Genomic DNA, 55,735 nt, shown 5'->3' with positions numbered 1-55,735 from the left:
TGTTGGTGGTGAAGTCGCTGACGGCATCGGTGAGCGAGTAGGGAGACCCGGTGCGGGCAAGCGGGATGGTGTCGGCGGGGCGCAGACTGCCGGTTCCCGCCGGTTCCAAGGTCATCATCCGGGCGCCGAGGACAGTGCCCGTCCTGATGTGGGCAGTGGTCTGTGTGCCCAGAGTGACCGTGCCATCGAGAGTGAACGTCACCAGGGCTTTTCCCCGACTGAGGGTGATGGCGCTTACTGTGCCCTTGGTGACTCCAGAGACCTTGACGTCGTTTCCGGGGGACAGTCCGCCGGCGTCGGCGAACACCGCGTGGTACCTGATCGATGTGGCCCACGACCATAGTTTCTGCGGCTGCAGGCCGATAGCGATGATGAGGATGATCAGCACCAAACCGATGAATCCGGTGCGCATCAGTTGCGATCCGCGGTATTTCAGCATCAGGGCTCCCCGCAACGTCCGGTGTTCTGCATGATCCAGGGGAAGTACGCGGTGCGGCCCTGCAGATCCGTCACGCGGACATTCAAGCCGCACAGGTACTGGTTGATGAAGCTGCCGTAAGCGCCGAGGCGGACCAGTTTGCGGTAGTTGGCGGGCGCCTTCTGCAGCGCGAGATCCATACGGGCCTTGTCTTTGTCATTGTCGAGCAGTGTCGCCACGCGGTTGAGCTGGTTCACCGTTCCGGCGAGAGGCGGGCGGGCCTGCGTCATGAGTTCCGAGAGGGAACCCGTTCCGTTGTTCAGCGCGGTGATCGCATCGCCGATCGGGTCGCGTTGCTGCGACAGGCCGGTGATCAGCTGTTGCAGGCGGGTGACGGCGCCAGAGAATTTGTCGCCGTCCTTGGCGACGGTCGCCACGACAGCGTTCAGATTGTCGATCAACTGCTGAACGGTCTGCCCGTTGTCGGACAGTGCGGTGGTGAATGAAGTCGTTTGAGCCATCAGCGATTCCATGGTTCCGCCCTGGCCCTGCAGAATCTGGATCAGCGAGTTGGTCAGCGCGTTGACGTTCTGGGCGTTGAGTCCCTGGATGACGGGTTTGAGGCCGCCCAGTAGCAGGTCGAGGTCCAGCGCGGGCTCCGTACGGTCAGCTGGGATCTGGGTGCCCGCCTGCTGAATTTTTGTCGACCCAGGGCTGTCCACCAGCTCCAGGTATCGGTTGCCCACAAGATCGAGGTAACGCACAACGACTTTGGTGCCGGTGGTCAGCACGACGTCGCGGTCGGCATCGAAACCTACGACCACGGTGTTGTCAGATCGCAGTGCGATGTCGTTGACCGTACCGACGCGGATACCCGCGACTCGTACAGAATCACCGGTTTTCAGGCTGGACGCGTCGGTGAACACGGCTGAGTAGCTGTTTGTCGAGCCGGTTCGGTATTGCCCGAGGATTGCGAAAAGCGCTGCGGTCACCAGGAGCATCGTGATACCGAACGCACCGAACTTGAGGGCGGTCGAGTTGTGACGTGTCATCCTGGTTGCCCTGTCTGAGCAGTGTTGCGCGGCGGTCCGTCGAGCGGGCCGAACAGGGCTTGTTTGAGGGCATCGGAGTTCAACAGGATCCCTTGATTTCCGTACTGTGCGGGGTTGGCGTTGATGTCGGTGACCACGAACGGCGGCCGCTGCCCGAACCCCACGTTGGGTAGGTCCATGCACTGGGGACCGCCCGATGCGGCGACCTTCGGCAGGTTACCCGGATAGCGGTAGCGCTCTGTGCCGAGCAGGAACGAGTCCAGCAGCATGATGCCGGGCAACGGTTGCGGCGGTCCCATGGCAAGCGGCTCCATGCCCTTGAGCGCGCAGGTGAGCGCTTCGTTGTATTGATTGGTCAGATTGGTTGTGGGCACCAATACGTGCATTGCCTCGATGATCGCGTTGCTGTTGGTGCTGACTACGTCATTGCCGATGTCTGCCAATCCGATGGCGCTCAGCAGTACCTTGTCGAGGTCCTGTTGGCGTTCGACGATGGTGTCGCTGAGCTGCGATGCGTTGCGTGCGGCACTCATCAGATCGGGACCGGCGTCCGCATATGCGGTGAGTACCTTTGGGGCCGTGGCGATTTCCTGGCTCATCGCGCGAAGGCTGGGATCGATCTTGGTGAGCATGGCGTCGAAATCGACCATCGTCTGACCCAGCTTGTCGCCGCGGCCGCCCAGGGCCTGCGCCATGGCCCCGAGTGCTTCGTTGAGCTTTTCGGGTTGGACCTGGGACAGCACGTCGACCAAATGCTCGAACACCGTGTTGATCTCGACGGTGACGTGGCTGGCGTCGAGAACCTGTCCCGCGTGCAGCGGCTGGGCAGATGGTTCCGCCGGTGGGACGAGGTCGACGTACTTGGCGCCGAACACAGTGCTCGACACGATCTGTACTCCGGTGTTGGCCGGAATCAGCTGCAGGTAGCCAGGATTCATCGCCAGATGGATAGCGGCGCTGCCGTCCGGTAGGTCTTCGATGGCGGCTACCTTGCCTACTTGGGCGCCATGCAGTTTCACCTTGGCGTCGGGGTTCATGATCAGTCCCACGCGCGAAGACAGCACTGTGACTGGTGCGGTGGCGGTTGCGCCACCGCGGAACAACACCACGGCGCCGACCACGAGCGCGGCGGTAACGCCCATCGCAGCAACGCCGGTGAGCAAACGTAATGAGTCGCGTGACATTCGATGCCTGCTTAGCCTGAGAGGTTGAAGTTGCCGTTGGACCCGTAGATGGCCAGTGAGATGAGCAACGTGATGGAGACGACCACGATCAGCGAGGTGCGGACGGCGTTGCCGACCGCTACGCCGACACCGGCCGGCCCTCCGCCGGCGAAGAAGCCGTAGTAGGTGTGCAACAGCAGGATCGCCAGGGCCATCAGGACGGCCTCGAGAAATGACCAGAGCAGGTCGATGGGGTTGAGGAAAGTGTCGAAGTAGTGGTTGTAGAGGCCGCCGGACTGCCCCAGCAGCACCACGGTGGTGAACTGGCTCGCGAGGAAGGACAAGATCACGGCAATGGCGTACAGCGGGGTGATCGCCAGCATTCCGGCCGCGATGCGCGTGCTCACGAGGTATTCGACGGATCGGATCCCCATGGACTCCAGCGCATCGATCTCTTCGTTGATCCGCATCGCGCCCAACTGGGCGGTGACACCGGCGCCGAAGGTGGCCGCGAGGCCGATGCCGGCGACGATCGGCGCCGAGATCCGGACGTTGATGAATGCGGCCAGGAATCCGGTGAGCGCTTCGATGCCGATGTTGCCCAGCGAGCTGTATCCCTGGATCGCCAGGACTCCGCCCGTGGCCAGGGTCAGAAATCCGACGATGACGACGGTGCCACCGATCATCGCCAAGGTGCCTGCGCCCATGCTGATTTCAGCGATGAGGCGGATTACTTCCCGGCGGTAGTGCGCCGCGGCGTACGGCACGGCCGCAATTGCTCGACCGTAGAACAAAATGTGGTCGCCGATGTCGGCGCTGATCTTCGCGGGCGTCTGCACGGCGCGGGTCAGCCGCGGGTAGGTGGACCGGAGCGGTGCTGTGGTTCGCGTCATCGGGTGGTCATCTGGATTCCGATGGCGGTGACCACCACGTTGACCACGAACAACGACATGAACGCATATACGACGGTCTCGTTGACGGCGTTGCCGACTGCTTTGGCTCCGCCGCCGGAGATGGTGAGTCCGCGGTAACAGGCCACAACGCCAGCGATGAGGCCGAACAGTGTCGCCTTGACGCAGGAGATGATGACCTCGGGAACGCCGGTGAGCAGCGTGATGCCGGCGGCAAAAGCACCGGGGTTCACATCCTGGACGAATACCGAGAACAGGTATCCGCCGAGAATGCCGATGACGACCACAAGACTGTTGAGGAGCAGTGCTACAAGTCCGGAGGCCAGCATGCGGGGAGTTACCAGTCGCTGGACCGGATTGATGCCGAGCACCTCCATGGCGTCGATCTCTTCCCGGATGGTGCGCGATCCCAGGTCTGCACACATTGCGGTGGCGCCGGCGCCGGCCACGATCAGCACCGTCACCATGGGGCCGACCTGTGTGACTGCACCGAACGCGGCGCCGGCTCCAGAGAGATCGGCCGCTCCCAGTTCGCGGAGCAAGATGTTGAGAGTAAAGGACACCAACACGGTGAACGGGATCGCGACGAGAAGTGTGGGTGCCAGAGACACCCGCGCGACAAACCATGACTGGTCAAGGAATTCGCGCCACTGGACGGGCCGCCGGAACGCGAATTTGGTTGCGTCGGCCGTCATGGCGAACAACCCTCCGACCGCTTGCAACGGACCGGCGAACGATCGCTGCGGCATGACGTACTCCGTTTCTCTACCGGGACATGCGAGTCGATGTGACCCGGGACACGTCCCACCGAGGAAGACTGGCAGGCGAGCTTCGGGCCCCGCCATCGCGATTCCCTCCCACCGGGATTTCGGCGGTGGTCGGCCGCCTCGTTCGGTGAGCGGGAAAAGGTACAACCTGAGGGCGCGGGCGCCGAGCACTCCGCGAGGTAGTTCAAGTCACGCGACGGCGTCCTCGCCAGAGTCCGGCCGTGCAGCGCCGGGATCTACCTCGTTCGCGTTGTCCCACAGCGCGTTGACCACCAAGCTGAGGCGATGCATCACGTCGTCAAGGGTCGCGCGCTGTTGGCTGACGGCCACGACGTTGGTGACCCAAATGTCGGTGAGTACCTCAGCAACGCTCCGGTGCAGCTGCGACGGTCGTCTGTCGTGCAAGGCTGTGCAAAAGATTTCGATCAGCTGCTGGCGCACGATGTCGGCCAGGGCAGAGGCCTCTCCGTGTGCGTACAGGTACGGCCGGATTACCGCTTCGGTGAACCGAGGGGATGCGCACAAAGAAACGGTGAGCATCCTGGCAACCTCTAAATTTCCGCGGTGGAAGTCGGAGCCGTCGATACTCGCGTCCATGGAGGCGGAGAAGTCGCTGACCCATCGGTGAAGGCATGCCAAGAGCAAATCGTCTTTGGACGTGAAGTACCGATATACAGTGCTCGGCGCTATACCGGCAGCGGTCGCGACTGAACGTATTTGACATTCTCCGTCGCCGAGGACTGCCAGTGTTGTCGCGGCCGACACGATCCGCTCGCGGAGTTCTTCTCGCCGGGACGGGTCCCTCAAGAACTGCTTGGTCGGCGCGGTACTCCGAGGGCCGGTCTGTGGCATCGTCGGCTCCTTCGATACGCGGTTGCAGGGCGAATGGCATCCTTCGCGCCAGGCCGACGCACCTTCCGAGCGCGCGAAATGCTCGGCCCGCAACGCGAAAGTTGCTTTTTCGCAGGCTGTTCGACTCCTCTATCTCCGCAGATTCCGGAGTCACGACGACAGCGAGTTGTCCGGTGACCGGAACGCAAATCACGGAGCAGGGCCGGTACCAGTGAAGACCGGAGGGCGCTGCTCTCGGAACGCAGTCAGTGCTTCGCGCATGTCCGTGGTGCGAGCGGCCGGAACCTCGCCCCGTCACTCACCATCGGAGATGACTACGCTCTGCTCCAGGTGATTTCGTGTCGTGACAGCCGGGCGCGGCTCAGGGCCGGCGCCGTCGTTCCGTCTGGCGCGCGACCGGCTGAACCCAAAGCCGTCATCGACGTCACCTCCCATTCGGCCGGGACTTCGAATTCACGCGCAACGGCGTCACGATCGAATGCCCTGAACTGATGCGCACCGAGTCCCATGACCAAACCCTGAATCGTCATGTGGGCGACTGCCTGGCCTAGGTCGTACCGCGCGAACTCGGAGTACTCCCAGTCCGTGTCTTCGACGAGGAGATGAGCCAGATTCACCACCAGCAGCGCGGCATCGAGAGCCCACCGAGCCGAGCTGGGCGCCAGGTGGCCCGCGATCCGCCGGTGGATCGGGTCGTCACGGCGCCCCACGATGAACATCCACGGCTGGGAGTTGCCCGCCGACGGAGTCAACCGGGCAGCGTCGAGTAGCACGTCGACCTCAGCGTTACTCAGGGCCGCATTCCGATCGAACCACACGGGGCTGAACCGCTCCGCCAATAGTGGGTGGACTCCACTCGGCGTGGCTTGATCGCACTCGGTCACATCAGCATGATGAGCTGAAATCTCCGATTTCACAACCAATGTGGTGTCGTTGCGCGATTGGCTCCCCGATGTGAGGGAATGTCAGGGTCGGCCGTCTGCTACTGCTCGGCGAGCAGCTTGAGGTTCAGCAATTGCCGCCGCGCCATCACCAGGTCCCCCAGCGACAGCAGTGGTGCGACCAGTCGTAACGACTGCGGCGCTGCGACTTTCAGTACCAGCCGCGTTCTGTCATTGTCGATCGGGGTGAGCCGATAAGACATGTAGGCACCGATGATCTGCGCAGTCAACTGCACCTGATGGTCGACGCCGACAATTCTGCCCAGCGGGCGGCCGGCGCTGGCGCTGAACGGATCGCCGGACTCAGGGTCGGTGAGGTTGTGCAGCTCGCGCGGCGATCGACGCCCGAGGTTGTCGATCCAGTCGTACGAGTACGGCGCCAGACGAACCTGAAGGAGCCAAAGCCACAAGCGTTCTCGTGTCGCGTTTACCGTGACACCACGCCACGCTTCGACCGACGGGTTGGTGACGTAGCGGTCACAGTCGTATTCGGCCCGAGTTTCAGCATCGGTGACGCCCCAACGATCGCCGATCACCGGATGCTCACCTCCCAGCGGCTCACCGCAAGAACTGACCGGCGTGGTTGGCCAGATCCAGCACCGGCTGCGGGACCGCGCCGAGTGCCAGCGTCACGAACGCCGTCAGCCCGATCATCGCGGTGCTGAGGCTGCCCGACTGGATTTCCGGTGCGTCGTCGACCGGATCGGTGAAGAACATCAGGACGATCACCCGGACGTAGAAGTACGCGGCGACGGCACTGACGATGACACCGATGACCACCAATGACGCGGCGCCACCTTCGGCCGCGGCCTTGAAGACCGCGAACTTGCTGACGAACCCACTGGTCAGCGGAATGCCGGCGAAGGCAAGCAGAAACAGTGCGAACACCACACCGAAGAACGGATTCCGCCGTCCCAGCCCGGCCCAGCGGCGCAGGTCGCCTTCTTCATCGCCGTCGGTGCGGCGGACCACACTCACCACCGCGAACGCACCGAGCGTGCTGAACCCGTAGGCGAACAGATAGAACAACGACGCCGACAATCCGCTGCCGTTGAGTGCGATCACGCCGGTGAGGATGAAACCGGTATGTGCCACCGAGGAATACGCCAGCATGCGCTTGACGTCATCCTGCGCGATGGCGATCACCGTGCCCACCGCCATGGACAGCACCGCGATGATCGACAGCACCGGCCGCCAGTGGTCGGCGAGGGCCGGCAGCGCGACGTAGCAGACCCGCAGCAGCGCACCGAACGCGGCGATCTTGGTGGCCGACGCCATGAAGGCCGTCACGGGTGTGGGTGCGCCTTGATACACGTCGGGCACCCACGAATGAAACGGCACCGCACCGACTTTGAACAACAGGCCCACGCAGAGGAGCGCGATGCCGATGAGTCCGAGGGAAGCCGGTCCGCGGCCGGCGGCGACGCCCGACAGGCTCAGACTGCCCGAGTAGCCGTAGAGCATCGCGACGCCGAAGAGAAAGAACGCCGACGAAAATGCGCCCAGCAGAAAATATTTCAGCGACGCTTCCTGCGACAGCAGCCGATTCCGCCGAGCCAGGCCGCACATCAGGTACAGCGGCAGAGACAGCACCTCGAGCGCTACGAACATCGTCAGCAGATCATCCGAGGCGGCGAACAGCATCATGCCGCCGAGCGCGAACATCGCAAGGGGGAACACCTCGGTCTGCACCACACCCGCTTTGAGCGCGACCTGTTCGGCGGCGCTGTCGGGCACCGTCGAGGCCTGCGGGGTGAACGCGGCCAGCCCGCTGCCGTCGGAAACCCGTTGGGCCATCAGCAGGGTCGCCAGCACGCCGACACCGAGCAAGGTGCCCTGCAGGAACAATGCCGGCCGGTCGATGGCGATGGCACCGAGGACCGCGGGCCGGCCGATCGCTGAACCCAGGTGCAGCGCTTGGGAAACCACCGCGATCAACGCCGCCACCTGGCCGCCGATGCTCAAGATGACCTGGGCGCGGTAGCGTGCCGAGCGCGGCGCGAAGGCCTCCACGAGGACGCCGGCCAGGGCGACCCCGAAGACGACCAGCATCGGCGACAGCAGGCCGTATTCGACGGACGGCGCGGGGATAGGTGTCACCGGGCGACCCCCTGGGCAGTGCTCGACGAGGTATGGCCGACAGCGGGATTGATGATGTCGAGCGCCGGCTTCGGGTAGACGCCCAGCACGACCAAAAGGGCGACCAGCGGTACTACCACGGCCAGCTCGCGAGGCACCAGGTCGCGCAGCTTGTCGTTGCCGTCGGCGACGGGGCCGGTCATCATGCGCTGGTACATCCACAGGATGTAGAGGGCGGAGAGCACCAGCGCGGTGGCCGCGACGGCCGTGACGGCCGGGTAGCGGATGAACGTGCCGACCAGGACCAGGAATTCGCTGATGAACGGTGCCAGGCCCGGTAACGACAGGGTGGCGAGCCCGGCGACCAGGAATGTGCCGGCCAGGACCGGCGCGACGGTCTGCACACCCCCGTAGTCGGCAATGGCCCGAGATCCCCGGCGGGACACCAGGAACCCGGCGATCAGGAACAGCGCGGCCGTCGAGAGGCCGTGGTTGACCATGTACAGCGCGGCGCCGGACTGCGCCTGCTCGGTCATGGCGAAGATGCCCAGGATGATGAAGCCGAAGTGTGAGATCGAGGTGTAGGAGATCAGGCGCATGACGTCGGTCTGACCGATGGCCACGATGGCCCCGTAGACGATACCGATGACCGCCAGCGCAATGATCAACGGCCGGAATATCGCCGCGGACTGGGGGAACAGCTGTAGGCAGTACCGGAGCATGCCGAAGGTGCCGACCTTGTCGACGACGGCCATCATCAGGACGGCGGTGGCCGGGGTGGAGTGCACTGCCGCGTCGGGCAGCCACCGGTGCAGCGGCCACAGGGGTGCCTTGACCGCGAACGCAAACATGAATCCGCCGAAGAGTGCGTTGGCCAAACCCGGGCTGACGTTCAGGGTGCCGCCCCGCGCGGCGTCCGCGACGGCACGGAAATCAAACGTGCCGTGCGCGAAGAGCGGGCTGTTGGCGGTGGCCACGTACAGCCCGATGACTGCGGCCAGCATGATCAAGCCACCGAACAGGTTGTACAGCAGGAACTTCACCGCGGCCTTCGACGCCGCGGGACGGTCCGCGCCGAAACCGCCGATGAGGAAGTACATCGGGATCAGCATGGCCTCGAAGAACACGTAGAACAGCAGGATGTCCAGCGACACCAGGGAAATCAGCACCATCGACTCGACGGCGAGGATCAATGCGAAGTAGGCATGTGTCGACTTGGCCTGCGCGCCCGCGTCGTTCGCGTCACCGTCATGCCAGCCGGCGATGATCAGCAGCGGCACCAGGACCGCCGTCAGCGCGACCAACACGAGGGCCACACCGTCGACCCCGAGGATGTATCCGGTGCCGAACGACGGGATCCACGGATGGTTCTCGACAAACTGGTAGCGCGCCCCGGCCGGATCGAACCGCAGCGTGAGCATCAGCGCGATGGCGAACACGACCAGCGACACCGCAAATGCCGCCCAGCGCGCGAAAGCACGTGCCGCGGCAGGCAAGAGGATTACTGCCGCACCGCCGGCCATCGGGACGGCCCACAACGCCGTCAGCCACCACATTCCGGTCACCACACCCTCACCGCGAGAATGGCGGCCGCAAGCAATGCCGCTCCGGCCAACATGGACAACGCATACGACCGGGCGAACCCGTTCTGCCAGCGCCGAAGGTCCTGCGACCCGCTGCGCACCAGCCCCGCGAGCTCCCGGGTGACGCCGTCGACCGCGACGTCGTCGAAGTCGACCAGGTCATCGGTCAGTCGCCGGCCCGGCACCATCAGCACCCGCTCGTTGAACACGTCGCCATACAGATCATTGCGGGCAGCGACAGTCAGCCCGGAGACGTTGACCGGCGCACTCACCGGGATGGGTTGCCGCGCATACATCCGATACGCGATCGCGACGCCGACACCGACCACCGCGAGAGTGACGACGGTGAGCAGCCAAGCCGGAACGGTGTGCTCGAGTTCCTGGTAACCGACGATGGGCTCGAGCCAGTGTTCCAACGCTCCGCCGACCGCGAGCAGCGCGCCCGCACCGATGGACCCGGCGGCCAGCAACACCATGGGCCAGGCCATGACCGACGGCGATTCATGGGGATGCGCCTCGGCGCGCCAACGCTTTTCCCCGAAGAACGTCATCAGCATGACGCGGGTCATATAGAACGCGGTGATGCCCGCGCCCAGCAGCGCGGCGCCACCGAACAGCAGGCCTCTGGTGCCGCCGACAGCGAATGCGGTCTCGATGATCGGATCTTTCGAGAAGAACCCGGACAGTGGCGGCACCCCGATGATCGCGAGATACCCCATGCCGAACGTGGCGAACGTGACGGGCATGGCGGTGCGAAGCCCGCCGTAGCGGCGCATGTCGGTCTCGTCGTCCATGGCGTGCATCACCGACCCGGCGCCGAGGAACAGGCCGGCCTTGAAGAAGCCGTGGGCCAGCAGATGCAGGATCGCGAGCGCGTAGCCGGCCGGACCGAGCCCCGCCGCCAGCATCATGTAGCCGATCTGGCTCATGGTCGACGCGGCAAGGGCCTTCTTGATGTCGTCCTTGGCGCAGCCGATCGCCGCGCCGAACAACAGCGTGACCGCTCCCACGATCGCGACCGCCAGCCGGGCGTCGGCGGACTGGTTGAAGATCGGTGCCGACCGCACCACGAGGTACACGCCCGCGGTGACCATGGTGGCCGCGTGGATGAGCGCTGACACCGGCGTGGGACCCTCCATGGCGTCCCCGAGCCACGACTGCAGCGGCACCTGAGCCGACTTGCCGCACGCGGCCAGCAGCAACAGCAGACCGATGAGCGTGGTGGTCGCTGCGGCGAGATGCGGCGCGTTGGCGAAAACACCCGCGTAGGAGAGTGTTCCGGTGTGGGCGAACATGGCCGCCAGGGCCAGCGCCAGCCCGATGTCACCGACCCGGTTGACGACGAATGCCTTCTTCGCGGCCGTCGCCGCCGACGGCTTGTGCGACCAGAACCCGATCAGCAGGTACGACGCCAGGCCGACGCCTTCCCACCCGACGTACAGGCCCAGGTAGTTGTCGGCCAGGACGAGCAGCAGCATCGCCGCGACGAACAGGTTGAGATAGGCGAAAAAGCGGCGCCGGGCCGGGTCATGCGCCATGTAGCCGATCGAATAGATGTGGATCAGCGCCCCGACACCGGTGATCAGCAGGACGAAGCAGACGGACAGCTGGTCCAGCCGCAGCCCGAAGTCGACCTGGAGTTGGGCGACCGGAACCCAGGAGAACAGCGTCTCGTGCACCATCCGGAAGTCGTTGCCGCGACCGGACATTGCCACGAACTGGGTGGCACCGACTCCGAAGGCGCCGACCACCGTGGCGCAACCGAGCAGGTGGCCCCACGCGTCGGTGGCCTTCCCGCCGAGCAGCAATATTGCCGCGCCCGCCAGGGGCAGCGCGATCAGCAACCACACCGAGGTCGTCATGGTCACTGCTTCAGCAGGCTCGCGGCGTCCACCGACGCCGATCGCCGGGTCCGGAATATGGTCATGATGATCGCCAGTCCCACCACCACCTCACACGCAGCCACCACCATGGTGAAGAACGCCACCACCTGACCGTCGAGCCCGCCGTGCATGCGGGAAAACGTGACGAACGCCAGATTGGCGGCGTTGAGCATCAATTCGATGCACATGAACATGACGATGGCGTTGCGGCGCACCAGCACACCAGCCGCGCCGATGGTGAACAGCAGTGCGGCAAGATAGAGGTAATTGGTGGGATTCATGAGCCTCCCTGCTCCTCGCGTGCGCTGACGGCATTCCCATCGTCGGTCGAGATGCTGCGCCGAGGTAGGACGGCGCTGACGGACATGTCGGCGTCCGCACCGTCGGGAAGCTTGGCCAGGATGTCGACGGCGTTGTGCCGTGCGTACACCCCAGGGTTCGGCCGGGGCGTCGGATGTCCGCCCGCGGCAAACCGCTCAATTGACAGCTCGCGCTGGGTCTTTCGGTGCTCGAACCGTTCGCGGTGGGTCAGCACCATGGCACCCAGTGCGGCGGTGATGAGTAGCGCGCTGGTGGTCTCGAACGCCCACAGGTAGCGGGTGAAGATCAGCACCGCCAGACCCTGGACGTTGCCGGCTCGGTTCGCGTGCTCCAAACCGACATACGACGTGCCGAGGCTGCCGATGCCGGCCATCACCGCGATGCCGAAGCCGACGCCGGCCACGACGGTGGCAATGCGTTGTCCCCGAATGGTTTCGACCAGCGAATCAGCCGAATCGACGCCGATCAGCATGAGAACGAACAGGAACAGCATCATGACGGCGCCGGTGTAGACCACCACCTGCACGACGCCGAGAAACACCGCGTCCTGGGCAATGTACAGGACGGCGAGGCTAATCATGGTGCTGGCCAAGAACATTGCCGAGTACACCGCTTTGGGTGCGGCCACCATGGCGATGGCGCCGAGCACCGACGCGGTGCCGAGCACCCAGAATGTCACGGCCTCTCCGGTCACTTGGCCGCCTCTCGCCGAGCTCGTTCGTCGGCGGCGGGCCGCGAAACACCTGAGGCGGTGACGTTGCCGCGGTAGTAGTCCTCGTCGGTGCTGCCCTCGGCCATCGCGTGTGGTGGTGCGGTCATACCGGGCTCGAGAGGCGCCAACAGCTTGTCCTTGCCGTAGATCAGGTCGGACCTGTTGTCGTCGGCCATCTCGTAGTCGTTGGTCATGGTCAGCGCACGGGTGGGGCAGGCCTCGATACACAGCCCGCAGCCGATGCACCGCAGGTAGTTGATCTGATACACCCGGCCGTACCGCTCGCCGGGCGAAAAGCGTTGTGACTGTGTTATTTCCCCCGTCGCTTCGCTCGTCCCGTCCGTGTTGTCCGCGCCCTCGACGAAGATGGCGTCCGCCGGGCAGGCCCAGGCGCACAATTCGCAGCCGATGCACTTCTCGAGGCCGTCGTCATAGCGGTTGAGTTGATGCCGGCCGTGATAGCGGGGCGCGACCGGACCGGGTTTCTCGGGATACTGCTCGGTGACCGGCTTTTTGAACATGGTCCCGAAGGTGACGCCGAAGCCGGCGATGGCCTCGATGAATTTGGGCCTACTGGGCATGGTGTACCTCTTTGGCCGGGATGGGCGGTACCGGGAACGCGCCGGGCGGCGGTTCGGCGGCTGGGGCAGCCGGGTGAGCGGTCCTGCGCCGCATGGTGTTCCACAGCGCACCGGCGATGGCGACCACGGCGATGGCGGCGGCGAACGCCAGCACGACGGGCCAGCTGTCGTAGCCCTGCAGACGCAGGGTGCGCACGATACTGACGATCATGATCCATGCCAGGGAGATCGGGATGAGCACCTTCCAGCCCAACGCCATGAACTGGTCGTAGCGCAGCCGGGGGAGCGTGGCGCGCAGCCACATGAACAGGAACAGGAAAGCCCATACCTTGCCGATGAACCACAGCAGCGGCCACCATCCGGTGTTGGCTCCGGGGATGAGGCTCAAAGGCCATGGGGCCTGCCAGCCGCCGAGGAACAGGGTGGTGGCCAATGCGGACACCGTCGTCATATTGACGTACTCCGCGAGCATGAACATCGCGAACTTCAGTGACGAGTACTCGGTGTGGAAACCGCCGACCAACTCGCCCTCGGCTTCGGGCAGGTCGAAAGGCGCCCGGTTGGTTTCGCCGACCATGGAGACGACGTAGATCAGGAACGACGGCAGCAGCAGGAAGACGTACCAGCGGCCCTGCTGCGCGGCGACGATCTGGGACGTCGACATGGTGCCGGCGTACAGGAACACCGCGGCGAACGACAGCGCCATCGCGATCTCGTACGAGATCACCTGTGCGCTGGACCGCAGCCCGCCGAGCAGGGGATAGGTGGAGCCGGACGCCCAGCCCGCCAATACGATTCCGTACACCCCGATCGAGGTCACCGCGAGGACGTACAACACCGCGACCGGCAGGTCGGTCAATTGCAGCGGGGTCTCGTGTCCGAAGACGCGGACCAGTGGCCCCATCGGGATGACGGCGAATGCCATGATCGCCGGGATCACCGAGATGATCGGCGCCAGAAGGTAAATCGGCTTGTCCACCCCGGCCGGGACCAGCCCTTCCTTCAGGGCGAGCTTGATGCCGTCGGCCAGGCTCTGGAGCAACCCGAACGGACCCACCCGGTTGGGCCCGATGCGCATCTGCATCCAGCTCAGTACCCGGCGTTCGAGCAAGATCGCGACCAGCACCGTCAGGAGCAGGAACACGAAAACGCCGAGTGCTTTGGCGAGGACAAGCCACCACGGGTCGAGACCGAAGGACGAGAGGTCGGGATAGTTCATGAGGCCGCTCCGCTGATCGAGACGACCACGCCCGGGGCGACGCGCAGTGTCGGGTGCACGGTCGATCCGGGCGAGTTCAGCGGGAGCCACACCACACCGGCCGGCATATCGGTGATCTCGAGCGGCAGGGTGATACTGCCGTGCTCTGTACTCACCATGAGCGTGTCCCCGGCTCCGACGCTCGCGGCGGTGTCAGGCGACAGTCGGGCGACCGCCGGACGTGCGGTGGCGGCCAGGTGTGGCTCGCCGTCCTGCATCCGGCCGGCGTCGAGCAACATCCGCCAGCCCGCGAGAACGGCCTGGCCGGGTCCTGGCACCGGGTTCGGCGGAGCAGTGAATTCCGGTGCGGCAGGCCGTGGTCCGGTCCAGCACCCGAGTCGGTTCATCTCGTCGCGGACCGTCGCGACGTCGCGCAGACCCAGATCGATGCAGTGCTCGTCGGCCAGCGCGGCCAGCACTCCCATGTCCGCACGGGTAGCGGCTGGCAGTGCGGCACCGAACGACCGGCGCCGCCCTTCCCAGTTGACGAAACTGCCGGCCTTCTCGACCACCGGTGCGACCGGGAACACGACGTCCGCTAGGTCGGTGACGGCGCTGCGGCGCACCTCCATGCTCACCACGAACTTCGCAGCGGTGAGTGACCGCTGAGCCAGTTCCGGGTCGGGCAGGTCGGCCAGCTCGACGCCGGCGACCAAGACGGCTTCCAGGTCGCCGTCGGCTGCGGCGGCCAGGATCGCGGTGGTGTCGCGGCCCGGTGCGTCCGGGAGTTCGTCCACATTCCAGGCGACGGTCACCTCGGTTCGAGACGGCAGATCGGTCACCAAACGCCCGCCGGGCAACAGATTCGGGGCTGCACCGGCTTCCAGCGCACTGCGCTCGCCGGCCCGCCGCGGCACCCAACCGACGCCTGCGCCTGTCCGCTCGGCCAACCGGGCCAGCGCGGAGAATCCGCCCGGGACACCGGCCAGCCGCTCGCCGGTGAGGATGACCGAACCGGGCGGCAACACCTCGATGGCGTCGAGAGCACGGGGTTCGCGGCCGGGTGCGGCGGAGATCAGGGTGCCACCCATCTTCTCCAGGCCCCGGCTGGCGAACGGCGCCACCGCAACCACTTTGAGGCCGTGCTTGCGGAATGCCTTGCGCAGCCGCAGGTACACGATCGGCGATTCGTCTTCCGGCTCGAACCCGACGAGCAGCACGACGGGCGCCTTTTCCAGGTCGGCGTACGTCACCTGCATCGGCCAGCCCGCGACGTTGGCCGCCAGGAACTGGGCTTCCTCGTCGCTGTGTACCCGGTTGCGGAAGTCGATGTCGTTGGTGCCCAGCACTATCCGCGCGTACTTGGCGTATGCGTACGCATCTTCGGTGGTGAGTCGTCCGCCGACGAGCACGCCGGTCCGGGCGCCGGCCGCCGCCAGCCCGCGCACGGCGACGGCGACGGCTTCGGGCCACGATGCCTGGCGCTGGGTGCCGTCGGCTTCGCGGATCAGCGGCGTGGTGATCCGGTCGCCCTGGGTGGTGTAGGTGAACGCCCAGCGGCCCTTGTCGCAGTTCCACTCCTCGTTGACCTCCGGATCGTCACCGGCCAAGCGGCGCAACACCGTTCCGCGCCGGTGGTCTGTGCGTTGCGCGCATCCAGATGCGCAGTGCTCGCACACGCTGGGGGACGAGACCAGATCGAATGGTCGGGCCCGGAACCGGTACGCGGTGCCCGTCAGCGCACCGACGGGGCAGATTTGCACGGTGTTGCCGGAGAAGTACGAGTCGAATGGTTCGGCTTCCCCTCCCGCGCCGATCCCCACCTGCTGCAGCGCGCCGCGTTCCAGCAGTTCGATGAACGGATCGCCGGCAATCTGATTCGAGAACCGGGTGCAGCGCGCGCACAGCACACAGCGCTCCCGGTCGAGCAAGACTTGCGCCGACAGGTTGATGGGTTTGGGAAAGGTGCGCTTGACGTCCTCGAAGCGAGAATCGGCGCGGCCGTTGGACATCGCCTGGTTCTGCAGGGGGCATTCGCCGCCCTTGTCGCAGACCGGACAATCCAGCGGATGGTTGATCAGCAGCAGTTCCATCACGCCGTGCTGTGCCTTGTCGGCGGCTTCTGACGTGAGCTGGGTGCGCACGACCATGTCCGGGGTGACCGTGGTGGTGCATGACGCCAATGGTTTCCGCTGACCCTCGACCTCGACGAGGCATTGCCGGCAGGCACCCACGGGGTCCAGCAGCGGGTGGTCACAGAACCGGGGAATCTGGATCCCGATGAGCTCGGCCGCACGAATCACCAACGTGCCCTTGGGCACACGGATCTGCTGGTCGTCGATGGTCAACGACACCATCTCGACGGCTGTCGCGTCCTTCGCCGGCTCAGTCACCGTCATGCGCCCGCTCCTTCCGTGGCGAAGACCGTGGCGGCGTGCGGATCGAAGGGGCAGCCGCCGCTCAGGTGGGCGACGTACTCGTCGCGGAAGTACCTGAGCGAGGACATGATCGGGCTAGCGGCTCCGTCGCCCAGCGCACAGAACGACTTGCCGAGGATGGCATCGGAGATGTCGAGCAGCTTGTCCAGATCAGCAGCCTCGGCCTGCCCGCTCTCCAGCCGGGCGTAGATCTGGGCCAGCCAGTACGTGCCCTCCCGGCAGGGGGTGCACTTGCCGCAGGATTCGTGCGCGTAGAACTGGGTCCAGCGCCGCACCGCGCGCACCACGCAGGTGGTCTCGTCGAAAATCTGCAGCGCCTTGGTGCCCAGCATCGAACCGACCCCGGCCATGCCCTCGTAATCCAGCGGCACATCCAGATGTTCGGGTGTGAGCATCGGTGTCGACGATCCGCCGGGGGTCCAGAACTTCAACTGATGGCCGGCCCGGACCCCGCCCGCGTACTCCAGGAGCTCACGCAGCGAAATTCCCAGGGGTGCTTCGTATTGTCCCGGCCGCGCGACATGGCCGGACAACGAGTACAGCGTGAAGCCGGGCGACTTCTCCGATCCCATCGACCGGAACCAGTCGACACCGTGGCGGATCACGGATGGGACGCTGGCGATCGACTCGACGTTGTTGACCACCGTCGGGCAGGCGTACAGCCCGGCGACCGCGGGAAACGGTGGGCGCAAACGGGGTTGGCCGCGCCGGCCCTCCAGTGAGTCGAGCAATGCGGTCTCCTCGCCGCAGATGTAGGCGCCCGCGCCGGCGTGGACCACCAGGTCCAGGTCGAAGCCGGTGCCGGCGATATTGGTGCCGAGATAGCCGTTGGCGTAGGCCTCGGCCACGGCGCCCTGCAGCCGGCGCAGGACGGGAACCACCTCACCGCGCAGGTAGATGAAGGCGTGCCGGGCGCCGATGGCGTACGACGCGATGATGGCGCCTTCCACCAGCGCGTGTGGCGAGGCCAGCATCAGCGGGATGTCCTTGCACGTCCCGGGTTCGGATTCGTCGGCGTTGACCACCAGATAATGCGGGCGGCCGTCGTCGGGGGAGATGAACGACCATTTCGTCCCTGTCGGGAAGCCCGCGCCGCCGCGGCCCCGGAGGCCCGAATCCTTCACGAGCGCAATGACTTCGGCGGGCTGCTTCCGGAGCACGGCGCGCAGGGCCTGGTAGCCGCCCTGCCGAACGTAACTCTGCAGCGTCCATGACTGGGGCTGATCCCAATGCCGACTCAGTACCGGCGTCAGTCCCGTCGAGGTCATTGGGGCGCCTCCATCCCGCGCTCCTCGGCGATCCGCAACCCGGCCAGGGTGGCCGCGCCCGGTTCGAAGTCGTTGCTGCCGGGCCGCTCGTCGGGGAACCCGGCGAGGATCCGCGCGGTCTCCTTGAACGTGCAGAGGGTTGCGCCGCGGGTGGGCATCACCGGACCGCCGGCCCGCAGTGCGTCCACGAGTTCGCGGGCGGAACCGGGGGTTTGGTTGTCGAAGAACTCCCAGTTGACCATGACGACCGGGGCGTAGTCGCAGGCGGCGTTGCATTCGATGTGTTCCAGCGTGACCCGGCCGTCGGCGGTGGTCTCGCCGGCGCCGAGGCCGAGGTGTTCTTCGAGTGTCTCCAGGATGGCGTCACCGCCCATGATGGCGCACAACGTGTTGGTGCAGACCCCGACGAGATATTCACCGGTGGGGGTTCGCCGGTACATCGAGTAGAAGGTGGCGACAGCGGTGACTTCAGCCGTGCTGAGGTCCAATTGCGCAGCGCAGAAAGAGATTCCGGCCGGCGTCAGATAGCCGTCCTGCGACTGGACGAGGTGTAGCAGCGGCAACAATGCCGAGCGCGCGCTGGGGTAGCGGGCGATGATCGCGGCCGCATCGGCGGCCAGCCTCGTGCTCACCTCTGTCGAATAGGACTGCGGCCCTTGACCGATGGGCGGGCCGGGCTCGTCCGGACGTGGCCCGAGACGGAGTTCGATGGCGGTCATCTGTCCACGCCTCCCATGACCGGGTCGATCGACGCCACCGCGGCGATGGCGTCGGCGACCATGGACCCCTCGCACATCACCGACACCGCCTGCAAATTCGTGAATGACGGATCGCGGTAGTGCACCCGGTACGGCCGGGTGCCGCCGTCGGAGACCATGTGCACGCCGAGCTCGCCGCGAGGCGATTCGACCGCGACGTACACCTGCCCGGCCGGTACCCGGATACCTTCGGTGACCAACTTGAAGTGGTGGATCAGGGCCTCCATGGATGAGCCCATGATCTTCGCGATGTGCTCCTTCGAGTTACCCAGGCCGTCGGGGCCGACCTTCAGGTCCGCCGGCCAGGCCAGCTTCTTGTCGGTGATCATCACGGGTCCGGGGCCAGTCTTGCTCAATCGCTCTACGCACTGCTCGACGATCTTGATGGACTCGTGCATCTCGCGGACCCGAATGATGTAGCGACCGTAGGCATCACACTGGTCATCGGTGATGACGTCGAAGTCATACGACTCGTATCCGCAGTAGGGCTGCGACTTGCGCAGGTCATGCGGGAGGCCTGTCGACCGCAACACCGGTCCGGTGATGCCCAGCGCCATGCAGCCGGTAAGGTCCAGGTACCCGACCCCTTGGGTGCGGGCCTTCCAGATGTAGTTCTCGTTGAGCAGGTTTTCCATGTCGCGCAACCGTTTCGGCAACAGCTGCAGCAGTTCCCGCAGCTGTGGCAGCGCCTCGTCGGGCAGGTCGGCGGCCAGCCCGCCCGGGCGAATGTACGCGTGGTTCATCCGGAGTCCGGTGATGGTCTCGAAGACAGACAACACCAGTTCGCGTTCCCGGAACCCGAAGAACATTGCCGACATGGAGCCCAGTTCCATGCCGCCGGTGGCGAGTGCGACCAGGTGCGACGAGATTCGGTTGAGCTCCATGAGCATGACCCGAATGACGTTGGCACGCTCGGGAATATCGTCGGTCACGCCGAGCAGCTTCTCGACGCCCAGGCAGTACGCGGTTTCGTTGAAGAAGGGTGACAGATAATCCATCCGCGTCACGAACGTGACGCCCTGCGTCCAGGTGCGGTATTCGAGGTTCTTCTCGATTCCGGTGTGCAGGTAGCCGATTCCGCACCTGGCCTCGGTGATGGTCTCGCCGTCGATCTCCAGGATCAGCCGCAGCACGCCATGGGTGGACGGATGTTGCGGTCCCATGTTGACCACGATGCGTTCGCCGGCGACGGCGCTCTCGCGCGCCGCGGCGACGACGTCGGCCCAGTCTTGACCGCCGACGGTGACCACGCGCTCGCGGCCATCGGGTTCGTTGTCCAGAGTCATCAGTTGTAGGCCCGCCGTTCGTCCGGCGGCGGAATCTTCGCGCCGTGGTACTCGACGGGTATGCCGCCGAGTGGGTAGTCCTTACGCTGCGGATGTCCTACCCAGTCGTCGGGCATCTCGATCCGGGTCAGCGCCGGGTGGCCGTCGAAGATGATGCCGAAGAAGTCGTAGGTCTCGCGCTCGTGCCAGTCGGTGGTCGGGTACACCGAGTACAGCGACGGGACATGCGGATCGGCATCCGGAGCGCACACCTCGACGCGAATGCGGCGGTTGTGCGTGATGGACATCAGCGGATAGACGGCGTGCAGCTCGCGGTCGGTGTCGTCGGGGTAGTGCACCCCGGAAACTCCCAGACACAACTCGAATCTCTGCTCGTCGCGCAGCGCCTGGGCCACCGCCACCAGATGCTCGCGGCGCACCTCGATGGTCAGCTCGTCGCGGAACACCACGACACGTTCGATGGCGGCGGCGAACTGGTCCTGGCCGAGTGCGGCGGCCAACGTGTCGACGACGTCGTCGAAGTAGCCGCCGTACGGCCGCGGCGAGCTGCCGGGCAGCGCCACTTCCCGGACCAACCGGCCGTAACCCGACGTGTCACCGCTGCCGCGCACGCCGAACATGCCGCGCCGGGTCCCGATGATCTCCGAACCCGTCGCCTCTGCGCCGTTGGGTGTGTCGGTCATGGCCGCAGTAGTCCCTTCAGCTCGATGGTGGGTCGTGCCTGCAGGGCAGCTTCCTCGGCCGCGGCGATGGCTTCGGCTCGATTGACGCCCAAGGGCATCTCCTGAATCTTGGCGTGCAGCTTCAGGATTGCGTTGAGCAGCATTTCGGGCCGCGGCGGGCAGCCCGGCAGATAGATGTCGACCGGCACGATGTGGTCGACGCCCTGCACGACGGCGTAGTTGTTGAACATGCCGCCGGAGGATGCACACACACCCATGGCCAGCACCCATTTGGGCTCGGCCATCTGGTCGTAGACCTGGCGCAGCACCGGCGCCATCTTCTGGCTGACGCGGCCCGCGACGATCATCAGGTCGGCCTGACGCGGTGTCGCGGAGAACCGTTCCATGCCGAAGCGGGCGATGTCGAACCGCGGGCCGGCGGTGGCCATCATCTCGATGGCGCAGCAGGCCAGCCCGAAGGTGGCGGGCCAGAGCGACCCTTTGCGCACGTACCCTGCGACCTTCTCGACAGTGGACAGCAGGATGCCGCCGGGCAGACGTTCTTCGAGTCCCATCGGTCGTCAGTCCCAGCTCAGTCCGCCGCGCCGCCAGATGTACGCATAGGCGACGAACACCGTCAGCATGAACAGCAGCATCTCCACCACTGCGAACACCCCCAGCGATTCGAAGGAAACGGCCCAGGGATACAGGAAGACGATCTCGATGTCGAAGACGATGAACAGCATGGCGGTCAGGTAGTACTTGACCGGGAATCGCTGGCCGGTGGTCTCATGTCCCGGTGAGCCCGGCGCCATCGGTTCGATGCCGCATTCGTAGGCCTCCAGCTTCGCCCGGTTGTACCGGCGGGGGCCGATGACCAGCGCGATTCCGACCGAACCGACCGCGAACGCAGCCGCGATCGCGCCGAGTACCAGGATGGGGATGTAGACGTTCATACGTTCGTCATGCCCTGTGCGGCTCCCTCGTCGAGCTGTCGATGTGAGCTGGCCCACAGCTTAGCTCGGTTAACGGAACGGCCGCCGCATTTTGGCTAGGATCATGATCAGTTCCTGACGTTCCCGCGCTCCGCCGCTGCTGACGCGAAGAGTGAACGGCCACAGGCTATTTCGTGCTGGTTACCGCAGCATTTCACTGGTGCGGCGACAACACCGACACCACTGCCTCGCCGAGCCGGATCGGGTCGATCGGGTGCGGGACCGCAGCCTCTGCGCGAGACCAGGAGGCCAGCCAGGCGTCGTCCGGACGGCCGGTGAGCACCACGATCGGCGGGCAGTTCGCGACCTCGTCCTTGAGCTGCTTGGCCAGCCCCATCCCACCGGCGGGAGTGGCTTCCCCGTCGAGGATGGCCAGGTCGATGCCGCCGGCGTCGACTGAACTCACCACCACCGGCGCCGTCGCCACCTCGAGATACGTCAAGTCGGGCAGGTCCGGATGAATGCGCCGCCCCAGGGCGGTGCGCACCTGATCGCGGGTGTTCGGATTGTCGCTGTACACCAGGATCTTGAGGGCAGGGTCGGCCACCTGCCCAGGCTACGACAGTCCGGTCGACAGGAAGGCCGCGTTTGGCCTACTCGTCCTCGTAGCCCGGGTGGTCCACGTCGAGGCGATGACGTACCAGTGCCCGCAGCGTGGGGAAGAGTTCATCGTGACGGTCATCGAAGTCACCGGCGCGAATGGCGTGCGCCAGCGCTTGCTCGTCCTGGAAGCCGAGCAGTCCGGGTTCCGGACCGGCCTGGCCGAGCTCGCGTTCGACGATCCGCAGCGCGTTCGCCGCGACGCGGGCATGGAAGTTCACCGCGCCCGCGTCGGCAAGCCGACTATCGGGTCCGGTGGCCTCTCGCACCTCGGTCTCCAGGAACTCGGCCACCGCGGCGACCAGTTCGGCGGCGGTCGGCCGGTAGTGGCTCATCGGGCCTCCAGGAGGCCCAGCAGGTCCCATTCGGTCTCGCACACCCGGCGGCCGATGGCCGCCAACTCCACCGATCTGGTCTGGCCCGAGAGATGGCGCTGCGCCTGGTACCGGCAGATGATGCCCCAGCGCAGGGTGGCCGACACCAGCCACCAGTGAAAGGTCTTGCGATCCAGAGTGATTGCGCTGGATTGCTCGTAGGCGGTGAGAAAGTCGCCGACGCTGCCCAGGCCGCCGGCGTCCAGGGCGCGTGGTGCTCCGAATCGCCAGGCCCGGATGCAGAACCAGGCCAGGTCCTCGGCGCGCGAGCCCAGATGGGTGAGCTCCCAATCGAGCACGGCCGCAAGCCGGCTGCCATCGACGATCAGGTTGCCCATCCGGAAGTCGCCGTGAACCAGCACCGGGTCGCCGATGTCCGCCGGCTGATTGCGTTCCAACCATCGGAAAGCCCATTCGAAAGTGGCTGTGGTGTCGCCGATCTCATCGAGCTCGTGCCGCCACGAACCCAGTTGGTCCGCACTCGACAGCCCGATGCCGGTGGGGTCGGCGCGGTGGATGGATGCCAGGGCTTCGGCGCACTGTTCGAGAAGAGCGGCCCGGCCTTCGTCATCGAGGGACCGCTGGATTTTGCGCACGATGGTCTCACCGGGAACGAAGTCGCACACCAGAAATGGATTGCCCAGGGCCTCAGGCGAATTGTTCGCTGCCAGCACCTGCGGCACCGGTGCACCCGTGGCCGCGGCCCGGGACAGTGCCGCGGCTTCCAGTTCCATGCCGGCGTGGATTTCGTCGGGAGGGCCGACGCGCAGGATCAATTGGCGGACATCGTCGGCACGGGCCGCGGAGAACGCCCACGTTGCACGGCTGGCGCCGCCGGTCAGCTCGCGCAGGTTCTCGACCTGGACATCGCCGAGCGCGGGCGTCAGCACCCGGGCCAGTGCCGCGGAGTCGATCACTTGCGCCCGAACTTCAGCATCCGTTGCGCCACCCGGCGAATCTGAATCTCTTCGGCGCCCTCGGTGATCCGGTAGCGACGGTGATGCCGGTAGATGTGCTCGAACGGCTCGTGCCGGCTGTAGCCGATGCCGCCGTGGATCTGCATGGCCCGGTCGGCGGCCTCGCACACCAGTCGGTTGGCGCGGTAGTTGGCCATCGACACCTTGTCGGAGACCTCCATGTGGTGATCCCGGTCCAGGTGCCAGGCGGCGTAATACACCAGGAGTCGCACCATCTGGGCTTCGGTCTGCAGTTCGGCCAGTGGCCACTGCACGGCCTGGTTGACCGCCAGCGGCTTACCGAACACGACGCGTTCGCCGGCATACTGCGCGGCGCGGTCGATGCAGTACTGGGCGGCTCCCAGGCTGCTCGCGGCCTGTCGAATCCGGTTCTCATGGAGGAACGTCTGGCCGACCTCCAGGCCATGGTCCACTTCGCCGAGCACCGCATCATCGGGCACGCGAACGTCTTTAAGTTCGACCTCGCCGTGGTCACTGGGCATGTTGAACGTCCACCAGTAGTACGGCACGGTGAAGCCGGGCGTGTCGGTGGGGACCAGGAAGGCGGTGATGCCGACCGCTTGACCGGGTTCACCTGACGTGCGGGCGAAGATGAGGTCGTGGGTGGCCCGGTGTACGCCGGTGTTCCAGCGCTTGCGGCCGTTGATGATCCAGCCGTCACCGTCGCGGACCGCGGAGGTCTGGAGCCAGGTGGCGTCGCTGCCGTGGTCGGGCTCGGTGAGGCCGAACGCCATGGACCGCGCACCGGTGATCATGGCCTCGACCCATTCGGCCTTCTGGGCTTCGGTGCCGAACCGGCTCATCATGATGACCTGAGGGAAGTTCCCGACGATCGACGACTCGTCCTGCAGGTCGTTGTGCAGGCCGAGACCTTTGTGCGCCAGGTGTTCCCGGATGACCGCCATGTCCAGGTTGGTGCCGTCGCGGCCGCCGAATTCGCTGGGCAGGCCGTATCGCAGCCAGCCGGCGGCGTCGGCGCGCCGGCGCATCTCGTCGAGCAGGTCCTCCCATTCCCGGGTTGGTACGCCGCCGTTCTCGAGGTCGGTGCGGGCGAATTCGCGGCGCCGGTCGAAGTACTGCATGTTCTCGCGTTCCAGCGGCTTGATCTCGGCCTCGATGAATGCGTCCATCTCGGCCAGCAGGCCCGGAAGGTGTTCCGGTAGAGCGAAATCCACGGTGATTCCTCCTTCGGTCAGAAGCCGTACAGGGTTTTCTTCCAGATGGTCGACAGCGTGGTGATGGCGTCCTCGTCGCTGATCTGCAGTTCCGATCCCGGATTGCCGACCACCACCACGGTGAAGTTCTCGAACAGCAGCGCGATGGCAGCGGCGATGTGTTCGGGATTGAGGCCCTGCGCGTAGCCCTGTTCGGCGGCGTGGCGCACCGAGTCGGCGACCATGTCCATGCCGAAGCGGCGGAACTCGTGCTGCACCTTGGCGAATCGGGGCTGGGTCGCGCCCAGCTGGGCGACCGCGATCATGATGCCGATGTTCTGCTTGAACAGATTCCAGTACCCGGTCACCACCGTGGCGAAGTAGTCGGTGTTCTCGGGGGATTCCGGCAGCGGCACGCTCATCCCCGAGGGGGTGACGATGTCATGCAGGAATGATTCGGCCAGCTCGGCCAGCAGGTCTTCCTTGTCGTCGAAGTAGCGGTAGAACACTGCCGATGACTTGCTCGCGGCCGAGGTGATGTCGGCCAGTGTGGTGCCGTGAAAGCCCCGTTCGGCGAACAGCTTCCGCGCTGCGAGTTCGATGGCCTCGCGGGTCTGGCGACCCTTGGCGGTCAGAGTGTCGGCCGGCATGCTCAACCCAGCAGTCGGTCGCCCGCGCGCAGCAGCGCGCTGGGCAGCTCGTGGCCGACGACGCGCTGCGCCACCATGGCCGCATCGATGGCCAGGTCCAGGTTGATGCCGGTGTCGATGTCGCTGTCCCGCAACAGGTAGACCAGATCCTCCGTCGCGATGTTGCCTGTCGCGCCCGGGGCGAACGGGCAGCCACCCAATCCGCCCACCGACGCATCGAGCCGGGTCACGCCGGCTTGCACGGCGGCGTAGGCACTGGCCAGACCCGCGCCGCGGGTGTTGTGGAAATGCGCGCCGAGGGGCAGAGCTCCGATGACGGGGCGGAGCCTGGTGATCAGGTCGGTGACCCGTCGCGGGGTGGTGGTACCGATCGTGTCCGCGATGGCCACCCGGTCAGCGCCGAATTCCAATGCCGCTGTGGCGATCTCGACGACCCGGCTCGGATCGGTCGGGCCATCGAAGGGGCAGTCCCAGGCCGTGGCGATGATGACCTCGGCACTGGCACCGCTGTCGTGGGCCAAGCCCACGATGTCGGCGATCAGTGCCGTGGAATCGGCGGTCGACCGGCCGACGTTCGCCTGGCTGTGACTGTCTGCGGCAGACACCACGTACTCAAGGGACTGTATGCCCGCGGCGAGCGCGCGGCCCGCACCGCCGGGTCCGGCCACCAGCGCGGAGAACTCGACGCCGGGAAACGCTGCCAGCGCCGCTGCCACCTCGGGAGCATCGGCCAGCGCGGGCACCTTGGACGGCGACACGAAAGCGGTGGCCTCGACCTCTTGCACGCCCGTGGCGACGATGGCCTGGAGCAGTTCAAGCTTGGCGGACAACGGAATCGGGTCCTCGAGCTGAAGCCCGTCGCGCAGGCAGACTTCACGGATGGTGACGTAGGACGGCAGATCGGTCACAGCACGCCCTCCGCACGCAGCGCGGCCAACTGTTCGGCGCCGAGACCGAGCAACCGGCCGTACACCTCGTCGTTGTCCTGACCAGGGCGCGCCGATCCGGCGTTGCGGATGGTTCCGGGTGTGCCCGACAGCACCGGTACGACGCCAGGTCCCTTCACGTTGCGCTGCACACGCTCGTCCCAGTGGTCGGCAATCATGTTGCGCGCCTGCAGCTGTGGGTCTTGCACCACCTCGGCGACGGTGTTGATCGGACCGCTGATCACCCCGGCCTCCGACAACGTGGCGATGATGTCCTGTGGCTCACGCTCGGCAGCCCAGTCGCCGATGAGCTTGTCGAGTTCGTCCTGGTTGCGGCCGCGTGCCAGATGGTCGACGAATCGCTCATCGGTCGCCAATTCCGGCCGCCCCATCGCCTGGCACAGCCGACGGAACACGGTGTCCTGATTGGCCGCGATCACGACCCAGCTGCCGTTCGCGCTCTGGTAGATGTTCGACGGTGCGATGCCTTCGAGGCGGGTGCCCGACGGCCCGCGCACCACGCCACCGATGTCGTAGTCGGGGATCGTGGATTCCTGTATGGCCAAACAACTTTCGGTGAGTGCTGTATCCACGACCTGCCCTTCGCCGGTGACGCTGCGCCGATACAGCGCGGCAAGCGCTCCCTGCGCGGCAAACATGCCGGCGAGGCTGTCGCCCAGCGACAGCGCCAGCCGCGGGGGAGGACCGCCGGGAAAGCCGTTCATGTGCCGCAGCCCGCTGGCCGCCTCGGCGACCGACGCGTAGCCGGCCTTGCCGGCGTCGGGACCGGTCTGTCCGTAACCCGATACCCGCACCAGGATGATGCCGCGATTGTGTTCGCGCAGCACGTCGTAGCCCAGGTTCCACTTCTCCAGGGTGCCCGGCCGGAAGTTCTCGACGATGACATCGGACTGCTTGACCAGCTCGAGGAACAGTGCCCGGCCGCGTTCGGTGCGCAGGTCCAGGGTCACCGCCTTCTTGTTGCGCGCGTGGACCGTCCAGAAGAAACGGTGCCCGTCGAGTTCGGCCTGACCCCAGGTCCGCAGCGGATCGGGGGAAGCCGGCAACTCGATCTTGAGCACCTCTGCGCCCATGTCGCCGAGCAGCCGGCCCGCGAAGGGGCCCGAGATCAGGGTGCCGAGTTCGATGACCCTGATGCCGTCGAGCGCGCCGGTAGTGGTCATCTGGAGAACCCTTGCCGGTGTAGCCAATGCGTGCAGATGCCGACGGCCTGGCGCAGCGTGCCGCGCTGGTCCGGGCCGGAGTAGTAGTGGTTGGCGCCCGGGATCTCGTGCATCTCCTTATCGGGATGTCCGATGGCCTCGTACAGCCGCCGCGTGTGGCTCGGGGTGCAGGCGTCGTCGGCGAGGTTACCGATCACCAGCGTCGGCACCGCGATATCCGGGCCGGCCTTCACAGCGTCACCGTTGGCATCGTCATAGCTCCACTGTGACAGCCAGCTGCGCAACGTACAGAACCGGGCAAGGCCGACCGGGCTCATGTTCACCACTTGAGGGTCCCCCAGATAGCACTGCCCCGGGGTGCGGTCGTTGGGATCGACCGTGGGATCGAGCCAGCGTGGGTCGGCCATGGTGCCGTGGACGACGAACGCGAACTCGTCATCGGGGCGGCCCGCGGCCTTGAGTTCGGCGAGCTTTTCGTTGACCCACTTGGTGATTCGTCGATTCCGGGCGATCTGCGCGTCGTGGTACCGCTGCAGGAACTCGGGGGTGTAGGGCGGCTGGTTCGGGTTGTCCGGGTTGTAGAGGTCGAGTTCCGGATCGCGCTTGGACGGGTCGTTCTCGTCGAGGATCGACGCGTCCATCCACTCGGTCATGGTGCCGTGCCGGCTGATGTGTGCGGCCAGCAGCATGAGACCGTCCGCCGGGATCAGGCCCAGCTTGGTCAGGTCGGGCCCGTCGCCGGACGGGCTGGCCGTCACCGTCGGGTGCTGCGCCTGCTGCTGGTAGAACACCGACAGCGAGCCGCCGCCACTCCACCCGGCCAGTACGACCTTGTCGTAGCCCAGCCGGTTCTTGGCATCCTTGATGCACTCGCCGAGGTCCTCGACCACCTTCTCCATCAGGAGCGCAGAGTCGGTGCCGCGGAACCGGCTGTTGCAGTAGATGACGTGGTGGCCGGCGCGCGCCAGCGCGTTGATCATCGGCAGGTAGGCGCCGCCGCCGATCGGATGCATGAACACCAGGACGGTGTCCGATGCCTTGTTTTTGGGCTTCAGCAGATAGCTCTCCAGCACCACGAGTTCGGCGACGCCCCCGTACACATCGCGCACCGCCGAGTTGTTCTGGTACGCAACCAGATACGGGATGCGGTCATAGTCGTGCTTCACGGGTGAATCGATCGTTGTCATCGCTGTCCTTTGTTCTTCGCGCAAGCGCTCATCACTAGTGCTGCCCCAGGTCGTTGGCGAGGATTTCGGCCGATGGGGTGAGACGTCGGCGGGTGTCGATGGCGATCACCGACCAGTCGACGCGGTCGTATTGGTCGAACTTGCGCCGGGCACGCTCGCGCGCGGCTTCCGGTGCGCCGTGGTGAACGCCTTGCGGCGCATGGGAAACCAGGCCCGGCGGCATCGGAATGCCGTACAGCGAGCCCGCGTGGAAGAACGCGATCTCGTCGTAGTCGACGTTGCGGTGGTACCACGGCGTGCGCTCGGTACCCGGCACACTCTCGGCGGGCTTGGGCAGGAAGTTCATCACGTAGACACCGGTCGCCTGCATGAACAGGTGCACCGTCGGTGGGAGATGGACGCTCTCGGATGTGATGACGGTGTAGTCCTCGATGTTGAAGGTGAACGGGAAGTTGTCACCCCGCCAGCCCTCCACATCGAGCGGATTGTGTTGGTAGAGAAGAGAGGTCGTCCCGACGCCATCGATCGGGGCGTGATACAGGCGCACCACATATTCTTCGCGCCCATCGTCGTCGATCGGCTGCGGCTCGGGGATGGTGACCTGAGCCGGGTCGAACGGGAAGTGCCGTCCCAACGTGCCCGCCGGCGGTACCCGGAAGTCGTCGGTGGCCTGAATCATCAGCCACGTGCTCTCACTGTCCGGCACCTGCCGGAACGTGCACGCCTTCGGGAGGTAGACCCAGTCGCCCTCGCGGTAGCGCAGCGGCCCGAACTCGGTCTCCAGCAGCCCAGAACCCTTGTGCACGAACAGGAGTAGATCGCCGTCGACGTACCGGACGAAAAACGGCATCTCAGCGCTCCGCCGGCTCAGCAGCACCTGGCAGTCGGCGTTCGAGAACATCAGCAGGGGAGTGCCCTGAGGGTCCGTCGCGTCCGACGGCTTCAGCTCGGACGACAGCACGTCGGTGGGGCGCAGTGGGCCGACGGTGCGATACGCCGTGGGGTCGTTGCGCCGGTACATGTTGGCGGTGCGACCGACGAATCCGCCGCGCCCGAGCTCATCGTCCTTGAGGCCGTCCAGGTCGGCGTGTACCCGCTTCGGGGTCCGGCCTTTTCGCAGGTGGACGAATGATTCCATGCTGGGCTCCTCGTGGCTCACGCATCAAAACTAAAAGTGACATTACTTTTCTTTAAGGGGGCTGGCAAGGCTCATTCCGCTTCTCGGGCGAAACGGCATTCCAGCAGCCGGAGTGTGAGTAATGGCCTGCTGGAACGCCGTTTCGGCGGAGCGGTCACACCATGGAGGTGCGGGGAATCTTCATTCCGAGTGCGAGTGCGCCGGCCAGCTCCCGGCTGGTGTCGTAGTCGAACACGACGTGACCGGCCAGTACGTCGACGTCACGCTTGTACCGTTGCATCGGGCTGGACAGGAAGTGGATGCTGGCGCCGCCGGCACCCACGAGATCGCCGATCACCGCGCGCGATTCGGCGACGATGTGGGCGGCGGCCAATCGGGCCTGCGCACGGACAGGCTTCTCGACGGAATCACCGGTTATGACGATCTCCTCGATCTCATCGACGGTGTCTGCGAGCAGGCCGCGCAGTGATCGCAAGCGCACGTGCGCTCCGGCCAAGTGCGCCTGGGCAATTGGCTTGTCCTTCTGCATGACACCCTCGTAGGGGAGCACCCGCTCGGCGAGTCGTTGCGCATAGATCTCGGTGACCCGCTCGGCGCTGCCGAGGGCCGGCATCGCCGCCAGTAGTGCCAGGGCGGGCACCATCGGCCAGCGGTAGGTGGCGCTGTCGTGGAGTCCTGCGCCGGGAGCGGTGCCGGCATAGATGTCGGTCACCTTGACCAGACGGTGCTCAGGCACGAAGACATCGGTCGCGATGGCGTCGTTGGACCCCGTGGCCCGCATGCCGTCGGTGTGCCAGACGTCGTCGACGGTGACGTCGCCGATAGGCAGCAGGGCGAGGGCCGGGTAGATGCCGTCATCGGGGCCGCAGAGTGCCGCGACGATGATCCAGTTGCCGTGCATGACTCCGGTGGCCCAGGACCAGCGTCCGGAAAGGCGGATGCCGCCGTCGACGGGCAGTCCGCGACCGGTCGGGGCCAGCGGTGCCGGTGCGAGGAACGGCCGGCTGTCGAAGGCCTCCTGCTGGGCCTGCTCGCCGAACAGCGCCAGCATCCAGTTGTGCAGGGTGAGGAATCCGATGGTCCAGGCACTCGAGGTGCAGCCATGGGCGAGACGGCGGACCGGATCGAGGATGGCGGAGAACGGTGCCTGCTGCCCGCCATAGCGGGCAGGTACCAAGAGCTCGGTGAATCCGGAAGCGATCAGGTCGCGCACGGTGTCGTCGGGAAGGCGGCGGAGTCTTTCTGCCTCGGCGGCACGTTCGCCGAGTGTGGTTACGAATCCATCGGTGATGCCGGTCTGCGTACTCAACATGCGCCGGACCGTACCATACCTTTTAGTATGGAAGTCAGGTCGCGAGCATCAGATCGAGAAACCGCGCACTGCGCGCCGCCAGACGCGGATGCGGTGCGTCGCCGGCGAGGTGCAGGAATCCGATGCCGACGGCGAACGTGGCGTCGGCCCGCAGCTCGGCCTCGTCGGCGTCGAAGCCGTAGTCCTCGAAGGCGCGTCGGACCGCCGCGAGGATGCGGCGGTCCGCGGCGCGCACACTCTCGGCGACGGCCTGGTCGGAGCGAGCCCATTCCCGCATCGCGCGTTCCAGCGTCCAGTGCCTCGGGCTGACCAGCGAATTCATCATCCGGACCAGTCGGTCCCGTGGTGCCAGCGCATCGATCTCCTCGATCTGGCTGCGGTCCGCATCGCGGAGCTCGCTCCAGCCCTGAATGAGAGCCGTCCGGTAGGCGGCAATGTTGTCGAAATGCCAGTAGAAGCTGCCCTTGGTGACCCCCAACCGAGTGCACAATCGGTCGATCTTCAGGGCCTTCAACCCTTCCTCGGCGAGGATCGCGTACCCCGCCGCGAGCCAGTCATCGATGCCCAGCCGGTTGCCCGATCGGGTGTCCGGCAGCTCGTCGACGTAGTTCCGATCGCTCGTCACAAACGGCAGCCTACGGCCGGATGAACACCGCGTACCGCGAAGGCAAGGTGATAGCTGAACGGTAGGAAGTCCGCAACAACCTGGTCTCAAGCGCGATTCGGGGGTTCCTCGGCATGTCGCATGCGTGTTTTACTGCCCACAGACAACTGAATCCATCGGTGCGTTCAGTTCCCGTACCAGGCTGAGCCCGCCGCACACGGCTGCGAGAAATCGCGGCCGTGCCACCAGCGCCGTCTGATCGCGCCGAGTGGGCACGATACCCGGTACCTGATACTGAAATGGGATTGTGAATGTTCGTTGACAAGATTCGCGGCCGCCTGGCACGCAGGATCGCCGGCGCCGTCTCGGCCGCCGTCCTGCTCCCGGGTCTCATCGGACTTGCCGGCCAGACAGCCACCGCAAGCGCGTTCTCGCGTCCCGGCCTGCCGGTCGAATACCTCCAGGTCCCGTCGCCGGCGATGGGACGCGACATCAAGATCCAGTTCCAGAGCGGTGGTAACGGGTCGCCCGCGGTGTACCTGCTCGACGGTCTGCGCGCCCAGGACGACTACAACGGCTGGGACATCAACACTGCCGCCTTCGAGTGGTACTACAACTCCGGGCTGTCGATCGTCATGCCCGTCGGTGGCCAGTCCAGCTTCTACAGCGACTGGTACAAGCCGGCCTGCGGCAAGTCCGGCTGCTCGACCTACAAGTGGGAGACCTTCCTGACCCAGGAGCTGCCGCAGTGGCTGCAGGCCAACCGCGAGGTCAAGCCGACCGGAATGGCGGCAGTCGGGCTGTCGATGGCGGGTTCGTCGGCGATGACCCTCGCCATCTGGCATCCCGAGCAGTTCATCTACGCCGGCTCGATGTCGGGCTTCCTCAACCCGTCCGAGGGCTGGTGGCCCTTCCTGATCAACGTCTCGATGGGTGACGCCGGTGGTTACAAGGCCGACGACATGTGGGGCTCGACGGGCGACCCGAACAACGCCTGGCAGCGCAACGACCCGATGGTCAACATCGGCAAGCTGGTCGCCAACAACACCCGCCTGTGGGTCTACTGCGGTAACGGCAACCCCAGCGAGCTCGGTGGCGACAACGTGCCGGCCAAGTTCCTCGAGGGCCTGACCATCCGGACCAACCGCACCTTCCAGGACAACTACCTGGCCGCGGGCGGCAACAACGCGGTGTTCAACTTCCCCGACAGCGGCACCCACGACTGGGGCTACTGGGGCCAGCAGCTGCAGGCCATGAAGCCTGACCTGCAGCGCGTGCTGGGCGCCAACGCGTCGTCGTAACCGTCACCTCAACAGCGAACAGGCCCCGGGAGCAATCCCGGGGCCTGTTCGCTTGTGCCGGTGAGCACCTACCGCGCGCGCGACGGCGCTCCGGTCACTTGAGCTGTGCCGACGACAGGCCCAGCAGACGTCGTGCCACCACGAGCTGCTGAATCTGCTGCGTGCCTTCGAAGATGTCGAGAATCTTCGAATCGCGGGCCCACTTCTCCAGCAGGGTGGTCTCGGAATAGCCGGTGGTGCCGGCCAATTCGACAGCCTTGAGGGTGACGTCGGTGCCCATGCGCCCGGCCTTCGCCTTGCTCATGGACGCTTCCTTGGAGTTCGGGACCTTGTTGTCGGCCTGCCAGGCAGCGCGCAGCGACAGCAGGTACGCGGCTTCCCAGTCGGACTCCATCCGCAGGAACTCGGCGGCCGGGGCGCTCTGCGCGTGGGCCGGCTTGTCGTACGAGACCTCGATGCCCGCGTCGGTCAGGATCGCCCGCAGCTCCTCCAGGGCGGCGCGGCCCACGCCGATGGCCATGGCGGCCACCATCGGGCGGGTGTTGTCGAAGGTCTCCATGACCCCGCCAAAGCCCTTGTCCACCTTGACCTCCGGATCACCGAGGAGGTAGTCCTTCGGGATCCGGCAGTTGTCGAATCGGATGACGGCGGTGTCGGACGCCTTGATGCCGAGCTTGTGCTCCAGCCGCTCGACGATGACACCCGGGTGCTCACGCGGCACGACGAACGACTTGATGGCAGCCCGACCGAGCGACTTGTCGACCGTCGCCCACACCACGATGTGCGTGGCGCGCGAGCCGGCGGTGACGAAGATCTTCTCGCCGTTGAGGACGTACTCGTCGCCATCGAGCACGGCGGTGGTCGTGACCGCCGCGGAGTCGGAACCGAAGCTGGGTTCGGTGATGGCCATGGCGGCCCACACCTTGCCCCACTTGGACAGCTGCTCCTTGGTGGCGACCGCGGAGATGGCGGCGTTGCCCAGGCCCTGGTAGGGCACGGTCAGCAGCAGGGCGACGTCGCCCCAGCTCACCTCGAGCGCATTCAGCAGCGCAGACATGTTGGCGCCGTTGGTATTTGCGTGTTTGCTCTTGGACTCGGCGGCCGAGAACCCGGCGCCGGCGATGGAGACGGCGTTGGACTCCTGGATGCCTTCGAACAGGCTGGCCAGGGTGTCCAGCTCAGCCGGGTAGGCGTGCTCGGCCAGGTCGTACTTGCGGGAGATGGGGCGGAGCATCTCGGCGGCGCCCTGGTGACCCTTTTCCGCGACTGCCTTCAGCTTGCGGGGCAGTTCCAAATTGATTGCCATGATTGGTCTTTCGGGAGAGTTGGAAGATTGAGGATGAGGGGCCGGTCTACAGGATGACGACACCCTCGGCGACGCCGACGGCCCGCAGGTCGCGGTACCAGCGCTCGACCGGGTGTTCCTTGGTGTAGCCGTGGCCACCGAGCAGCTGCACGCCGTCGAGGCCGATCTGCATGCCCTTGTCGGTGGCGAACCGCTTCGCCAGGGCGCCCTCGCGCAGGAACGTCATGCCCTGCTCGGCACGGGACGCGCCGCGCCAGACGATCAGCCGCAGGCCGTCGAGTTCGATGGCGATGTTGGCGCACATGAACGCCACCGACTGGCGGTGCGCGATGGGCTCACCGAAGGCCTCGCGCTCCTTGACGTAGGGCACCACGTAGTCGAGCACCGCGTGCGACGTGCCGACTGCCAATGCGGCCCAACCCAATCGGGACAGCGCGATGGCCTCGGAGTAGTCGTTGTCGGTGGCCTCGTCCTCGCCGAGGCGGTTGGCCAGCGGCACCGCGACGTTGTTCAGCTCGATCTTGCCCAGCGCCGCGGCGCGGATGCCCATGCTCGGGTCGGCCGTGATCGACAGGCCCTCGGAGCTGGACTCGACGATGAACAGCGCGGGCTTGCCGTCGAGCTGCGCGCCGATGATGAACAGCTCGGCGTCGGCGGCGGCCGGAACCAGCGACTTGACGCCGTTGAGGCGGTAACCGCCGGGGGTCCGGATCGCGGTGGTCCGCAGCGCGGTCGGGTCGAACAGTGCGTGCGGCTCGGCGATGGCCACACATGCCTGCGGCACGTTCTCGCCGGCGAACGACGGCAGGTAGGTGGCCTGCTGGCCCGCGCTGCCCCAGCGGGTCAGCGCCGACGCCACGCCGCCGGGCGCCAGGATCGGCAGGGCCAGGCCCATGTCGCCGTAGGCCAGCGCCTCGGCGACCAATGCCGTGGTGACGGTGCTCTGGGAGGCGGCGATGCCGTCGAACTCCTCGGGCACGTTGATCGCGGTGATGCCGAGCTCGGCGGACTTGGCGATCAGGTCCGCAGGGTAGGCCGCGGCCGCGTCGGCGTCGTGTGCGGCCGGCCGCAGGATCTCCTCGGAGAACTCGCGAACGGTCTCGACGATCATTTGCTGGTCTTCGTCCGGAGTCAGGTCGAAGTAATCCGAACCGCCCGGCTTCAGGCGCGTCGGGGCGCCATTGATTCCGGGAATGCGCTTGAACGTCCGGCCCGCGGCACCGGCGGTGGAGAACGCCGTCTTGATGCCGTACTTCAGGCCGCGATTCATCGGGTCGCGCAGGTTGTACTTGTCGAGGAATTCCTGGCCGACAAAAGGAGTGATCAGCGCCAGACCGATGTCGGTCGCTGTCCGCTTGTGCCGTTGCAGGCCGATGGCGCTCTCCGGGCCCTTGCGCGCGGGGCGCTGGGAGGAACCGGCAGCTGTGCCGTTCTGGGGAAGGGTGTTGGTCATTTCGACAGCCTCGCGTCGTTGGGGCAGTGCGTTATGACCGTATCTTACTCCGGAGTAAGGTACGACGCTCGTGTTATCAACTTCACATTTGCGGGCCGTGAGGCAGATGCCCGAAAACCCGCGCTGAGCGCGGGTTTTCGGCGGCGGATTCCCGGGATCAGGACAGGGTGGCGAGCACCTTTTCGTGCAGCAAGCCGTTCGTCGCGACGGCGCTGCCGCCATGTGGCCCGGCGGCGCCGGCCAAGTTGGTGAACGACCCGCCGGCTTCCCGCACGACGACGTCCAGCGCTGCCAGATCCCACAGCTTGACCTCCGGTTCGACGGCGATGTCGACCGCACCTTCGGCCAGCAGGCAGTACGACCAGAAGTCGCCGTAGGCCCGCACCCGCCACACCGCGTCGGTCAGCGCGACGAACGCGTCGCGGCGGTCCTCCCAGCCGGTGGTCAGATCCGAATAGGACAGACTTGCCGCGTCCAGTGCGTCGACACCCGATACCGAGATGCGCCGGGTCTGTCCGCCGAATGAGCTGAAGGCGCCTTGTCCGGTGCCGGCCCACCAGCGGCGGCCGAGGGCCGGGGCGCTGACGACGCCGACGACCGGCACGCCGTCCTCCAGCAGGGCGATCAGCGTCGCCCACACCGGGACCCCGCGGACGAAGTTCTTGGTGCCGTCGATGGGGTCGATCACCCATTGCCGCCCGGCGAAAACCGCTGTGCCACCGTATTCTTCACCCAGCAGCGCGTCGTCCGGCCGCGCTGTGGACAAGGTCTCCCGCAGCACCCGTTCCACGGACTGGTCGGCATCGGTCACCGGCGTCAGATCCGGCTTGGTCTCGATTCGCAGATCCAGCGCGCCGAAGCGGTCCAGCGTCACGGCATCGGCCTCGTCGGCCAATCTCAGGGCGAGAGTGAGGTCGTCTGCGACATTGCTCATGCGCAATCCGCCTTCGCTACTTGCTGGGTACTCATGGGTGCAGTCCTACCATGAGTACGTGTGGGAATTCGTCGTGCTCATTGTCTTGCTCGGAGCGCTCGTGCTGCTGGCCGTTCCATGGCTGCGGCGTACGCGTAGCGGGGAAAGCGGGACGCTGCTGATCACCGGCGTCAGTCCACGGCCCGATGCCGCGGGGGAGCAGTACGTCACCGTCGCCGGAGTCATCAACGGCCCCAGCGTGAATGAGCATGAGGTGTACGGCCGCATCGCGATCGACGTGGCCAATTGGCCCGCCGTGGGTCAGCTGGTGCCCGTCATCTACTCGCCCAAGAACCCCGACAACTGGAACTTCGCGCCGCGCGCCTCGCAGCCGTAGTCCCTCGGCTGTTCTCTCCCAAGTCGTCTGGAAGTTTGCTCAGCACTCTCTGCAATTTCCAGCGAATGGGCTAATTCTCGGGTTTCCCTGTGCTAATAGATTCACTATGCGAATAGCTAGCTATCGCATCGAGCTTGCTGATCCCTCGGATGGCATCGCTCGGCATTGATCGTCAGCCAGAGTTTTTCCATAAGAAGGGGACCCGAACGCGCATGGCCAAGTCTCAGCTCTCGTCGTACCGCAGGACCGTGAAAGTACTCGTGATGGGGCTGACGGGCTGCGGCCTTATGCTCGCGGCGCCGGCCGGCATCGCATCAGCTGACACCAACCCGCTCGACGTGCTGGGTAGCGCGTTGAACGGTGAGGCTGGCTTCGCGCAGCACTTCGCCACCCACAACATCGGTGGACTCGAAGGGATTGCCGCGATCAACGCCAACGGCCTTCAGGCCGGCGTTGGTTCCTTGAGCTCTGGCGTTCTGTCGGGAACGACGGCCACCTCATCGCTGCTCAATTCGGGCGGCAACCTCACGACGTTCGCGGTCCAGGGCATACTGCGCCCAGCTCACTGAGCGGAGGTACGACCGACGCCGAGGAAGCGCACGGCCCTCAGCCGTGCGCCACCCGCAACATCGCTGCGACATCGGTCAGCTTCACGCGCGGCCGGTTGCCCTCGCCGGCGGACCGCTCGTGCGCGTCGATGAGGCGCCAGTGGTCATTGGTGACCAGTGCCGGCTGCCGGGACAGGAACCAGGCCTCCAGGTCCTCGCTGTGGGTCGTCCCGAAATCGGCCACCTCGGCGCCGCAGATGTCCTCGATCAGGGTGTTGACGGTGTCCTGCGAGTCCTTCTTGTTGCTGCCGATGACGCCCGACGGCCCGCGCTTGATCCAGCCGACGACGTACTCGTTGCGGCTGCCCTCGACCCGGCCCTCGGTGTGCGGGATGGTCGCGGCGCGCTCGTCGAACGGCAGGCCTTCGGTCGGGACGCCGCGATAACCTACCGCCCGCACTACCAGCTGGGCCGGCAGTTCCTCGCGGTGGCCGCTGTCCTTGGCGATGATCCGGCCGCCGTCGTCGACCAACTCGTTGTGGCCCAACACGATTGACTCGACTCGCTTGGTGCCCTTGATCTCGATCGGGGAAGTCTGGAACTTGAAGACAATCCGGCGCCGGCGCCCCAGCGCACCGCGTTCGGCGTAGCCACGCAAGATCTTGATGTTCTGCCGCACGGTCTTGCTCGCGGCTTCCAGTTCCGCGTCGGTGATGCCGTCGACATCAGCCGGATCGACGATCACGTCGACATCGGCCATGGCCGCCAGGTCACCGAGCTCACGCAGCTCCAGGGTCGTGAACGGAGCCTGCAGTGGGCCGCGCCGTCCGATGATCACGACCTCGCGGACGCCGCGGGCGCCCAAGGCCGTCAACGCGTGGTCGGCGATGTCGGTGTTCGCGAGTTCGCCCGGATCGCTGACCAGGATGCGGGCCACGTCCAGGGCCACGTTGCCGTTGCCGACCACCACGGCCCGGTCCTGCGTGACATCGGGATTCATGCCCGCAAAATGCGGATGCGCGTTGTACCAACCGACGAAGTCGACGGCGGCCACGCTGCCGTCCAGTTCCTCGCCGGGGATGCCGAGCGGTCGGTCCGACTGGGCGCCGACGGCGTAGATAACGGCGTCGTACCGCTCGGCAAGCTCTGCGGCCTGCACGTGCTCACCCACGGTGACGTTGCCGAAGAAGCGGAAACGCGGATCGTCGGCGACCTTGTCGAACTGCGCCGTCACCGTCTTGATCTTCGGATGGTCTGGAGCCACGCCCGAGCGCACCAGTCCCCACGGGGTGGGCAGCATTTCGAGCATGTCGATGCGCACGTCGATCGGTTGTTCTGAATCGGCCTCGGAGGCGGCGGCCTTGGCATCGGCGAATTTCAACAGTGACGCGGCAGCGAAAAACCCTGACGGGCCGGATCCGACAACCGCCACATGGTAAGGGCGCATACGTATGGTTTGCCTTCTTGTTCTGCTCAGTGCGCGCAAGGGGCTGTCGCGACGCGGCCGAGCGGGTTACACGGCGATGCTAAACCGGTCCATGCGATCAGGGCTCGCAATGTGAAAGTCCGTCTCACTGGTCGGTACCCTCATCTTTTGTGGACCTCGACCGTCAAGCCGACATTGCCGCCCTCGACAGCACTCTGACCACTGTGGAGCGGGTGCTCGACGTCGAGGGTCTGCGCGCGCGAATCGCCAAGCTCGAAGATGAGGCGTCCGACCCCAAGCTGTGGGACGACCAGGCGAACGCCCAGAAGGTGACCAGCAGTCTGTCGCACGCGCAGGGCGAGCTGCGCCGGGTCGAGGAGCTGCGCGGACGCATCGAGGACCTGCCGGTGCTCTACGAGCTGGCCGAGGAAGAAGAGGGCGCGGCCAGGACCGACGCCATCGCCGACGCCGACGCCGAATTGGCCAAGCTGCGCGAGGACATCGAGGCGCTCGAGGTTCGAACGCTGCTCTCGGGGGAATACGACGAGCGGGAAGCTGTCGTCACCATCCGCTCCGGCGCCGGTGGCGTGGACGCTGCCGACTGGGCCGAGATGTTGATGCGCATGTACATCCGCTGGGCCGAGAAGCACGGGTATCCGGTCGAGGTCTTCGACACGTCGTACGCAGAGGAGGCGGGCATCAAGAGCGCGACCTTCGCGGTGCACACGCCGTTCGCGTACGGAACGCTGTCGGTCGAGCAGGGCACCCACCGACTCGTGCGCATCAGCCCGTTCGACAACCAGAGCCGCCGTCAGACGTCGTTCGCCGACGTCGAGGTCCTGCCGGTCGTCGAGACCGCCGATTCCATCGACATCCCCGAAGGAGATGTGCGCGTGGATGTCTACCGGTCCAGCGGTCCGGGTGGTCAGTCCGTCAACACCACCGACTCGGCGGTCCGGCTGACGCACATCCCGACGGGCATCGTGGTGACCTGTCAGAACGAAAAATCGCAGCTGCAGAACAAGGTTTCCGCGATGCGAGTGCTGAGCGCCAAGCTGCTGGAACGCAAACGTCAGGAAGAGCGGGCCGAGATGGACGCCCTCAAGGGAGACGGCGGCAGCTCCTGGGGCAACCAGATGCGCTCGTACGTGCTGCATCCCTACCAGATGGTGAAGGACCTGCGCACCGAGTTCGAGGTCGGCAACCCGGCCGCGGTGCTCGACGGCGATATCGACGGCTTCCTGGAGGCCGGCATCCGCTGGCGCAACCGAAAAGACGATGACTAATTTCGCTCTGATCGCCGCGAGCCAACCGGAGTCATTCGGTTGGTGGGCCGCGCAGTGGCACGACTTCTGGCGAGGCTCTATCGGCGGGTGGATCATCACTCGCGGGCTGCGGATCGTCATGCTCGTCATCGCGGCGATGCTGATCTCGCGGTTCGTCGGCTGGCTGACGCACCGGATCACCTCCCGCATCGACGCGCGTTTCGAGGAGAGCGACGCGCTGGTCCGGTCGGAGACCACCAAGCACCGACAGGCCGTCGCCTCGGTGATCTCGTGGGTGACCATCGCGCTGGTGTCGGTGGTCGTGTTGGTCGACATCACCGAAATCCTCGGGATACCCATCGGCTCGCTGGTCGCCCCGGCAGCGGTGTTGGGTGCCGCGCTGGGCTTCGGTGCGCAGCGCATCGTGCAGGACCTGCTGGCCGGGTTCTTCATCATCACCGAGAAGCAGTACGGCTTCGGTGACCTCGTCGCACTGACCGTCAGCGGTATCACCGTGCCGGCGGAAGGCACCGTCGAAGACGTCACGTTGCGCGTCACCAAGCTGCGCTCCAGCGACGGCGAGGTCTACACGATCCCGAACGGGCAGATCGCCAAGACCGTCAACCTGTCCAAGGACTGGGCCCGCGCGGTGGTAGACATTCCGGTGCCCACGACTGCCGATCTGGGCAAGGTCAACGACGTGCTGAACCGGGTGTGCGAGCGCGCAATGGAGGACCTGAAGCTGCGGGCGTTGCTCCTGGACAAGCCCCAGCTGATGGGTGTGGAGAGCATCGAACTGGACACCGTGAACCTGCGGATGGTGGCGCGGACGCTGCCCGGCAAGCAGTTTGAGGTCGGCCGTCGGCTGCGCGTCATGGTCGTCGCCGGGCTGGGCCGACTCGGCATCGAGAGTCCTGCCGAACACAAGCCTGAGGTGGAAGCCATGGTGCATCCCGCCACGGTCGGCGGCGCGGAAGACAAGACTCAGGGGCCGGGGGACGGGCCACGATGAATGCGTTGTCCCGCATCGCGGCCAAACGTGCCGACCGCGCCTGGCCCACGTACATCCTGGGGCGGGTCCGGACGTCGACGGCCGGCCTGGTCGTGGCCTTCTTCGTGGCGTACTGGCTGCATCAGACCTATGCGCCGCCGCCGCCACCGCCGACACCGCCGCCCGCAGTGGTGCCGCCGGGCTTCGTGCCCAACCCCGAGTACACCTGGGTGCCGCGTACCGATGTGAACCCGCGCCCGAGGACGACATACCGGCCGACGCCGACGGAGACCACCACCGACACAACCGAGACGACCACGACGACGACCACGCCGAGCACGACCACATCGAGCACATCAGCGCCGCCCACCACGACCGTCATCACGCCCGCGCCCGGCATCCTGCCGCCGGTCACGCTGCCGGTGCTGCCCGGCCTGGCCCCGCCGCCGCCGCCGGCCCCGGCGCCCGCGCCGCCGCCCGGCCCGCTCCCGGCTGCAGCGCCGCCCGACGGCCCGGTCACGACCACCGTCATTTCGCCCGGTGCGGCACCGGCGGCGAGCTAGCAGCTTCAGCCTCACCCGTCACACCTCAGCCTCCGACTACACTGGCGTGCCGTGATGATCACCCTCGACCACGTGAGCAAGAACTACAAGTCTTCGGCACGCCCAGCCCTGGACAACGTGTCGCTCAAGATTGACAAGGGTGAGTTCGTCTTCCTCATCGGTCCGTCCGGTTCCGGCAAGTCGACGTTCATGCGCCTGCTGCTCGGTGCCGAGGTGCCGACCTCAGGTGACATCCGTGTCTCGAAGTTCCACGTCAACAAGTTGCCCAGCCGGCACATCCCGAGCCTGCGCCAGGTGCTCGGCTGCGTGTTCCAGGATTTCCGGCTGCTGCAGCAGAAGACGGTGTTCGAGAACGTGGCGTTCGCGCTCGAGGTGATCGGCAAGCGCCCGGACACCATCAACCGCATCGTGCCCGACGTGCTGGAGATGGTGGGCCTGTCGGGCAAGGCCAACCGGCTGCCCGGTGAGCTGTCCGGTGGCGAGCAGCAGCGCGTCGCGATCGCGCGCGCCTTCGTCAACCGGCCGCTGGTGCTGCTGGCCGACGAACCCACCGGCAACTTGGATCCCGAGACGAGCAACGACATCATGGACCTGCTGGAGCGGATCAACCGCACCGGTACGACGGTCGTGATGGCCACTCACGACCATCACATCGTCGACTCGATGCGTCAGCGCGTCATCGAACTCGAACTCGGCCGCCTCATCCGTGATGAGCAGAGCGGCGTCTACGGAATGGATCGCTAAGTGCGCTTCGGCTTTCTTGTCAATGAAGTCCTGACCGGATTTCGTCGCAACGTCACCATGACGGTTGCCATGATCCTGACGACCGCCATCTCCATCGGTCTGTTCGGTGGTGGCCTGTTGATCGTGCGCCTGGCCGACCAGTCCAAGCAGATCTATCTGGACCGCGTGGAGAGCCAGGTCTTCCTGACCGACGACGTCTCCTCCAACGACCCCAACTGCGAAGCCGACCCGTGCAAGTCGCTGCGCAAGCTGATCGACGACCGCAAGGACGTCAAGTCGGTCCGGTACATGAACCGGGACCAGGCGTACGACGACGCGGTCCGCCGCATTCCGGCGTTCAAGGATTACGCCAGCAAGAAGGCGTTCCCGGCCTCGTTCGTCGTCAAGCTCGACAATCCGGAGCAGCACAAGGGATTTGAAGACGCGCTGCGCGGCCGACCCGGTGTGCGCCAGGTGACCGACCAGAAGGAGTTGGTGGACCGCCTGTTCGGCATTCTCGATGGCATCAGCGCAACGGCCTTCGCTGTGGCGCTGGTCCAAGCCATCGCTGCGACCCTGTTGATCGCCAACACCGTGCTGATCGCCGCGCGTACCCGTAGCACCGAGATCAGCATCATGAGGCTGGTCGGCGCCTCGCGTTGGTACACGCAGTTGCCATTCTTCGTCGAAGCCTTGCTCGCCGCACTGATCGGTGTGGTGCTCGCCGTGATCGGGTTGATCATCGTGCGCGCGATGTTCCTCGAGGATGTGCTCAACCAGTTCTATCAAGCCGGGTTGATCGCCAAGGTCGACTACGCCGACGTCCTCGTCTTCTGCGCGCCGTGGATGCTGTTGTTGGGGCTTGGTATGTCCGGCATCACCGCGTACGCCACGCTGCGCGCGTACATCAGGCGGTAGCGATGGCGAAGAAGAACAACGCCGACAAGGACAAGTCGGGCAACAACGCCGTCGTCGCCACCAACCGCAAAGCGCGACACAACTATTCGATCATCGACACCTATGAGGCGGGTATCGCTCTGGTCGGTACCGAGGTGAAGAGCCTGCGGGAGGGCCTGGCGTCGTTGGCCGACGCGTTCGCCACCGTCGACGACGGCGAGGTGTGGTTGCGTAACCTCCACATCGCCGAGTACCACCACGGCACCTGGACCAACCACGCACCGCGCCGCAACCGAAAGTTGTTGCTGCACCGGCGTCAGATCGACATGTTGGTCGGCAAGCTGCGGGACGGTAACTACACCCTGGTGCCGTTGAAGCTCTACTTCTCCGATGGCCGCGTCAAGGTCGAGTTGGCGTTGGCCCGCGGTAAAGAAGCGCACGACAAGCGCCAGGACATCGCCAAGCGCGACGCACAGCGCGAGATCACCCGCGAGATGGGTCGACGCCTCAAGGGCAGGACCTGACCGGGGTACTGCTCGCGCTGTTGTCGGCGCTGGGCTATGGCATCAGCGATTTCGTCGGCGGTATCGCGGCACGGCGCGTGGCGGCGCTGCGGGTTGTGCTGGTGTCATATCCCGTGGCCGGCGTGTTGCTGACGGTGATCGCGTGCGTTGTCGGCGGCCAGGTTTCGTCGAGTGCGGTGACCTGGGGCGTGTTGTGCGGCGTCCTGCAGGCGTTCGGGATCTGGTGGTTTTATGCGGCGCTGGGCTCCGGACCGATATCGGTCGTCTCACCGCTGACCGCGATCCTGGTGTCTGGGGGACCGATCGTCGTCGGGGTCGCGATGGGAGAGCGGCCCAGCGGGGTGGCGATCGCCGGAATCGCGCTGGCGTTGGTCGCGGTAGCGCTGGTGAGTGCGCAGGCCACCGATGAGGACGAGACGCCGCACCGTTTCACCGCCAAGGTCGCCTGGCTGACCGTCGGCTCGGGATTGACGTTCGGGCTCAGCTTCGCCGTGATCCATCAGGTGCCGCACGACGCGAAGCTCTGGCCGTTGGTGTTCGCCCGGTTCGCGGCCACCGCGGTGGTGATGGTCGCCGCGTTGGCGACCCGTAATTTCGCTCTGCCGCGCGCATTTCCGCTGAAGCTCGCCTTGATCGCGGCGGCGCTCGACGTCATCGCGAACGTGGGAATGCTACTGGCGCTGCAGGCCGCGATGCTGTCGTTGGCGAGCGTGTTGATCTCCCTCTATCCGGCGGCGACTGTCGCGCTGGCGATGGTGGTGCTCAAAGAACGTGTGCGGGCCTGGCAGGCCGTCGGCATGGCGTTGGCATTGGGCTCGGTCGCGATGATCGCCGCCGGGTAGCCGGCCCGGCTACAGCTGGTTGATCCGGATCAGGTTGCCGGTCGGATCGCGAAAAGCGCAGTCGCGCACGCCGTAATCCTGGTCGGTGGGTTCTTGCAGGACGTCGGCGCCGGCGGCCTCCAAGCGGCCGAACAGCGCGTCGAGATCATCGGTGGCCAGCGTGAGGGCGGCGCCGTACGAACCCTTGGCGATCAGTTCCAGGATGGTGCGGCGTTCGTCGTCGGTGATGCCGGGGTCCGCAGCGGGCGGGTGCAGCACGATCGATGTGCCGGGCTGCCCGGGCGGGCCGACGGTGATCCATCGCATGTCTTGGTAGCCAACGTCTTTGCGCACCTCGAAGCCGAGGTCGTCGCGGTAGAACTTCAGCGCGGCCTCGGCGTCGGTGTGGGGCAGGAATGCGTAGTGAATGGAGATGTCCATGCCCGCAACGCTAGTGCCGGTCAGTGTGGCGGTGCTTCTTGATTCCTGATCGGTCTGGTGACCTGCCGCGCCAGGCAAGCGGGAATGCCGTTGGCCGCCTGCGAATGGTCTCGGCGATACACGCTGGGCGCCACCCCGACCAGCTCGGTGAATCGCGTGCTGAACGTGCCCAGCGAGGAAAAGCCAACGGCGAAGCACACATCCGTCACGCTGAGGTCACCGCGCCGCAGCAGCGTCATGGCCCGTTCGATGCGTCGCGTCATCAGGTATGAGTAGGGCGACTCACCGTAGATGCGCTTGAATTCGCGGCTGAGGTGGCCGGCCGACATGTGCGCGCCACGGGCCAGATCTTCGACATTCAGCGGCTTGGCGTACTCCCGGTCGATCCGGTCCCGCACCTTACGGATCACCGTGATGTCCCGCAGTCGTTGCGCCTCGGCCCGGTCGTCCCCCATGCGGCCATCGTCGCATGACCATTGGTTGGGACACGTCGGGCAATTCGCTGTCCGCGGCGGTGCGGTCGTCGTACCGTCAGCCGGTGAGCAGCTCAACGCGACCCGTCACCGTTCTGGAGAAGTCCGACGTACTGCCCGCTCTCTTCGGGGTGTGGGACGACCTGGACAAACTGTTGTCCACCATCTCCGAGGCAGAACTGCTGACGACACAGACCGAGTTGCCCGGCTGGCATGTCCGGGATGTCGTCGCGCACATCATCGGCACCGAGTTGATGCTCAAGGGCGAGCCGGTGCCCGAGGCCGACACCGATTTCTCCGAGCTGGACCACGTGCACAACCCCATCGGCGTGATGAACGAATGCTGGACCCGCTCGATGGGTGCGTTGTCGAGCGCCGAGCTGTTGGAGAAGTTCCGCGCCGTGACGGGTGACCGGAAGGCCACGCTGACCGCGATGTCGGACGAGGAGTGGAACACCCCGACGATGACCCCGGCCGGCCAGGACAGTCTTGGCCGATTCATGCGGATCCGGACGTTCGACTCGTGGATGCACGAACAGGACATCCGTGAGTCCGTCGCCCGTCCGGCATCCGATGCGGCGTTGCAGAAGCCGGAAGCAGGGCTGTCGCTCGACGAGATCGAGACCATGATGGGATTCGTCGTCGCCAAGCGCGGGGGAGCGCCCGATGGATCGCGGGTCGCGATCGAGCTGACCGGGCCCATGGCGCGCACCATCCGGGTCGCAGTCGACGGCCGCGCCGCGGTCGTGCCCGACTTCGGCGGGGCCGAGCCGACGACGGTGATCCGGATGGACGGCTGGCAGTTCACGCGGCTGTGCGGCGGGCGCCCGCTGGGTGCGGTGCGGCCGGTGGGTATCGAGTTCGAGGGTGACGCCGAAGTTGGGCGACGCATCGTCGAGAACCTGGGTTACGTCATCTGACCTGGTGGTGAGCGTGACCGACAACACGGTGGAGTTGGTCTGAACGATCTCGTATGATGAAGTGTCCTGCCGAAAGTCGGCGGGGGTGCGAGGGGCTGAACGGTTTCGACTTCGCGCATCGAATCAAGGGAAGCGTGCCGGTGCAGGCAAGAGACCACCGTAAGCGTCGTTGTAACCAATTAAGCGCCGATTCTCATCAGCGCGACTACGCCCTCGCTGCCTAAGTAGCGACCGCGTGTCTGTCAGACCGGGAACGCCCTCGGCCCGGACCCTGGCATCGACTAGAGGGACCCACCCACGGGGCCGGTCGCGGGGCCCGTGGGGACATCAAACAGCGACTGGGATCGTCATCTCGGCTTGTTCGCGTGACCGGGAGATCCAAGTAGAGGCATAGCGAACTGCGCACGGAGAAGTCTTGAGGGAATGCCGTAGGACCCGGGTTCAATTCCCGGCAGCTCCACCGGAATAGCAACAGGCCAGGCCCCACGGGGCCTGGCCTGTTTCCTTCCAGTCAACATCTCGGGTATGTGCGTTCTTCGGGCAAGGCGCGACCTCAGCTGGCCAGATGTTGCCGGACGTTGAACGAACATTCACGGCGAGAACAGCGGTCAGGGAGCTGGCGGGAAACCGCCCGTCGCCAGCGGTCCCCATCGGCGTGGCGTCAGCCGAATCAAGCACTTTCCCTGGTCGACCATCGCCTGCCGGTACTCGTGCCAATTCGGATGCTCGCCAGCGATCGTGCGGTAATAGTCGACGAGCAACTCGATGGCATCGGGAAGATCGATGACTTCAGCGTCTCCATCGATCTGTACGTAGGCTCCATTGAATTCGTCCGAGAGAACGAGCACGCTGGCAGTGGGTCGGCGGCGAATGTTCACACACTTGGCTCGTTGTGGATAGCTCGCGATGACCACTCGGCCAGATGCGTCCAAACCGCCAGTGACGGGCGAGCTGTGCAGCGACCCGTCCGCGCGAAACGTCGTCAAGATCATGTTGTGTCTGTTTCGGACAAAGTCGACCAACTCCGGTAGGTCGACTTTGTCAGCTGACGCGAATTTTTGTGCCATGACATCGATGGTAAGTCGGCCCCGCTTGCTTCGCCGAGAATGAAATGAATTGCGGGACAAAGGGTTAATTTGGTCAGAGGGGCAGGCGATACGCCGGCCGGGCAGCTGCTTTCTTTGCGCGACGTCAGACCCTTGCGCTGCGCCGTCACTCTTGACCAGCGCCTCCGTCAGTCCCACGGGTGCTTCGAACCATTGACAAGAACTGGAACGTGTTCTAATTTCGCGAAGATGGGCAGCTCGGCGGCAATCGAAGACATTCGTCAACTCAAATACCGGTACTTCCGGACCTTGGACCTCAAGGAGTGGGATGGCTTCGGCGATTGTCTCGCTTCAGATGTGGTGACCCGCTATGGCACGCATGCCATGGGAGAACCGGTGCACTACGAGGGACGAGACGCCGTCGTCGACTTCATGCGGACCAACCTCGACAACGGAATCATCACAACGCACATCGCCAGCCACCCCGAGATTGAGATTGACTCCGAAACGACCGCGCACGGTTCGTGGGTGTTCGAGGACACTGTGATCGTGCCGGGTCACGCGATGATCCGCGGCTCGGGTTATTACTCGGATACCTATCGCAAGGATGAGGACGGTGCTTGGCGGATCGCCAGCACCGGGTATCAGCGGATCTATGAGGCGCTGGTGTCTCTGGAGGACATGCCGAGTTTCAAGTTGCTTGCGAACCGCTGGGCCTAGTGCTTGTGCGCTTCGGCGCTTTCGCGACACCTTCGGTGGCCGCAGCCATTGCCATTTGATCAACACCTGATCCGGAAGCGTCTGGACCAGCTTGGATGTCAGTTCTGCGCGTGACATCGAGTGAGAACGTCGTCATCTGCCCAGCTCAACGACCAGGAATGTGACACGCCTGTGGCGGGACCGCTGCCGCGGCCGCCGCACAGGCCCCGGCGCCTGAGGCGACGTCCTGCTGCTGACGCCGACGTCTGCCGCGGCACGCGGGGCCCGCCAACATCGCGATGGTGGGCCCCTTGCCATTTCCGCCCACGCGGGCCGCAGTCACCGATGTTCGGCGGTTGTTCACTTGACGGCCGATTCGATATCCATCAATATTGATGTGTGTCGAAATCGTTGGATTCGGGTGACCAGGTGTGTTGTCCGCCCGGGGCGCTGCTCGGTGAACCCCTTTCGGCCGCCGCAGCCGCGGACATGGCGGTCAAGTTGAAGGCCTTGGCCGATCCGGTTCGCCTGCAACTGTTTTCGGCGATCGCCAGCCACGCCGGCGGCGAGGCCTGCGTCTGCGACATCTCCGCCGGTGTGGAGGTCTCCCAACCGACCGTCAGTCATCACCTCCGGGTGTTGCGCGACGCCGGGCTGCTCACGTCGCAGCGCCGGGCGTCGTGGGTGTATTACGCGGTGGTGCCCGACGCGCTGGCCAGCCTGGCGGTGCTGCTGGGCACTTCGCCCGCCATCGCAGCGGCGGGGGTGCCGGCATGACCGACACCACCACATCGTCCGCCGCTCCGGTCGTCGGCAAGCTCTCCACCCTCGACCGGTTCCTGCCGCTCTGGATCGGCGCGGCGATGGTTGCCGGCCTGCTGCTGGGCCGGTGGATACCGGGTTTGAATACGGCGCTGGAAAAGGTTCAGGTGGACGGCATTTCGCTGCCCATCGCCCTGGGTCTGTTGATCATGATGTATCCGGTCCTGGCCAAGGTGCGGTACGACCGCCTCGACACCGTCACCGGCGACCGCAAGCTGATGATCTCGTCGCTGGTGCTGAACTGGGTGCTGGGTCCGGCGTTGATGTTCGCCCTGGCCTGGCTGCTGCTGCCCGATCTGCCCGAATACCGCACCGGGCTGATCATCGTCGGGTTGGCCCGCTGTATCGCCATGGTGATCATCTGGAACGACCTGGCCTGCGGGGACCGCGAAGCCGCCGCTGTGCTCGTCGCGTTGAACTCGATCTTCCAGGTGATCATGTTCGCGGTGCTGGGTTGGTTCTACCTGTCGGTGCTGCCCGGCTGGCTGGGCCTGCCCCAGACCGGAATCTCCACCTCACCGTGGCAGATCGCCAAATCGGTGCTGATCTTCCTGGGGATCCCTCTGGTGGCCGGCTACCTGTCGCGACGGATCGGGGAGAAGACAAAGGGCCGCCTCTGGTACGAGAGCGCCTTCCTGCCCAAGATCGGCCCGTGGGCGCTCTACGGCTTGCTGTTCACGATCGTGATTCTCTTTGCACTGCAAGGCCATCAGATCACCACTCACCCTTGGGACGTGGCGCGCATCGCCCTGCCCCTGCTCGCGTACTTCGCGATCATGTGGGGCGGTGGCTACCTGCTGGGCAGAGTGCTCGACCTCGGCTACGAGCGCACCACCACCTTGGCGTTCACCGCGGCAGGAAACAACTTCGAGCTCGCCATCGCCGTCGCGATCGCCACCTTCGGCGCCACCTCCGGACAAGCCCTGGCGGGCGTGGTCGGACCGCTGATCGAAGTGCCCGTCCTCGTCGCCCTGGTCTATGTATCCCTGGCACTGCGCAAACGCTTCCCCTCCGCCGCGGTGACGCCGTCGCCGTCACCCTGACTCCCCACGTACCCACCCCACTTCTGAAAGGTCAACACTCCGATGGCATCTCAACCCAGTGTGTTGTTCGTGTGCATCCACAATGCCGGCCGTTCCCAGATGGCCGCCGGCTTCCTGCGCTCACTGGGCGGCGGGGCCATCGTGGTGCGCTCGGCGGGCAGCGAACCGAGCGAACGGGTGAACCCCGCCGCGGTGGAGGCGATGGCCGAAGTCGGGATCGACATCTCCGATCAAACCCCGAAACTGCTGACCCACGAGGCGGTCGAAGCCTCCGATGTGGTGATCACGATGGGCTGCGGCGACGCCTGCCCGATCTTCCCCGGAATCAGCTACCGCAACTGGGAACTGGAAGATCCCGCAGGCAAGGGAGTCGAGGCGGTGCGCCCCATTCGTGACGAGATCCAAACCCGCGTGCAGGCACTGGTCGCCGAGTTGCTGCCCGCCGGGGCACCCGCTGCGGGCGCATGAGCACACCGAAGGTCCTGTTCGTCTGCAAGTCCAACAGCGGCAAGTCCCAGATGGCCGCCGGGCTGATGCGCCAACTGGCCGGTGATCGGATCGAGGTGTATTCGGCCGGTACGGATCCGGGAACGGCCGTCAATGCGCTGTCGGTCGAGTCGCTGCGGGAGGTGGGTGCCGACATGAGCGGCGAGCATCCCAAGCCGATCGACCCTGAACTTGTGCGCGACGTCGATGTGGTTGTCGTCCTGGGCCGCCAGGCCCGCGTCGAGCCGGTGGCCGGGACGCGGTTCGAGACCTGGGACACCGACGAGCCCTCCGAGCGGGGGATCGACGGGATCGAGCGGATGCGATTGATCCGCGACGACATCGCCGCCCGCGTGAAGCGCCTCGCCCACGAGCTGAATCAGCCAGTGTTCCAACCCGATAAGGAGATCCGATGAGCAAGATCGAGGTATTCGAACCCGCCCTCTGCTGCAACACCGGGGTGTGCGGGCAGGACGTCGATCAGGACCTGGTCACCTTCACCGCCGACATGGCCTGGCTGCGGGAGCAGGGTGCGACGATCACCCGCCACAACCTGGCCAACGACCCGCAGGCCTTCGCTCACAACGACGCCGTCAAGGCCTTCCTGCAGGTTTCCGGCTCGGCCGGACTGCCGCTGGTCCTCGTCGACGGCGTCACCGCCATGACCGGCCGTTACCCCGACCGCGACCAGTTGAGCACCTGGGCCGGACTGCAGGACACCGCGCCGGCACCCGCCGGCGGCGAGTTGGGCATCACCGCCGCCGATTCCGGGGGCGGCTGCTGCGGTGGCGGCGCCTCGAGCTGCTGCTAACCAGCCCCAGCATCCCCGACAGCGACGAAGAAAGACCCGTCCATGAGCACCGAGCCTGTGCATGACGTCATCATCATCGGATCCGGCCCTGCCGGCTATACCGCGGCGATCTACACCGCCCGCGCCGAACTGAATCCCCTTGTGTTCGAGGGCACCTCGTTCGGGGGTGCCTTGATGACGACCACCGAGGTGGAGAACTACCCCGGCTTCCGCAACGGGATCCAGGGCCCGGAACTGATGGAGGAGATGCGCGAGCAGGCCCTGCGCTTCGGCTCCGACCTGCAGATGGACGACGTCGAGTCTGTCGATTTGGCCGGACCGGTGAAGACGATCGTCACCGCCGGCGGGGAGACCCACCGGGCCCGCGCGGTCATCCTGGCGATGGGGGCAGCCGCCCGCTACCTTGGTGTGCCCGGTGAGCAGGAACTGCTCGGCCGCGGGGTGAGCGCCTGTGCGACCTGCGACGGCTTCTTCTTCAAGGACCAGGACATCGCCGTGATCGGCGGCGGTGACTCTGCCATGGAGGAAGCCACCTTCCTGACCCGGTTTGCCCGCAGCGTCACTCTGGTCCACCGCCGCGCGGAATTCCGCGCCTCCAAGATCATGCTGGAACGGGCCCGCGCCAATGACAAGATCACCTTCCTGACCAACACCACCGTGATCGCCGTCGACGGCGATACCACGGTGATCGGCCTGCGGGTCCACAACGTCCTCACCGGAGAGAACACCACCCTGCCGGTCACCGGAGTTTTCATTGCGGTCGGGCACGATCCCCGCTCGGAACTGGTCCGCGACAGTGTCGAGGTCGACGTCGAGGGCTACGTCCAGGTCCAGGGACGCACCACCGCCACCTCAGTGCCCGGCGTCTTCGCCGCGGGCGATCTTGTCGACCGCACCTACCGCCAGGCCATCACCGCCGCCGGCAGCGGCTGTGCAGCCGCGATCGACGCCGAACGCTGGCTGACCGAACTCCACGACACCGCCACCACCGAGATGATCGGAGCACAACCATGAGCGCCCACACCACCCCGCTGACCGTCACCGACGACACCTTCACCGCCGATGTCCTGGACAGCACAACCCCTGTCCTGGTGGACTTCTGGGCACCCTGGTGCGGACCGTGCAAGATGGTCGCCCCCGTGCTCGAAGAGATCGCCAAAGACAAGGCCGGGACGTTGACGGTGGCCAAGATCGACGTCGACACCAACCCCGCCCGCGCCCGCGAATTCCAGGTCGTCTCCATCCCGACGCTGATCCTGTTCAAGGCCGGCAAGCCGCTCACCCGGATCGTCGGAGCCAAGGGCAAAGTCGCCCTGCTCAAGGAAATCGCCGACGCCCTCTAAGTCGTTCCGCGCTCACCCATCAACAACCCCGAAGGGAATCCCGCCGTGATGACGTTTCTCACCGACCCGCCGCGCTTTCTGTTCTTCACCGGCAAAGGCGGGGTCGGCAAAACGTCCATCGCGTGCGCGGCGGCGCTGGCGCTGGTGAGCGCGGGCAAGAAGGTGCTGCTGGTTTCCACCGACCCGGCCTCCAACGTCGGGCAGGTCTTCGGGGTCAGCATCGGCAACCGCATCACCGCCATCCCCGCCGTGGCCGGTGTTTCCGCGCTGGAGATCGACCCCGAAGCGGCCGCCGCGGACTACCGCGAACGCATCGTCGGCCCAGTGCGCGGACTACTCCCCGAGGCCGAGATCGCCGCCATCACCGAACAGCTCTCCGGCTCATGCACCACCGAGGTGGCCTCCTTCGACGAGTTCACCGCCCTGCTCACCGACACCGACAGGTCCGTCGGCGACTTCGACCACATCCTGTTCGACACCGCCCCCACCGGACACACCATCCGCCTGCTGCAACTGCCCGGAAACTGGACAGAATTCCTGCAAAACGGCAAGGGCGACGCCTCCTGCCTGGGCCCGCTGGCCGGACTCGAAAAGCAGAAGAGCACCTACGCCGCCGCCGTGGCCGCCTTGGCCGACCCGCAGCGCACCCGAGTGGTCCTGGTCACCCGGCCGACGCGCTCGGCGCTGCGTGAAATCGACCGCACCCATGGGGAACTGGCCGCCCTCGGGATGAACCGCCAAAACGTGGTGGTCAACGCCGTCATGCCCCAACCCGCCGATGACACCGACCCGCTGGCCAGTGCGGTATACCGCCGCGAGCAGGCCGCCCTGGCCGACATGCCCGTCGCCCTGCGCGCACTGCCGCGCGACATCATCGACCTCAAAGCCGACAACATGGTCGGCCTCGATGCCCTGCACACCCTGTTCGACACCGCCCTCGTTGCCAGCTCTGCCGACACCGCTGCGGCCACCCCGCACGCCGTCGCGGTCGCACCCCTGCGTGATCTCGTCGATGAGATCGAGCGCAGCGGAAAGGGATTGGTGATGTGCATGGGCAAGGGCGGTGTCGGTAAGACCACCGTCGCCGCCGCGATCGCGGTCGCGCTGGCCGAACGCGGCCACGACGTCCACCTGAGCACCACCGACCCCGCCGCCCACCTCACCGAAACCCTCCAGGGCGGGGTCGAGCACCTACGGGTCTCCCGCATCGACCCCGCCGAAGCCAGCCAGCAGTACCGCGACCGCGTCATGGCCAGCAAGGGCGCCCACCTCGACGAGGCCGGCAAAGCGACCCTCGCCGAAGACCTGCGCTCACCGTGCACCGAGGAAGTCGCTGTCTTCCAGGCCTTCTCGAAAGTCATCCACGAATCCCGCAGCACCTTCGTCGTCCTGGACACCGCCCCCACCGGACACACCCTGCTGCTCCTGGACGCCACCGGCTCATACCACCGTGAGATCGCCCGCCAGATGGGCGACAGCGGCCATTACACCACCCCACTCATGCGCCTCCAAGACCCGGACCTGACCAAAGTCCTGCTCATCACCCTGGCCGAAACCACCCCTGTGTTGGAAGCCGCCGATCTGCAGAACGACCTCGAACGCGCCGGCATCCACCCGTGGGCATGGGTCATCAATAACTCCGTTGCCGCCGCCGCCCCCACCAACCCGCTGCTGCAACGACGTGCCGCCACCGAGATCAGCCAGATCGACACGGTCCGAACCCGATACGCCGACCGCTACGCTGTCATCCCGCTGCTGGCTGAGGAACCTATCGGCGTCCCTGCCCTCACCCGACTCACCCACGACAGCGCCGTCGACGCGGCGACCGGGTGAATCCCGACGACGTCGACGTCGACGTCGCGGTCATCGGTGGCGGCCAGGCGGGCCTCGCCGCAGGCTACTGCCTGCGCCGCGCGGGGCTCCGGTTCGTGATCCTCAACGATCAGCCCACGCCCGGGGGTGCCTGGCCGCACACCTGGAAATCGCTGACCCTGTTCTCACCGGCTGAGTTTTCCTCGCTGCCGGGATGGCCCATGCCGCACTGGCCCAACGGGTTTCCCCCGCGCGCCACGTCATCGCCTACCTAACCACCTATGAACAACGATCTCCTAAACCACCACGACGACCTGGGTCATCACCTCCCCGCCGAGGTTCCTGCCCGACGACGTCGACGGGCGAGCCCTCTTCGATGTCGCCACAAGACGGAGCGCCGACATTCGCGCTGCGGCCCACGCATGTCCCGCAATTCTCAAGAATTTGTCACTTTTGACATCGGTGTGTCATCGAATTTGAGAATGTGACATCACGTTTGAGAACGGACATTGGACACTGCTGACTATCGAGTGCTCAGCAGTTATGAAGGGCGATGTCTTTGCCTACATAGGGGTCGTAGCCACGACTCACGACGTAGTCCGACACGGCTTTGAGGCAGCCACCGGCACTGGTCAGCACCAGATCGGCAACCATCGCGCACGTGGCAGCGCGGTAGGTGCCCACATGGTGCACTTCCTGTGGGATGAGCAGATTGCCGAGTTCGCAGTAGGCGTCTG

Annotated in this window: 61 protein-coding genes, 1 other RNA gene and 2 pseudogenes (2 of these 64 only partly in view); 22 read left to right on the top strand and 42 right to left on the bottom strand. The window is 65.8% G+C overall.

Annotated features, from left to right (window positions below; all coding sequences use genetic code 11):
* The 34 genes and pseudogenes from ACX12F_RS19260 to ACX12F_RS19095 form a co-directional block, all read right to left on the bottom strand.
* A protein-coding gene (locus ACX12F_RS19260; RefSeq protein ID WP_459366087.1) for an MCE family protein crosses the window boundary here: on the bottom strand, positions 1–439 show its start. It extends 641 nt beyond the left edge of the window; 439 of the gene's 1,080 nt are visible here — the first part of the coding sequence; its start codon is at positions 437–439; its stop codon lies beyond the left edge, outside the window.
* Positions 439–1,470, bottom strand: a complete 1,032-nt coding sequence (locus ACX12F_RS19255) for an MCE family protein (RefSeq protein ID WP_459366086.1) — start codon at positions 1,468–1,470, stop codon at positions 439–441. The genes ACX12F_RS19260 and ACX12F_RS19255 overlap by 1 nt, the downstream gene beginning before the upstream one ends.
* Complete coding sequence (locus tag ACX12F_RS19250; RefSeq protein ID WP_459366085.1) at positions 1,467–2,654, bottom strand: MCE family protein; 1,188 nt, start codon at positions 2,652–2,654, stop codon at positions 1,467–1,469. Before ACX12F_RS19250 ends, ACX12F_RS19255 begins: the two co-directional genes overlap by 4 nt.
* Before the next feature lie 11 nt (positions 2,655–2,665).
* Positions 2,666–3,526: an ABC transporter permease gene (locus ACX12F_RS19245; RefSeq protein ID WP_459366084.1), complete on the bottom strand. Its 861-nt coding sequence runs from the start codon at positions 3,524–3,526 to the stop codon at positions 2,666–2,668.
* Positions 3,523–4,293: an MlaE family ABC transporter permease gene (locus tag ACX12F_RS19240; protein ID WP_459366083.1), complete on the bottom strand. Its 771-nt coding sequence runs from the start codon at positions 4,291–4,293 to the stop codon at positions 3,523–3,525. Before ACX12F_RS19240 ends, ACX12F_RS19245 begins: the two co-directional genes overlap by 4 nt.
* Before the next feature lie 207 nt (positions 4,294–4,500).
* Positions 4,501–4,908, bottom strand: coding sequence for a hypothetical protein (locus ACX12F_RS19235; protein WP_459370428.1), 408 nt, complete (start codon positions 4,906–4,908; stop codon positions 4,501–4,503).
* A gap of 75 nt (positions 4,909–4,983) precedes the next feature.
* Positions 4,984–5,163, bottom strand: a pseudogene (locus ACX12F_RS19230) (hypothetical protein); the annotation flags it as partial.
* 314 nt (positions 5,164–5,477) lie between these two features.
* A complete protein-coding gene (locus ACX12F_RS19225) occupies positions 5,478–5,981 on the bottom strand; it encodes a nitroreductase family protein (protein WP_459366082.1) in 504 nt (167 codons plus the stop codon).
* 164 nt (positions 5,982–6,145) lie between these two features.
* Positions 6,146–6,640, bottom strand: coding sequence for a polyketide cyclase (locus ACX12F_RS19220; protein ID WP_459366081.1), 495 nt, complete (start codon positions 6,638–6,640; stop codon positions 6,146–6,148).
* Between the two features lie 22 nt (positions 6,641–6,662).
* On the bottom strand, positions 6,663–8,156 hold the full coding sequence (gene nuoN, locus ACX12F_RS19215; protein ID WP_459370427.1) for an NADH-quinone oxidoreductase subunit NuoN: 1,494 nt from the start codon (positions 8,154–8,156) through the stop codon (positions 6,663–6,665).
* 44 nt (positions 8,157–8,200) lie between these two features.
* Positions 8,201–9,751: an NADH-quinone oxidoreductase subunit M gene (locus ACX12F_RS19210; RefSeq protein ID WP_459366080.1), complete on the bottom strand. Its 1,551-nt coding sequence runs from the start codon at positions 9,749–9,751 to the stop codon at positions 8,201–8,203.
* On the bottom strand, positions 9,745–11,628 hold the full coding sequence (nuoL, locus tag ACX12F_RS19205) for an NADH-quinone oxidoreductase subunit L (RefSeq protein ID WP_459366079.1): 1,884 nt from the start codon (positions 11,626–11,628) through the stop codon (positions 9,745–9,747). The genes ACX12F_RS19210 and nuoL overlap by 7 nt, the downstream gene beginning before the upstream one ends.
* 2 nt (positions 11,629–11,630) lie before the next feature.
* The gene (gene nuoK / locus ACX12F_RS19200; protein WP_459366078.1) at positions 11,631–11,930 is read right to left on the bottom strand and encodes an NADH-quinone oxidoreductase subunit NuoK; all 300 of its coding nucleotides are present in this window, start codon (positions 11,928–11,930) and stop codon (positions 11,631–11,633) included.
* Entirely contained in the window at positions 11,927–12,664 is a 738-nt protein-coding gene (locus tag ACX12F_RS19195) for an NADH-quinone oxidoreductase subunit J (protein ID WP_459366077.1), read from the bottom strand. Before ACX12F_RS19195 ends, nuoK begins: the two co-directional genes overlap by 4 nt.
* Positions 12,661–13,263, bottom strand: coding sequence for an NADH-quinone oxidoreductase subunit NuoI (nuoI, locus tag ACX12F_RS19190; RefSeq protein WP_459366076.1), 603 nt, complete (start codon positions 13,261–13,263; stop codon positions 12,661–12,663). Before nuoI ends, ACX12F_RS19195 begins: the two co-directional genes overlap by 4 nt.
* Positions 13,253–14,482 (bottom strand): NADH-quinone oxidoreductase subunit NuoH, encoded by a 1,230-nt coding sequence (gene nuoH, locus ACX12F_RS19185; RefSeq protein WP_459366075.1) that lies wholly within the window; start codon positions 14,480–14,482, stop codon positions 13,253–13,255. Before nuoH ends, nuoI begins: the two co-directional genes overlap by 11 nt.
* A complete protein-coding gene (locus ACX12F_RS19180; RefSeq protein WP_459366074.1) occupies positions 14,479–16,860 on the bottom strand; it encodes an NADH-quinone oxidoreductase subunit G in 2,382 nt (793 codons plus the stop codon). Before ACX12F_RS19180 ends, nuoH begins: the two co-directional genes overlap by 4 nt.
* Positions 16,857–18,167 carry an NADH-quinone oxidoreductase subunit NuoF gene (gene nuoF, locus ACX12F_RS19175; protein ID WP_459366073.1) on the bottom strand — a complete coding sequence of 437 codons (1,311 nt, stop codon included), beginning with the start codon at positions 18,165–18,167 and terminating at the stop codon, positions 16,857–16,859. Before nuoF ends, ACX12F_RS19180 begins: the two co-directional genes overlap by 4 nt.
* Complete coding sequence (gene nuoE / locus ACX12F_RS19170) at positions 18,164–18,886, bottom strand: NADH-quinone oxidoreductase subunit NuoE (RefSeq protein ID WP_459366072.1); 723 nt, start codon at positions 18,884–18,886, stop codon at positions 18,164–18,166. Before nuoE ends, nuoF begins: the two co-directional genes overlap by 4 nt.
* Positions 18,883–20,211 carry an NADH dehydrogenase (quinone) subunit D gene (gene nuoD / locus ACX12F_RS19165; protein WP_459366071.1) on the bottom strand — a complete coding sequence of 443 codons (1,329 nt, stop codon included), beginning with the start codon at positions 20,209–20,211 and terminating at the stop codon, positions 18,883–18,885. Before nuoD ends, nuoE begins: the two co-directional genes overlap by 4 nt.
* Positions 20,211–20,894: an NADH-quinone oxidoreductase subunit C gene (locus tag ACX12F_RS19160; protein ID WP_459366070.1), complete on the bottom strand. Its 684-nt coding sequence runs from the start codon at positions 20,892–20,894 to the stop codon at positions 20,211–20,213. Before ACX12F_RS19160 ends, nuoD begins: the two co-directional genes overlap by 1 nt.
* Positions 20,891–21,448, bottom strand: a complete 558-nt coding sequence (locus tag ACX12F_RS19155) for a NuoB/complex I 20 kDa subunit family protein (protein ID WP_459366069.1) — start codon at positions 21,446–21,448, stop codon at positions 20,891–20,893. The genes ACX12F_RS19160 and ACX12F_RS19155 overlap by 4 nt, the downstream gene beginning before the upstream one ends.
* Positions 21,449–21,454: 6 nt before the next feature.
* The gene (locus ACX12F_RS19150; RefSeq protein ID WP_043400785.1) at positions 21,455–21,829 is read right to left on the bottom strand and encodes an NADH-quinone oxidoreductase subunit A; all 375 of its coding nucleotides are present in this window, start codon (positions 21,827–21,829) and stop codon (positions 21,455–21,457) included.
* A gap of 193 nt (positions 21,830–22,022) precedes the next feature.
* A complete protein-coding gene (locus ACX12F_RS19145; RefSeq protein ID WP_459366068.1) occupies positions 22,023–22,415 on the bottom strand; it encodes an Rv3143 family two-component system response regulator in 393 nt (130 codons plus the stop codon).
* Between the two features lie 46 nt (positions 22,416–22,461).
* On the bottom strand, positions 22,462–22,803 hold the full coding sequence (locus tag ACX12F_RS19140; protein ID WP_459366067.1) for a DUF6285 domain-containing protein: 342 nt from the start codon (positions 22,801–22,803) through the stop codon (positions 22,462–22,464).
* Positions 22,800–23,759 (bottom strand): phosphotransferase family protein, encoded by a 960-nt coding sequence (locus tag ACX12F_RS19135; protein ID WP_459366066.1) that lies wholly within the window; start codon positions 23,757–23,759, stop codon positions 22,800–22,802. Before ACX12F_RS19135 ends, ACX12F_RS19140 begins: the two co-directional genes overlap by 4 nt.
* On the bottom strand, positions 23,756–24,994 hold the full coding sequence (locus tag ACX12F_RS19130; RefSeq protein ID WP_459366065.1) for an acyl-CoA dehydrogenase family protein: 1,239 nt from the start codon (positions 24,992–24,994) through the stop codon (positions 23,756–23,758). The genes ACX12F_RS19135 and ACX12F_RS19130 overlap by 4 nt, the downstream gene beginning before the upstream one ends.
* 17 nt (positions 24,995–25,011) lie before the next feature.
* Positions 25,012–25,623 carry a TetR/AcrR family transcriptional regulator gene (locus ACX12F_RS19125; RefSeq protein ID WP_459366064.1) on the bottom strand — a complete coding sequence of 204 codons (612 nt, stop codon included), beginning with the start codon at positions 25,621–25,623 and terminating at the stop codon, positions 25,012–25,014.
* A gap of 2 nt (positions 25,624–25,625) precedes the next feature.
* Complete coding sequence (locus tag ACX12F_RS19120) at positions 25,626–26,531, bottom strand: hydroxymethylglutaryl-CoA lyase (RefSeq protein ID WP_459366063.1); 906 nt, start codon at positions 26,529–26,531, stop codon at positions 25,626–25,628.
* Positions 26,528–27,733 (bottom strand): CaiB/BaiF CoA transferase family protein, encoded by a 1,206-nt coding sequence (locus tag ACX12F_RS19115; protein ID WP_459366062.1) that lies wholly within the window; start codon positions 27,731–27,733, stop codon positions 26,528–26,530. The genes ACX12F_RS19120 and ACX12F_RS19115 overlap by 4 nt, the downstream gene beginning before the upstream one ends.
* On the bottom strand, positions 27,730–28,920 hold the full coding sequence (locus ACX12F_RS19110) for an alpha/beta hydrolase family protein (RefSeq protein WP_459366061.1): 1,191 nt from the start codon (positions 28,918–28,920) through the stop codon (positions 27,730–27,732). The genes ACX12F_RS19115 and ACX12F_RS19110 overlap by 4 nt, the downstream gene beginning before the upstream one ends.
* Positions 28,921–28,954: 34 nt before the next feature.
* Positions 28,955–30,058, bottom strand: a complete 1,104-nt coding sequence (locus ACX12F_RS19105) for a homogentisate 1,2-dioxygenase (protein ID WP_459366060.1) — start codon at positions 30,056–30,058, stop codon at positions 28,955–28,957.
* A 154-nt stretch (positions 30,059–30,212) separates the two neighbouring features.
* On the bottom strand, positions 30,213–31,370 hold the full coding sequence (locus tag ACX12F_RS19100; protein WP_459366059.1) for an acyl-CoA dehydrogenase family protein: 1,158 nt from the start codon (positions 31,368–31,370) through the stop codon (positions 30,213–30,215).
* Between the two features lie 34 nt (positions 31,371–31,404).
* Positions 31,405–31,995, bottom strand: coding sequence for a TetR/AcrR family transcriptional regulator (locus tag ACX12F_RS19095; protein ID WP_459366058.1), 591 nt, complete (start codon positions 31,993–31,995; stop codon positions 31,405–31,407).
* A gap of 290 nt (positions 31,996–32,285) precedes the next feature.
* Between ACX12F_RS19095 and ACX12F_RS19090 the strand changes: the two genes are divergently transcribed.
* Positions 32,286–33,275: an esterase family protein gene (locus ACX12F_RS19090; protein WP_459366057.1), complete on the top strand. Its 990-nt coding sequence runs from the start codon at positions 32,286–32,288 to the stop codon at positions 33,273–33,275.
* A gap of 94 nt (positions 33,276–33,369) precedes the next feature.
* On the opposite strand, the gene ACX12F_RS19085 is transcribed toward ACX12F_RS19090, so the two are convergent.
* From ACX12F_RS19085 to hisN, 3 genes are all read right to left on the bottom strand, one after another.
* Positions 33,370–34,581, bottom strand: a complete 1,212-nt coding sequence (locus ACX12F_RS19085; protein WP_459366056.1) for an acyl-CoA dehydrogenase family protein — start codon at positions 34,579–34,581, stop codon at positions 33,370–33,372.
* A 46-nt stretch (positions 34,582–34,627) separates the two neighbouring features.
* Positions 34,628–36,034 (bottom strand): acyl-CoA dehydrogenase family protein, encoded by a 1,407-nt coding sequence (locus ACX12F_RS19080; protein ID WP_459366055.1) that lies wholly within the window; start codon positions 36,032–36,034, stop codon positions 34,628–34,630.
* A 157-nt stretch (positions 36,035–36,191) separates the two neighbouring features.
* Entirely contained in the window at positions 36,192–36,968 is a 777-nt protein-coding gene (hisN, locus tag ACX12F_RS19075; protein ID WP_459366054.1) for a histidinol-phosphatase, read from the bottom strand.
* A gap of 58 nt (positions 36,969–37,026) precedes the next feature.
* Between hisN and ACX12F_RS19070 the strand changes: the two genes are divergently transcribed.
* Together ACX12F_RS19070 and ACX12F_RS19065 are read left to right on the top strand one after the other, a co-directional pair.
* Complete coding sequence (locus ACX12F_RS19070; RefSeq protein WP_459366053.1) at positions 37,027–37,344, top strand: hypothetical protein; 318 nt, start codon at positions 37,027–37,029, stop codon at positions 37,342–37,344.
* A 149-nt stretch (positions 37,345–37,493) separates the two neighbouring features.
* Positions 37,494–37,913 (top strand): hypothetical protein, encoded by a 420-nt coding sequence (locus tag ACX12F_RS19065; RefSeq protein WP_459366052.1) that lies wholly within the window; start codon positions 37,494–37,496, stop codon positions 37,911–37,913.
* A gap of 37 nt (positions 37,914–37,950) precedes the next feature.
* Here ACX12F_RS19065 and ACX12F_RS19060 read toward each other — a convergent pair whose 3' ends face one another.
* Positions 37,951–39,339, bottom strand: coding sequence for an FAD-dependent oxidoreductase (locus tag ACX12F_RS19060; RefSeq protein WP_459366051.1), 1,389 nt, complete (start codon positions 39,337–39,339; stop codon positions 37,951–37,953).
* A gap of 149 nt (positions 39,340–39,488) precedes the next feature.
* Between ACX12F_RS19060 and prfB the strand changes: the two genes are divergently transcribed.
* From prfB to ACX12F_RS19025, 7 genes are read left to right on the top strand one after another with little or no spacing between them, the layout of a single operon-like run.
* Positions 39,489–40,604, top strand: a complete 1,116-nt coding sequence (gene prfB / locus ACX12F_RS19055; RefSeq protein WP_459366050.1) for a peptide chain release factor 2 — start codon at positions 39,489–39,491, stop codon at positions 40,602–40,604.
* Entirely contained in the window at positions 40,597–41,595 is a 999-nt protein-coding gene (locus tag ACX12F_RS19050) for a mechanosensitive ion channel family protein (protein WP_459366049.1), read from the top strand. The genes prfB and ACX12F_RS19050 overlap by 8 nt, the downstream gene beginning before the upstream one ends.
* Positions 41,592–42,137, top strand: a complete 546-nt coding sequence (locus tag ACX12F_RS19045; protein ID WP_459366048.1) for an Rv3103c family proline-rich protein — start codon at positions 41,592–41,594, stop codon at positions 42,135–42,137. Before ACX12F_RS19050 ends, ACX12F_RS19045 begins: the two co-directional genes overlap by 4 nt.
* A gap of 54 nt (positions 42,138–42,191) precedes the next feature.
* Positions 42,192–42,881: a cell division ATP-binding protein FtsE gene (gene ftsE / locus ACX12F_RS19040; RefSeq protein WP_020102687.1), complete on the top strand. Its 690-nt coding sequence runs from the start codon at positions 42,192–42,194 to the stop codon at positions 42,879–42,881.
* Positions 42,882–43,778, top strand: a complete 897-nt coding sequence (gene ftsX, locus ACX12F_RS19035; protein ID WP_138231512.1) for a permease-like cell division protein FtsX — start codon at positions 42,882–42,884, stop codon at positions 43,776–43,778.
* A gap of 2 nt (positions 43,779–43,780) precedes the next feature.
* Positions 43,781–44,281 carry an SsrA-binding protein SmpB gene (gene smpB / locus ACX12F_RS19030; RefSeq protein WP_459366047.1) on the top strand — a complete coding sequence of 167 codons (501 nt, stop codon included), beginning with the start codon at positions 43,781–43,783 and terminating at the stop codon, positions 44,279–44,281.
* Positions 44,282–44,301: 20 nt separating this feature from the next.
* On the top strand, positions 44,302–45,123 hold the full coding sequence (locus ACX12F_RS19025) for an EamA family transporter (RefSeq protein ID WP_459366046.1): 822 nt from the start codon (positions 44,302–44,304) through the stop codon (positions 45,121–45,123).
* Between the two features lie 9 nt (positions 45,124–45,132).
* On the opposite strand, the gene ACX12F_RS19020 is transcribed toward ACX12F_RS19025, so the two are convergent.
* Positions 45,133–45,543, bottom strand: a complete 411-nt coding sequence (locus ACX12F_RS19020) for a VOC family protein (protein WP_459366045.1) — start codon at positions 45,541–45,543, stop codon at positions 45,133–45,135.
* A 20-nt stretch (positions 45,544–45,563) separates the two neighbouring features.
* Positions 45,564–45,998: a helix-turn-helix transcriptional regulator gene (locus tag ACX12F_RS19015; RefSeq protein ID WP_459366044.1), complete on the bottom strand. Its 435-nt coding sequence runs from the start codon at positions 45,996–45,998 to the stop codon at positions 45,564–45,566.
* Between the two features lie 83 nt (positions 45,999–46,081).
* Between ACX12F_RS19015 and ACX12F_RS19010 the strand changes: the two genes are divergently transcribed.
* Positions 46,082–46,936, top strand: coding sequence for a maleylpyruvate isomerase family mycothiol-dependent enzyme (locus tag ACX12F_RS19010; protein ID WP_459370426.1), 855 nt, complete (start codon positions 46,082–46,084; stop codon positions 46,934–46,936).
* 91 nt (positions 46,937–47,027) lie between these two features.
* Positions 47,028–47,399, top strand: a transfer-messenger RNA (tmRNA) gene (ssrA, locus tag ACX12F_RS19005).
* A 145-nt stretch (positions 47,400–47,544) separates the two neighbouring features.
* On the opposite strand, the gene ACX12F_RS19000 is transcribed toward ssrA, so the two are convergent.
* Positions 47,545–48,003 carry a PPOX class F420-dependent oxidoreductase gene (locus ACX12F_RS19000; protein WP_459366043.1) on the bottom strand — a complete coding sequence of 153 codons (459 nt, stop codon included), beginning with the start codon at positions 48,001–48,003 and terminating at the stop codon, positions 47,545–47,547.
* A gap of 228 nt (positions 48,004–48,231) precedes the next feature.
* On the opposite strand from ACX12F_RS19000, the gene ACX12F_RS18995 reads away from it, so the two are divergent.
* The 10 genes and pseudogenes from ACX12F_RS18995 to ACX12F_RS18950 all read left to right on the top strand — a co-directional run.
* On the top strand, positions 48,232–48,702 hold the full coding sequence (locus ACX12F_RS18995) for a nuclear transport factor 2 family protein (RefSeq protein ID WP_459366042.1): 471 nt from the start codon (positions 48,232–48,234) through the stop codon (positions 48,700–48,702).
* A 378-nt stretch (positions 48,703–49,080) separates the two neighbouring features.
* On the top strand, positions 49,081–49,458 hold the full coding sequence (locus ACX12F_RS18990) for a metalloregulator ArsR/SmtB family transcription factor (RefSeq protein WP_459366041.1): 378 nt from the start codon (positions 49,081–49,083) through the stop codon (positions 49,456–49,458).
* Positions 49,455–50,546, top strand: coding sequence for an ACR3 family arsenite efflux transporter (gene arsB, locus ACX12F_RS18985; protein ID WP_459366040.1), 1,092 nt, complete (start codon positions 49,455–49,457; stop codon positions 50,544–50,546). The genes ACX12F_RS18990 and arsB overlap by 4 nt, the downstream gene beginning before the upstream one ends.
* A 42-nt stretch (positions 50,547–50,588) precedes the next feature.
* Positions 50,589–51,014, top strand: a complete 426-nt coding sequence (locus ACX12F_RS18980) for an arsenate reductase ArsC (RefSeq protein ID WP_459366039.1) — start codon at positions 50,589–50,591, stop codon at positions 51,012–51,014.
* Positions 51,011–51,448 carry an arsenate-mycothiol transferase ArsC gene (locus ACX12F_RS18975; RefSeq protein ID WP_459366038.1) on the top strand — a complete coding sequence of 146 codons (438 nt, stop codon included), beginning with the start codon at positions 51,011–51,013 and terminating at the stop codon, positions 51,446–51,448. The genes ACX12F_RS18980 and ACX12F_RS18975 overlap by 4 nt, the downstream gene beginning before the upstream one ends.
* Positions 51,445–51,843 (top strand): arsenite efflux transporter metallochaperone ArsD, encoded by a 399-nt coding sequence (gene arsD / locus ACX12F_RS18970; RefSeq protein WP_459366037.1) that lies wholly within the window; start codon positions 51,445–51,447, stop codon positions 51,841–51,843. Before ACX12F_RS18975 ends, arsD begins: the two co-directional genes overlap by 4 nt.
* Before the next feature lie 42 nt (positions 51,844–51,885).
* Positions 51,886–52,857, top strand: a complete 972-nt coding sequence (gene trxB / locus ACX12F_RS18965) for a thioredoxin-disulfide reductase (protein ID WP_459366036.1) — start codon at positions 51,886–51,888, stop codon at positions 52,855–52,857.
* Positions 52,854–53,186, top strand: coding sequence for a thioredoxin (gene trxA / locus ACX12F_RS18960; protein ID WP_459366035.1), 333 nt, complete (start codon positions 52,854–52,856; stop codon positions 53,184–53,186). The genes trxB and trxA overlap by 4 nt, the downstream gene beginning before the upstream one ends.
* Positions 53,187–53,234: 48 nt before the next feature.
* Positions 53,235–55,019 carry an arsenical pump-driving ATPase gene (arsA, locus tag ACX12F_RS18955; protein ID WP_459366034.1) on the top strand — a complete coding sequence of 595 codons (1,785 nt, stop codon included), beginning with the start codon at positions 53,235–53,237 and terminating at the stop codon, positions 55,017–55,019.
* A pseudogene (locus ACX12F_RS18950) lies at positions 55,016–55,314 on the top strand (FAD-dependent oxidoreductase); the annotation flags it as partial. The gene arsA and the pseudogene ACX12F_RS18950, both read left to right, overlap by 4 nt.
* Positions 55,315–55,532: 218 nt before the next feature.
* On the opposite strand, the gene ACX12F_RS18945 reads toward ACX12F_RS18950, so the two are convergent.
* Positions 55,533–55,735: the 3' portion of a hypothetical protein gene (locus ACX12F_RS18945; RefSeq protein WP_459366033.1), read on the bottom strand. The gene runs 79 nt beyond the window's last position; the window shows 203 of its 282 coding nt (coding positions 80–282); its start codon lies off the right edge, out of view — the gene reads right to left on this strand; its stop codon occupies positions 55,533–55,535.

Source organism: Mycolicibacterium sp. HS_4_1 (assembly GCF_054515875.1).
The sequence above is the reverse complement of the archived record's forward strand: the minus strand, read 5'-3'. Positions and strand labels throughout refer to the sequence as shown.

Coding starts and splice junctions, on each gene's coding strand:
- ACX12F_RS19110 (WP_459366061.1), bottom strand. CDS start 28,920: ATGACAACGATCGATTCACCCGTGAAGCACGACTATGACCGCATCCCG.
- smpB (WP_459366047.1), top strand. CDS start 43,781: ATGGCGAAGAAGAACAACGCCGACAAGGACAAGTCGGGCAACAACGCC.
- ACX12F_RS19065 (WP_459366052.1), top strand. CDS start 37,494: ATGGCATCGCTCGGCATTGATCGTCAGCCAGAGTTTTTCCATAAGAAG.
- ACX12F_RS19100 (WP_459366059.1), bottom strand. CDS start 31,370: ATGTTGAGTACGCAGACCGGCATCACCGATGGATTCGTAACCACACTC.
- nuoK (WP_459366078.1), bottom strand. CDS start 11,930: ATGAATCCCACCAATTACCTCTATCTTGCCGCACTGCTGTTCACCATC.
- ACX12F_RS19160 (WP_459366070.1), bottom strand. CDS start 20,894: ATGACCGACACACCCAACGGCGCAGAGGCGACGGGTTCGGAGATCATC.
- arsB (WP_459366040.1), top strand. CDS start 49,455: ATGACCGACACCACCACATCGTCCGCCGCTCCGGTCGTCGGCAAGCTC.
- ACX12F_RS18995 (WP_459366042.1), top strand. CDS start 48,232: ATGGGCAGCTCGGCGGCAATCGAAGACATTCGTCAACTCAAATACCGG.
- ACX12F_RS19085 (WP_459366056.1), bottom strand. CDS start 34,581: ATGGCAATCAATTTGGAACTGCCCCGCAAGCTGAAGGCAGTCGCGGAA.
- ACX12F_RS19115 (WP_459366062.1), bottom strand. CDS start 27,733: ATGACCACTACCGGCGCGCTCGACGGCATCAGGGTCATCGAACTCGGC.
- ACX12F_RS19015 (WP_459366044.1), bottom strand. CDS start 45,998: ATGGGGGACGACCGGGCCGAGGCGCAACGACTGCGGGACATCACGGTG.
- trxB (WP_459366036.1), top strand. CDS start 51,886: ATGAGCACCGAGCCTGTGCATGACGTCATCATCATCGGATCCGGCCCT.
- ACX12F_RS19240 (WP_459366083.1), bottom strand. CDS start 4,293: ATGCCGCAGCGATCGTTCGCCGGTCCGTTGCAAGCGGTCGGAGGGTTG.
- ACX12F_RS19150 (WP_043400785.1), bottom strand. CDS start 21,829: ATGAACGTCTACATCCCCATCCTGGTACTCGGCGCGATCGCGGCTGCG.
- ACX12F_RS19080 (WP_459366055.1), bottom strand. CDS start 36,034: ATGACCAACACCCTTCCCCAGAACGGCACAGCTGCCGGTTCCTCCCAG.
- hisN (WP_459366054.1), bottom strand. CDS start 36,968: ATGAGCAATGTCGCAGACGACCTCACTCTCGCCCTGAGATTGGCCGAC.
- nuoI (WP_459366076.1), bottom strand. CDS start 13,263: ATGCCCAGTAGGCCCAAATTCATCGAGGCCATCGCCGGCTTCGGCGTC.
- arsA (WP_459366034.1), top strand. CDS start 53,235: ATGACGTTTCTCACCGACCCGCCGCGCTTTCTGTTCTTCACCGGCAAA.
- arsD (WP_459366037.1), top strand. CDS start 51,445: ATGAGCAAGATCGAGGTATTCGAACCCGCCCTCTGCTGCAACACCGGG.
- ACX12F_RS19050 (WP_459366049.1), top strand. CDS start 40,597: ATGACTAATTTCGCTCTGATCGCCGCGAGCCAACCGGAGTCATTCGGT.
- ACX12F_RS19090 (WP_459366057.1), top strand. CDS start 32,286: ATGTTCGTTGACAAGATTCGCGGCCGCCTGGCACGCAGGATCGCCGGC.
- ACX12F_RS19245 (WP_459366084.1), bottom strand. CDS start 3,526: ATGACGCGAACCACAGCACCGCTCCGGTCCACCTACCCGCGGCTGACC.
- nuoL (WP_459366079.1), bottom strand. CDS start 11,628: ATGACGACCTCGGTGTGGTTGCTGATCGCGCTGCCCCTGGCGGGCGCG.
- ACX12F_RS19060 (WP_459366051.1), bottom strand. CDS start 39,339: ATGCGCCCTTACCATGTGGCGGTTGTCGGATCCGGCCCGTCAGGGTTT.
- ACX12F_RS19140 (WP_459366067.1), bottom strand. CDS start 22,803: ATGAGCCACTACCGGCCGACCGCCGCCGAACTGGTCGCCGCGGTGGCC.
- ACX12F_RS19125 (WP_459366064.1), bottom strand. CDS start 25,623: ATGCCGGCCGACACTCTGACCGCCAAGGGTCGCCAGACCCGCGAGGCC.
- nuoD (WP_459366071.1), bottom strand. CDS start 20,211: ATGACTCTGGACAACGAACCCGATGGCCGCGAGCGCGTGGTCACCGTC.
- ACX12F_RS19105 (WP_459366060.1), bottom strand. CDS start 30,058: ATGGAATCATTCGTCCACCTGCGAAAAGGCCGGACCCCGAAGCGGGTA.
- nuoF (WP_459366073.1), bottom strand. CDS start 18,167: ATGACCTCGACGGGACTGACGCCGGTACTGAGTCGGCATTGGGATCAG.
- nuoN (WP_459370427.1), bottom strand. CDS start 8,156: ATGCTGGTCGTCTTCGGGGTCGCCCTGGCCGGCGTCCTCGTGGAGGCC.
- nuoH (WP_459366075.1), bottom strand. CDS start 14,482: ATGAACTATCCCGACCTCTCGTCCTTCGGTCTCGACCCGTGGTGGCTT.
- ACX12F_RS19180 (WP_459366074.1), bottom strand. CDS start 16,860: ATGACGGTGACTGAGCCGGCGAAGGACGCGACAGCCGTCGAGATGGTG.
- ACX12F_RS19250 (WP_459366085.1), bottom strand. CDS start 2,654: ATGTCACGCGACTCATTACGTTTGCTCACCGGCGTTGCTGCGATGGGC.
- nuoE (WP_459366072.1), bottom strand. CDS start 18,886: ATGACCGCCATCGAACTCCGTCTCGGGCCACGTCCGGACGAGCCCGGC.
- ACX12F_RS19020 (WP_459366045.1), bottom strand. CDS start 45,543: ATGGACATCTCCATTCACTACGCATTCCTGCCCCACACCGACGCCGAG.
- ftsE (WP_020102687.1), top strand. CDS start 42,192: ATGATCACCCTCGACCACGTGAGCAAGAACTACAAGTCTTCGGCACGC.
- ACX12F_RS18980 (WP_459366039.1), top strand. CDS start 50,589: ATGGCATCTCAACCCAGTGTGTTGTTCGTGTGCATCCACAATGCCGGC.
- ACX12F_RS19045 (WP_459366048.1), top strand. CDS start 41,592: ATGAATGCGTTGTCCCGCATCGCGGCCAAACGTGCCGACCGCGCCTGG.
- ACX12F_RS19155 (WP_459366069.1), bottom strand. CDS start 21,448: ATGGGACTCGAAGAACGTCTGCCCGGCGGCATCCTGCTGTCCACTGTC.
- ACX12F_RS18975 (WP_459366038.1), top strand. CDS start 51,011: ATGAGCACACCGAAGGTCCTGTTCGTCTGCAAGTCCAACAGCGGCAAG.
- ACX12F_RS19235 (WP_459370428.1), bottom strand. CDS start 4,908: ATGGACGCGAGTATCGACGGCTCCGACTTCCACCGCGGAAATTTAGAG.
- ACX12F_RS19000 (WP_459366043.1), bottom strand. CDS start 48,003: ATGGCACAAAAATTCGCGTCAGCTGACAAAGTCGACCTACCGGAGTTG.
- trxA (WP_459366035.1), top strand. CDS start 52,854: ATGAGCGCCCACACCACCCCGCTGACCGTCACCGACGACACCTTCACC.
- ACX12F_RS19255 (WP_459366086.1), bottom strand. CDS start 1,470: ATGACACGTCACAACTCGACCGCCCTCAAGTTCGGTGCGTTCGGTATC.